Source organism: Clostridia bacterium (assembly GCA_034926675.1).
Lineage (GTDB): Bacteria > Bacillota > DTU025 > DTU025 > DTU025 > JAYFQW01.
Genome location: JAYFQW010000042.1, coordinates 57,672 through 115,342 on the forward strand (window position 1 = coordinate 57,672; position 57,671 = coordinate 115,342).

Annotated in this window: 52 protein-coding genes and 3 tRNA genes (2 of these 55 cut by a window edge); 18 read left to right on the forward strand and 37 right to left on the reverse strand. The window is 58.9% G+C overall.

The window, feature by feature from the left end; genetic code table 11:
- A protein-coding gene (locus VB144_10355; GenBank protein MEA4884034.1) for a VWA domain-containing protein crosses the window boundary here: on the reverse strand, window positions 1–275 show its start. The gene continues 2,182 nt to the left of window position 1, outside the view; the window shows 275 of its 2,457 coding nt (coding positions 1–275); it begins with the start codon at window positions 273–275; the stop codon falls past the left edge of the window.
- A gap of 340 nt (window positions 276–615) precedes the next feature.
- Here VB144_10355 and VB144_10360 point away from each other — a divergent pair, with 340 nt between their 5' ends.
- A complete protein-coding gene (locus tag VB144_10360) occupies window positions 616–1,305 on the forward strand; it encodes a GNAT family N-acetyltransferase (protein ID MEA4884035.1) in 690 nt (229 codons plus the stop codon).
- A 224-nt stretch (window positions 1,306–1,529) separates the two neighbouring features.
- Here the strand turns inward: VB144_10360 and VB144_10365 are convergent, their stop codons facing one another.
- Window positions 1,530–2,339: a MerR family transcriptional regulator gene (locus VB144_10365; protein ID MEA4884036.1), complete on the reverse strand. Its 810-nt coding sequence runs from the start codon at window positions 2,337–2,339 to the stop codon at window positions 1,530–1,532.
- A 173-nt stretch (window positions 2,340–2,512) separates the two neighbouring features.
- Here VB144_10365 and VB144_10370 point away from each other — a divergent pair, with 173 nt between their 5' ends.
- The 4 genes from VB144_10370 (at window position 2,513) to VB144_10385 (ending at window position 5,839) form a co-directional block, all read left to right on the forward strand.
- The gene (locus VB144_10370; protein MEA4884037.1) at window positions 2,513–2,683 is read left to right on the forward strand and encodes a hypothetical protein; all 171 of its coding nucleotides are present in this window, start codon (window positions 2,513–2,515) and stop codon (window positions 2,681–2,683) included.
- Between the two features lie 603 nt (window positions 2,684–3,286).
- A complete protein-coding gene (locus VB144_10375) occupies window positions 3,287–3,439 on the forward strand; it encodes a hypothetical protein (protein MEA4884038.1) in 153 nt (50 codons plus the stop codon).
- 45 nt (window positions 3,440–3,484) lie between these two features.
- On the forward strand, window positions 3,485–4,189 hold the full coding sequence (locus VB144_10380) for a flavodoxin family protein (protein ID MEA4884039.1): 705 nt from the start codon (window positions 3,485–3,487) through the stop codon (window positions 4,187–4,189).
- A gap of 108 nt (window positions 4,190–4,297) precedes the next feature.
- Window positions 4,298–5,839 carry a serine hydrolase domain-containing protein gene (locus VB144_10385; protein ID MEA4884040.1) on the forward strand — a complete coding sequence of 514 codons (1,542 nt, stop codon included), beginning with the start codon at window positions 4,298–4,300 and terminating at the stop codon, window positions 5,837–5,839.
- Between the two features lie 111 nt (window positions 5,840–5,950).
- Here the strand turns inward: VB144_10385 and VB144_10390 are convergent, their stop codons facing one another.
- Together VB144_10390 and VB144_10395 are read right to left on the reverse strand one after the other, a co-directional pair.
- Window positions 5,951–8,005, reverse strand: a complete 2,055-nt coding sequence (locus VB144_10390; protein ID MEA4884041.1) for a hypothetical protein — start codon at window positions 8,003–8,005, stop codon at window positions 5,951–5,953.
- Window positions 8,006–8,228: 223 nt separating this feature from the next.
- Window positions 8,229–8,948: a prolyl oligopeptidase family serine peptidase gene (locus VB144_10395; GenBank protein MEA4884042.1), complete on the reverse strand. Its 720-nt coding sequence runs from the start codon at window positions 8,946–8,948 to the stop codon at window positions 8,229–8,231.
- A 44-nt stretch (window positions 8,949–8,992) separates the two neighbouring features.
- Between VB144_10395 and VB144_10400 the strand changes: the two genes are divergently transcribed.
- The 3 genes from VB144_10400 to VB144_10410 all read left to right on the forward strand — a co-directional run bounded on the left by VB144_10400 (window position 8,993) and on the right by VB144_10410 (window position 11,371).
- Window positions 8,993–9,301: a helix-turn-helix domain-containing protein gene (locus VB144_10400; protein MEA4884043.1), complete on the forward strand. Its 309-nt coding sequence runs from the start codon at window positions 8,993–8,995 to the stop codon at window positions 9,299–9,301.
- Window positions 9,295–9,651 (forward strand): IS66 family insertion sequence element accessory protein TnpB, encoded by a 357-nt coding sequence (gene tnpB / locus VB144_10405; protein MEA4884044.1) that lies wholly within the window; start codon window positions 9,295–9,297, stop codon window positions 9,649–9,651. The genes VB144_10400 and tnpB overlap by 7 nt, the downstream gene beginning before the upstream one ends.
- Window positions 9,652–9,730: 79 nt before the next feature.
- Window positions 9,731–11,371: an IS66 family transposase gene (locus VB144_10410; GenBank protein MEA4884045.1), complete on the forward strand. Its 1,641-nt coding sequence runs from the start codon at window positions 9,731–9,733 to the stop codon at window positions 11,369–11,371.
- 454 nt (window positions 11,372–11,825) lie between these two features.
- Here VB144_10410 and VB144_10415 read toward each other — a convergent pair whose 3' ends face one another.
- The 3 genes from VB144_10415 to VB144_10425 all read right to left on the reverse strand — a co-directional run bounded on the left by VB144_10415 (window position 11,826) and on the right by VB144_10425 (window position 20,959).
- Window positions 11,826–15,986, reverse strand: coding sequence for a hypothetical protein (locus VB144_10415; GenBank protein MEA4884046.1), 4,161 nt, complete (start codon window positions 15,984–15,986; stop codon window positions 11,826–11,828).
- A 159-nt stretch (window positions 15,987–16,145) separates the two neighbouring features.
- On the reverse strand, window positions 16,146–17,042 hold the full coding sequence (locus VB144_10420) for a PorV/PorQ family protein (protein MEA4884047.1): 897 nt from the start codon (window positions 17,040–17,042) through the stop codon (window positions 16,146–16,148).
- Between the two features lie 14 nt (window positions 17,043–17,056).
- On the reverse strand, window positions 17,057–20,959 hold the full coding sequence (locus VB144_10425) for a S8 family serine peptidase (GenBank protein MEA4884048.1): 3,903 nt from the start codon (window positions 20,957–20,959) through the stop codon (window positions 17,057–17,059).
- Window positions 20,960–21,220: 261 nt separating this feature from the next.
- Here VB144_10425 and VB144_10430 point away from each other — a divergent pair, with 261 nt between their 5' ends.
- On the forward strand, window positions 21,221–21,685 hold the full coding sequence (locus tag VB144_10430; protein MEA4884049.1) for a GntR family transcriptional regulator: 465 nt from the start codon (window positions 21,221–21,223) through the stop codon (window positions 21,683–21,685).
- Window positions 21,686–22,036, forward strand: coding sequence for an ATP-binding cassette domain-containing protein (locus tag VB144_10435; protein ID MEA4884050.1), 351 nt, complete (start codon window positions 21,686–21,688; stop codon window positions 22,034–22,036).
- On the opposite strand, the gene VB144_10440 is transcribed toward VB144_10435, so the two are convergent.
- The 8 genes from VB144_10440 to VB144_10475 form a co-directional block, all read right to left on the reverse strand.
- On the reverse strand, window positions 22,008–22,427 hold the full coding sequence (locus VB144_10440) for a hypothetical protein (GenBank protein MEA4884051.1): 420 nt from the start codon (window positions 22,425–22,427) through the stop codon (window positions 22,008–22,010). The genes VB144_10435 and VB144_10440 overlap by 29 nt on opposite strands.
- Before the next feature lie 10 nt (window positions 22,428–22,437).
- Window positions 22,438–23,949, reverse strand: coding sequence for an MATE family efflux transporter (locus tag VB144_10445; protein MEA4884052.1), 1,512 nt, complete (start codon window positions 23,947–23,949; stop codon window positions 22,438–22,440).
- Window positions 23,950–24,072: 123 nt separating this feature from the next.
- A complete protein-coding gene (locus VB144_10450) occupies window positions 24,073–25,125 on the reverse strand; it encodes a hypothetical protein (GenBank protein MEA4884053.1) in 1,053 nt (350 codons plus the stop codon).
- A 1-nt stretch (window position 25,126) separates the two neighbouring features.
- The gene (locus VB144_10455; GenBank protein ID MEA4884054.1) at window positions 25,127–28,387 is read right to left on the reverse strand and encodes an efflux RND transporter permease subunit; all 3,261 of its coding nucleotides are present in this window, start codon (window positions 28,385–28,387) and stop codon (window positions 25,127–25,129) included.
- Between the two features lie 28 nt (window positions 28,388–28,415).
- The gene (locus VB144_10460; GenBank protein ID MEA4884055.1) at window positions 28,416–29,081 is read right to left on the reverse strand and encodes an outer membrane lipoprotein-sorting protein; all 666 of its coding nucleotides are present in this window, start codon (window positions 29,079–29,081) and stop codon (window positions 28,416–28,418) included.
- A gap of 144 nt (window positions 29,082–29,225) precedes the next feature.
- On the reverse strand, window positions 29,226–29,990 hold the full coding sequence (locus VB144_10465; GenBank protein ID MEA4884056.1) for a tRNA 2-thiocytidine biosynthesis TtcA family protein: 765 nt from the start codon (window positions 29,988–29,990) through the stop codon (window positions 29,226–29,228).
- Between the two features lie 83 nt (window positions 29,991–30,073).
- A tRNA-Ser gene (locus VB144_10470) sits at window positions 30,074–30,165 on the reverse strand.
- Window positions 30,166–30,197: 32 nt separating this feature from the next.
- Window positions 30,198–30,286: transfer RNA gene (locus VB144_10475), tRNA-Ser, on the reverse strand.
- A gap of 277 nt (window positions 30,287–30,563) precedes the next feature.
- On the opposite strand from VB144_10475, the gene VB144_10480 reads away from it, so the two are divergent.
- A complete protein-coding gene (locus VB144_10480; GenBank protein MEA4884057.1) occupies window positions 30,564–31,598 on the forward strand; it encodes an HD-GYP domain-containing protein in 1,035 nt (344 codons plus the stop codon).
- Between the two features lie 90 nt (window positions 31,599–31,688).
- Here VB144_10480 and serS read toward each other — a convergent pair whose 3' ends face one another.
- The 18 genes from serS to VB144_10570 all read right to left on the reverse strand — a co-directional run bounded on the left by serS (window position 31,689) and on the right by VB144_10570 (window position 48,315).
- Window positions 31,689–32,972, reverse strand: coding sequence for a serine--tRNA ligase (gene serS / locus VB144_10485; GenBank protein MEA4884058.1), 1,284 nt, complete (start codon window positions 32,970–32,972; stop codon window positions 31,689–31,691).
- Window positions 32,973–33,592: 620 nt separating this feature from the next.
- Window positions 33,593–34,519, reverse strand: a complete 927-nt coding sequence (locus VB144_10490) for a thiamine pyrophosphate-dependent enzyme (protein MEA4884059.1) — start codon at window positions 34,517–34,519, stop codon at window positions 33,593–33,595.
- Window positions 34,520–34,530: 11 nt separating this feature from the next.
- Window positions 34,531–35,709, reverse strand: coding sequence for a pyruvate ferredoxin oxidoreductase (gene porA, locus VB144_10495; protein ID MEA4884060.1), 1,179 nt, complete (start codon window positions 35,707–35,709; stop codon window positions 34,531–34,533).
- 25 nt (window positions 35,710–35,734) lie between these two features.
- Window positions 35,735–36,040: a 4Fe-4S binding protein gene (locus VB144_10500; GenBank protein MEA4884061.1), complete on the reverse strand. Its 306-nt coding sequence runs from the start codon at window positions 36,038–36,040 to the stop codon at window positions 35,735–35,737.
- A complete protein-coding gene (locus VB144_10505; protein ID MEA4884062.1) occupies window positions 36,040–36,615 on the reverse strand; it encodes a 2-oxoacid:acceptor oxidoreductase family protein in 576 nt (191 codons plus the stop codon). Before VB144_10505 ends, VB144_10500 begins: the two co-directional genes overlap by 1 nt.
- Before the next feature lie 160 nt (window positions 36,616–36,775).
- Window positions 36,776–38,038: a serine hydroxymethyltransferase gene (gene glyA, locus VB144_10510; GenBank protein ID MEA4884063.1), complete on the reverse strand. Its 1,263-nt coding sequence runs from the start codon at window positions 38,036–38,038 to the stop codon at window positions 36,776–36,778.
- Window positions 38,039–38,042: 4 nt separating this feature from the next.
- Window positions 38,043–38,639 carry a pyridoxal 5'-phosphate synthase glutaminase subunit PdxT gene (gene pdxT / locus VB144_10515; GenBank protein MEA4884064.1) on the reverse strand — a complete coding sequence of 199 codons (597 nt, stop codon included), beginning with the start codon at window positions 38,637–38,639 and terminating at the stop codon, window positions 38,043–38,045.
- A 50-nt stretch (window positions 38,640–38,689) separates the two neighbouring features.
- Window positions 38,690–39,625, reverse strand: coding sequence for a pyridoxal 5'-phosphate synthase lyase subunit PdxS (gene pdxS / locus VB144_10520; GenBank protein MEA4884065.1), 936 nt, complete (start codon window positions 39,623–39,625; stop codon window positions 38,690–38,692).
- A 226-nt stretch (window positions 39,626–39,851) separates the two neighbouring features.
- The gene (locus VB144_10525) at window positions 39,852–40,019 is read right to left on the reverse strand and encodes a 4Fe-4S binding protein (protein ID MEA4884066.1); all 168 of its coding nucleotides are present in this window, start codon (window positions 40,017–40,019) and stop codon (window positions 39,852–39,854) included.
- Between the two features lie 227 nt (window positions 40,020–40,246).
- Window positions 40,247–40,322: transfer RNA gene (locus VB144_10530), tRNA-Ala, on the reverse strand.
- 125 nt (window positions 40,323–40,447) lie between these two features.
- A complete protein-coding gene (gene nagB / locus VB144_10535) occupies window positions 40,448–41,179 on the reverse strand; it encodes a glucosamine-6-phosphate deaminase (protein ID MEA4884067.1) in 732 nt (243 codons plus the stop codon).
- A 22-nt stretch (window positions 41,180–41,201) separates the two neighbouring features.
- Window positions 41,202–42,689: a lysine--tRNA ligase gene (gene lysS / locus VB144_10540; protein ID MEA4884068.1), complete on the reverse strand. Its 1,488-nt coding sequence runs from the start codon at window positions 42,687–42,689 to the stop codon at window positions 41,202–41,204.
- A gap of 16 nt (window positions 42,690–42,705) precedes the next feature.
- Complete coding sequence (gene greA, locus VB144_10545) at window positions 42,706–43,194, reverse strand: transcription elongation factor GreA (GenBank protein MEA4884069.1); 489 nt, start codon at window positions 43,192–43,194, stop codon at window positions 42,706–42,708.
- Window positions 43,195–43,592: 398 nt separating this feature from the next.
- Window positions 43,593–44,510 carry a quinate 5-dehydrogenase gene (locus VB144_10550; protein ID MEA4884070.1) on the reverse strand — a complete coding sequence of 306 codons (918 nt, stop codon included), beginning with the start codon at window positions 44,508–44,510 and terminating at the stop codon, window positions 43,593–43,595.
- Window positions 44,507–45,082 (reverse strand): transcriptional regulator, encoded by a 576-nt coding sequence (locus tag VB144_10555; protein MEA4884071.1) that lies wholly within the window; start codon window positions 45,080–45,082, stop codon window positions 44,507–44,509. Before VB144_10555 ends, VB144_10550 begins: the two co-directional genes overlap by 4 nt.
- A gap of 144 nt (window positions 45,083–45,226) precedes the next feature.
- Complete coding sequence (gene dusB / locus VB144_10560) at window positions 45,227–46,225, reverse strand: tRNA dihydrouridine synthase DusB (GenBank protein ID MEA4884072.1); 999 nt, start codon at window positions 46,223–46,225, stop codon at window positions 45,227–45,229.
- Complete coding sequence (hflX, locus tag VB144_10565; protein MEA4884073.1) at window positions 46,203–47,528, reverse strand: GTPase HflX; 1,326 nt, start codon at window positions 47,526–47,528, stop codon at window positions 46,203–46,205. Before hflX ends, dusB begins: the two co-directional genes overlap by 23 nt.
- A 4-nt stretch (window positions 47,529–47,532) precedes the next feature.
- Window positions 47,533–48,315: a type III pantothenate kinase gene (locus VB144_10570; protein MEA4884074.1), complete on the reverse strand. Its 783-nt coding sequence runs from the start codon at window positions 48,313–48,315 to the stop codon at window positions 47,533–47,535.
- 172 nt (window positions 48,316–48,487) lie between these two features.
- Here VB144_10570 and VB144_10575 point away from each other — a divergent pair, with 172 nt between their 5' ends.
- The 6 genes from VB144_10575 to VB144_10600 all read left to right on the forward strand — a co-directional run bounded on the left by VB144_10575 (window position 48,488) and on the right by VB144_10600 (window position 53,730).
- Entirely contained in the window at window positions 48,488–48,961 is a 474-nt protein-coding gene (locus VB144_10575; GenBank protein MEA4884075.1) for a hypothetical protein, read from the forward strand.
- A gap of 1,117 nt (window positions 48,962–50,078) precedes the next feature.
- Complete coding sequence (locus VB144_10580) at window positions 50,079–50,468, forward strand: metal-dependent transcriptional regulator (GenBank protein ID MEA4884076.1); 390 nt, start codon at window positions 50,079–50,081, stop codon at window positions 50,466–50,468.
- A 19-nt stretch (window positions 50,469–50,487) separates the two neighbouring features.
- A complete protein-coding gene (locus tag VB144_10585; protein ID MEA4884077.1) occupies window positions 50,488–51,228 on the forward strand; it encodes a ZIP family metal transporter in 741 nt (246 codons plus the stop codon).
- Window positions 51,229–51,316: 88 nt separating this feature from the next.
- Complete coding sequence (locus tag VB144_10590; protein MEA4884078.1) at window positions 51,317–51,856, forward strand: ECF transporter S component; 540 nt, start codon at window positions 51,317–51,319, stop codon at window positions 51,854–51,856.
- Window positions 51,857–51,949: 93 nt separating this feature from the next.
- Complete coding sequence (locus VB144_10595) at window positions 51,950–53,026, forward strand: glycosyl hydrolase family 18 protein (protein ID MEA4884079.1); 1,077 nt, start codon at window positions 51,950–51,952, stop codon at window positions 53,024–53,026.
- A 47-nt stretch (window positions 53,027–53,073) separates the two neighbouring features.
- Window positions 53,074–53,730, forward strand: coding sequence for a GNAT family N-acetyltransferase (locus VB144_10600; protein ID MEA4884080.1), 657 nt, complete (start codon window positions 53,074–53,076; stop codon window positions 53,728–53,730).
- Here VB144_10600 and VB144_10605 read toward each other — a convergent pair.
- The 3 genes from VB144_10605 to VB144_10615 form a co-directional block, all read right to left on the reverse strand.
- Window positions 53,727–54,269, reverse strand: coding sequence for a Chromate resistance protein ChrB (locus VB144_10605; protein ID MEA4884081.1), 543 nt, complete (start codon window positions 54,267–54,269; stop codon window positions 53,727–53,729). The two genes, VB144_10600 and VB144_10605, sit on opposite strands and share 4 nt — an antisense overlap.
- Complete coding sequence (locus VB144_10610) at window positions 54,262–55,506, reverse strand: MFS transporter (GenBank protein ID MEA4884082.1); 1,245 nt, start codon at window positions 55,504–55,506, stop codon at window positions 54,262–54,264. The genes VB144_10605 and VB144_10610 overlap by 8 nt, the downstream gene beginning before the upstream one ends.
- 103 nt (window positions 55,507–55,609) lie before the next feature.
- Window positions 55,610–56,056, reverse strand: a complete 447-nt coding sequence (locus tag VB144_10615; GenBank protein MEA4884083.1) for a pyridoxamine 5'-phosphate oxidase family protein — start codon at window positions 56,054–56,056, stop codon at window positions 55,610–55,612.
- 346 nt (window positions 56,057–56,402) lie between these two features.
- On the opposite strand from VB144_10615, the gene VB144_10620 reads away from it, so the two are divergent.
- Window positions 56,403–57,395 carry an NADH:flavin oxidoreductase gene (locus tag VB144_10620; protein MEA4884084.1) on the forward strand — a complete coding sequence of 331 codons (993 nt, stop codon included), beginning with the start codon at window positions 56,403–56,405 and terminating at the stop codon, window positions 57,393–57,395.
- Here VB144_10620 and VB144_10625 read toward each other — a convergent pair.
- A protein-coding gene (locus tag VB144_10625; protein ID MEA4884085.1) for a YjjG family noncanonical pyrimidine nucleotidase crosses the window boundary here: on the reverse strand, window positions 57,342–57,671 show its final stretch. 447 nt of this gene lie beyond the right edge of the window; only the last 330 of its 777 coding nucleotides appear in the window; the start codon falls outside the window, past its right edge; it ends in the stop codon at window positions 57,342–57,344. The genes VB144_10620 and VB144_10625 overlap by 54 nt on opposite strands.

Sequence of the window (57,671 nt, forward strand, 5' to 3'; positions counted from 1 at the left end):
GGCCGCAGCTCAGCCCCGTAGATCCGAAGCGCCACCATGAGATTCGGATCTTCCGGGAGGTCGCGGATGAGCTGCTCCATGACGGCCTTGGCCACGTCCATTCTGGACTTCCAGCCTTCCACCCGGTTGCTCATGCTGATTGAGGAGTCCAGAATCAGCTCAATGTAAGTCTTCTCGCTGGCGACCGGCGCCTGCGCGCCCGCATGGGATGAGACGATGGCCGCCAGTAAGCATGCGGTCAGTGCCAGCATTACGGCATGACGCGTGCGTCTCAAGGCTGTGTCCCTCCTTAGGAGTTGAGCTATTTCGCGCTTGACATCGATGGTGTGCGTGGCAGAAATGTACTGCGACTATTTGACAAGTGTGCCAGGATTCCTTCATGTTATCAGACCGAATCGCACGTGGTGGCCACTGCCACAGCTGGGACTGAAGCAGCCGCAAACCTTGCCATTTTCTGATTCGCCATGACCGAATCCGTCCCCTTTTATCCATCGTCCCCGTCCGCACCTCGCGCACAGGAGTAGTGCCAACAGACAATGCCGACAGGCCGGACAACCTGAGGCGGTGCTTGCAGCCCTGAAGGAAAGCGCCGATGCGCACCGGCAGGCAGCCGCCATGGGCGCAAAGGTGTTTGGCGCCTTCTTGGAGGAAGGGGAGCCCGTTGGCCGCATAGAGATCATGCCTATTGAGGCGGCGCCGGTTCCCTTGGAAGGTGACGGTCTGTGGGTAATCAGGTGCATATGGGTGCTTGATAAGGCATGCGGTCTGGGGATTGCAGGCTCCCTCATGCGACTCGCCCTTGATGCCGCGCAGGGATCCAAGGGGGTTGCGGTTCTTACATATCCTGGTTGGATGCCTCCCGCCTTCTTTAAGCGGTTTGGTTTCGAACAGGTTGAGCAGAAAGCCAGCCGGGCAACGGCGCTCCTCCGCAAGGCTGATCCACGCGCCGATGTCAGAGTGTCCCTAGCCTCTTCCTCTCCCGCAGTGCATTTCGGACAATCTCACAGCGATGCTTTCCCGCAAGACGCCGTAAGGGTGGAGGCCGTATTCGGTCTCAGATGCCCGTGGGTGATGCAGCAGTATCGTAAGTATCTGTCCATTGCCGGCTCGATCTCAGACATAGTAATCACTCGCGAATACGTGATCCGCACCCACGCCGACGCACTCCGACTGGGCGAAGGGAACCTCTACATAGACGGGGTCGCACCCTTCTCCGGGCCCATCCGCCGCGAGGAACTCGAACGTGTTATCAAAGAGCGCCTAGCGCGCAAAGCCATCTCGCCGCCCGGCAACTTCCTGGCCTAGTACTGTTATGTTGCCTCCGGACAAATACCCAGTTAGAAGGTGAATGTTACCCCGGCGGCCTCAGGGATCGCTCGCCAACACGGATTGGGATGAGCAAGCTCCGAACTCCCGGAGCCAGCTGGCTCCGGGAGTGTAGCCATCCCCATCGCCGTGCGTGAATCGTCTTCAGCCGGCCCCGGGGAGTCGACCCCAGGGCCGGCGTTCTACTTGCCTATGCCTTCTACCTATGCCTTCTCCACCGGCGCTTGGATTTCCGTCACATACTGAGTCGGGTCGTTGGTGTCGCCGGGGCTGCGCAGGTAGTTTTCGCGGACCGGCCCGGCCACCCGGTAGCCGTTTGGCTCCAACCATGCCATGACGGCGTTGTACGCCTCGCCGATCCCTTCATACGGACCCTGGTGCACAACGCAGGCCATCTCGCCGCCCGGCAACTCCCTGGCCTGAACGGGCCCGCCGGCCGGCAGCGTCCCTTCAATGGGAATCGCCGCCTCCACGTCCACGTCTTCCTCTTTGAATTCCGAGTCATGATAGATAGTCATGGTGGGGCCTGCGAACTTCACCTTGCCCCATATAGCGCCGAAGAGCTGGCCAAAGAGCGTATTGAGCTGACCATAGTTGGGTAGGGTCTTTCTTATTGCCGCCACGTTCTGGGCAGGCAGCTTCTTCAAAGCCACTTCATACATAGGAAACTCGCCCTCCTTCTCGATTTGCCTCAGCCTGGCTTCGACACGCGCAAGCTGCGCACGGGCTTCGCCGATGCGGTCTTGGACCTCGGCCTGCTTGAGCCGGAGCATGCCGCGGAGTTCCTCAGTGGACACCTCCTTGTCGATAAGCACTCCGATCTGTTCCAGCGACAGACCCAAGTCCTTCAGCGCAAGGATCCGGTTAAGACGGGGCAATTGCTTGACGGCGTAGTAGCGGTAACCATTGAAACCGTCCACGCGCGCAGGCCTGAGCAGCCCGAGTTCATCGTAGTACCGCAGGGTCTTCACAGAAACCAGGCTGAGTCTGGAGAAATCTCCGATTTTCAGCATGTTGACTTCCTCCCAGGCGCCTCGTAGGAGCAATGTGACCGCGATCGCATTTCCAACATATACCCTCCAGTTGCGGGAGAGTCAAGCGCGACCTTTCCGCCGCAGAGCATGTCGCGCAGCAGCATTGACCACAAAACGCCGAAGCGCCATAATCGCATTGGGGAGGGTCTGCTATGGCTTGCACGATCAGAATGAACAACCTCTATCGGCAGCCGTCGCCGTTTTGCGACATCCCCGATAGAGGCATGATGCTCGCGCCCCGCTGGGATTCGGAAACCCCAATCATCGCTGAGAATAGATGCGCAGTCCGACTCCACGGGCTCCCTCTATACCTGGAGATCTAGTGTCATCAAGATTGCTGGACAGGGCACTCCGCCAATGGCAATCCCGCTGTGCCCCACTGCCACGGTGTGCCCACCGTACTGTTTCGGCAGCTTGCAACCTGTAGTGATAGAGTACACACTCATGGCGCATGCAATCGGGAAGGAGTATCGGGGAGGAGCGACGGCGAAGACCCTGTTCCGGAAGCTCGTTGACGTCTCGGGAAGTGTACATCGCTTCAATGTCGATGGAATCGACGTTGAAACGCCGGCAATGTCGATGAAACCAGCATTGAGGCCCTCCAAACGAGCGCCTCGGCAGAATCCGCGACGGGGAGCTTTACCGGCGAGAGGCATGGCATAATGTGCCACAGACCAGTCCGTGCTAGACGCGTTTTCGGAAATGGACCGGGCGCGCGATGTAGTCCGCGCGAACCTCGCCTGCGCGAAGCGGACCCCCAGTGTCGACGAATCCAGCAGTGACATCGTTTCAATGCCGGTTTGATCGACATTGAGCGTGCGACACTGCTGGTTTGATCGACATTGAGCGCCTGCGGGACCGGAATCTCAAGAACCAAGGATTCGTATCAGCGGCTGTGAGCGGCGGGCGGGATGTTGCCCTCCGCGATGCCAAGGCAATGCTCCAGGCACAGAGTTGACGGCTTCAACGATCCGATGCTTGGGCGCGCTCTGGAGAAGATCTGGAACAAGCGAGCAATTGAGGAGCTGGTCGGGCAGTTCACAAGCAACCTCGGAAATCAAGCGATTGAACACCCATAGGTGCTGAAGACGGGTTGTGGTAAGAAGTCCGGTGGGGGTGGCAGCATGGCAATCCGAGGCAGCCTGCGGGGGCGAAACGGCAACACTCATAGGATTGTCGATCCGCTGCTAGAAGGGGCAAGAGAGGCAGGGGCTGAAACAGAAGAGGTATTCCTTGTGGAGCGCGACATCAAGCACTGCCGGGGCTGCTTTGGCTGTTGGGGCAAGACACCGGGGAAGTGTGTGATCAACGATGAGATGCCCGGACTTATAGACCCTTTTCTCGAGTCGGATTACGTGGGACTGGGCGCCCCGGTCTACTCGATGTACATGACGGGGTTGCTAAAGGACTTTATGGATAGACTTCTGCCGCTAGCCACACCCCACATCCGCAAGAGTGCTGATGGCGCCTTCTATCATAATGGCAGAATCAAGCGATGCCCGCGCGTGTTCTGCGTGGCGAATTGCGGCTTCCTCGGGGAGCATAACTTCGACATGCTGAAGGCCATGGTTGTTCAGATGTCCCCTGTGCTGGAGGTCTATTGCAACTGCGGAGAGGCCCTTTGCGATGCCGAAGCAGCCGCCATTCCGGCGATCAGCGAGTTCTATGACGCACTGCGGCAGGCCGGCAAGGAGATTGTCACCGGCGGTCGGGTCTCTGAGGAGACTGTCAGGAGGATTCATGCTGAGCTGATGAGCGATGAGGAGTATATGGCTCGCGCTAACCAGCACTGGGATGAGGAGATAGGTAGGGCAGAATCACAAAGCTAGCAGGTGATTGTACCCTCTCGTAGCATTGCTGCACAAGCTCACTTGTGAGATGATGGTCCTGCTTCCAGCGAAGGGGAACCCGAAAGCGACTTGAGGGAGGATCGTCAAGTGGGACCTTGGGCAAGACAGAGGTGGCTAGTGGCTGTTGTCCTAGTTAGTGTTCTAGGCGTCGTGGCTGCGACGGTGTTTGCTGCAGACGATGCGGTGGCAGGCTTTCCTGACGTGTCGGCTGTTGATCGCTTCGTGGACCAGCAGATGAACAAGCATCGTATCCCGGGCATCTCACTTGTGGTGTTTGAGGACGGTGAGATGATCTATGCCAAGGGCTACGGCACGGCAGGGCATGGGCGGCCCATGACGCCTGATACACCGATGATCATAGGTTCGACGACGAAGTCATTCACAGCGGTCTCCATCCTGCAACTGGTCGAGCAGGGCTTAGTCGACCTTGATTCGCCTGTCAGTGCCTATCTGCCCTGGTTCCGCACGGCGGACCCGGTCGCTTCGACGAGCATTACGACCCGCCATCTATTGAACCACACAAGTGGACTCTCTGAGCTCGGTTACAACCGGGTGCTACGTCGCGACGCGACGCTTGAGCAAGGGGTACGTGACCTCCAGCATGCCCGGCTGACTGCGCCTGTGGGGACCACGTTTCAGTATTTCAACCCGAACTACGCGATCCTAGCGCTGATCATCGAAACAGTCAGCGGGCAGTCATATGCGGACTATGTTACCGAACACATCTTCCGGCCACTGGGGATGATGCACAGCTACGCCGGCAAAGAGGACGCACCGGAGGCGGAGTTGGCTCAGGGGCACAGCAAGCTGTTTGGTTTCCCTGTAGCCCGCCAGCCAATCTTCCGCGCCTACATGCTGGGCGCAGGCTACATCGTCTCAACTGCACACGACTTGAGCCGTTTTCTGATCGCTATGGATAATGGAGGGGCCCATGACGGCGGCAGGATCTTGTCCTCGAATAGCGTGGCGCTCATGGCGTCGCCTCCTGCCCAAGCTCCGGGCAGTAGCTATGGGATGGGCTGGAGCACTTGGTCACACCGTGGAGAGCCGGTTGGCGGCCATGGAGGCTCCGACGAGGTGTATGCATGTCAGACGGCGTTGCTAAAGGACCGGCATCGCGGCTATGCTTTGCTCATGAACCAGCAGCACCTCATCGATGGCATGGTAGCCTCCGGCCAGCTTCAGACTGGCATGCTGGACTTGCTCATCGGGCGACAGCCTGCTGAGGGTGGAATCTCAATGAAGCTGATCGGCATTGCCACGCTTGCGGTCTTCCTGATTTCACTGGTGACTACGGTCCGTTCCTTTGTACGAATGCGCGGATGGGGCCGCGAAGCCAGGTCTCTCACAGCCCGACAGATGGCGTGGCGAATCGCACAGCGCCTACTGATTCCGGCTCTCACCATAATCGTGTTGTACCGGTTCCTCGGCAGCATGATCCTCAGAGAGCCCAGGGCCTGGAATTTCCGAGTTGTGGGAGCTTACTCCATGCCGGATATCGCATTGCTGTTGCTCTTGGCTATCGTGCCAGACCTAGTGCAGGGCATCTATATGACAGCAGTTGTCATGGTCGATCGCTTCGCCGACTGCGCGGCTCGGCCTGGGGGCGGCGATGCTCGGAGGCGGTAGCAGCTGCGTGTGTGGAGGCGGCGGAGCCGCGATAGGGCCCCGCTGACACGCACATGTGTTGGGCGGGACGCGGCATGTGCTGGGACTGGGCAGGGGATAGCTAGACCTGGGCTACTGCTCGAGCCCCAGGCTTGATGTCGTCTCAACCCTTGGCCCCGCTACCGAACCAAAGTTGCCCGATGTCTCGAGGGATTGACCCGCCGACAGCGGTCCAAGGCCTGTCTTCGCCCCGAGCTCGCCTTTGTCGGTCCAGCCGATGAAATCGCCGTCGCTGTCAAAACGGAGCGTTACGCCGCCTTTGGCAGACAGTTCTCCCTTAATCGGACCAACTCCGGCTCCCGCCTTGGCTCCTACTAGTACGGAGATCTCCGACTCGCCCGTCTTGAAATTTTGCTTGTAGGCGCCGCCAACCCCTGCGAGGAACTCGAGCTCCCAACTATCGCAATCCACGGCGAATGACGCGGGGCCAATGCCGAATGTCAGTTTGTCCTTGAGTCCGCACTTCTTCGCTTCCTTCTTGGGCACGGTCAGTTCGCCGATGGGCTGTGGCTTGAACTGGCTTAGGTCTTCGTTTTTGTCGGCTATAGGAGCGATGTAATCGGCAAGCGCGTAAGCCTGGGGGAGTGTGGAGAAATCCAGGGCCAGAGGCAAGAAAGACGAGTATACAGTCAGCTCCCGGATCTCGTTGACGTAGTCAATCACGTCTTGATCGTATATGCCGGCAGTCACCTCATCCGACATCTTCCAGTACTCCAGGAGCAGGGATTTCAGACGGCCATAGGAGTCAAGAGTGAGATCTCTCCATGCGTAGAAATGTGAGTCGGCGATCTGCCCGCCCATCTTGTTGATGGTCTGTGCCAGCACCTTGGCTTCGTATACCTGGTTTGCCATGATCTTGAGCTCTAGCTGCTTGTACTGCCCGCCTTCCTTGAGCTCGGTCATCTCGCGCTCGTACCGCTCGTCAATCTCTCTGCGGCGTGCACCACTTCTTGTGAGCTCTTGCGCGATCATGTCTGCATAGTAGTCGTTTACCAACTCCAGCATGAAGAGCTTCTGCCCATACTGGGGCTTTAGCTGTATGCCTTGCGGAAGGCTGCTGGGCGAGTCGCCTGCCCATTCGCCGTCGTCTTCCCATCCGTCATCTTCCCATCCGTCATCAGCCCAATCGTCGCCACCAGACGGCGAATCGCCGGACATCTCACCGAACATGTCGCCCATACCTTCGGCCAGCTCTTCCGGGTGATACTGGGCCGCGAACATTAGGGCTCCGAAGAGACCTTTGTCGATGATCTGCTGAGCCAAGGGCTGGAGGCTAGGCGCTGTGGACAAGAACGCCATGCGACTGTCCCACTTGGGGAGAGTGGGCAGTATCAGCTTGTCGGCCTGGGGTCTGGAGCCATCTCCGCCCTGATCCTGTGAACCGTCCCCATTTTGAGAGTCGGTCGTCTCCTCGTTCAGGATTGCGTCCGAGAAAGGCCTGCCAACTGACCCTCCGCATCCTTTCGCTCCTATGTACACCTGGCGCATCGACGGCACAAAGCCCGTGCGAGCGGCTTTGGCTAGCTCAGCCATGGCCAGGTTGCCGTTGCCCCGTTTGACCCAAATGATGCTCATGCCATAGTGAGCGGCATCGGAATCAGGATCATAGACAATGGCTTTGCTGTAGGCAACCTCCGCTTCATGGAGCATGCCTTTGTCGAGATACGAGTTGCCCAGGTTGGTCAGGATCACCGGCGAGTAGGGCGCAAGATCATTGGCGTGCAGTAGCGCGGCGATGGAGTCGTCGAGTCGCCCGATGGATCGAAGTATGGTTGCGAAGTTGTTGACGATCAGAGGATCGTCAGGCGCAGATTGAGCTGCGGCGGAGGCGAGGACGATGGGCATATGCTGGGATGAAGCCGTGGCTGAGATGATCACAGCCGCCGAGGAGGCCTCTCTAGCGCTTTCCAGTGTCCCCGCCTCGGCTGCACCTAACATTGCGATCCGGTCATCTACATGCGGCCTCTCGTCCGGCTCAAGCTTGTCATAGTGCTCGTTCAGCAATCTCTGAGCCAGTGCGGTGACGTCTCCCTCTGAAGAGCCCTGCCAGGTGTTTGCCTGTGTACCTGCTGTGACAAGACAACATATGGCACACGCAATGGCGATGGTTCTAGCAATCCATCTCATGTTGTCCTCTGCACCTCCATCTGTGAACGCACGCGAGCATGCGTTCGGCACAAGCGAATAGTCGTTTCATTCGTGCAGAGACGGGCTACTTCCTTCTCGCCTGCCAACCCCGTTGGGCTTGCCGGCATATCCCATCACCTGTGGGCTTTCCGTAAGGCTCTTGACGGAGCCTGCAGAAGTCTTGCAATGTCAACTACCTTGGCGAGACCAGCTCAATGCGCCCTCAATTCCTCGTGAGGAACTTCTCGACTAGGAAGCTACGCATTGCCTCGAAAGTCTCGGTTATGCTCTCCACCGTGCCCGGCATGTGGCCATCGGCAGGCAAGTAGACTACATGGGGTGGATTACCCGCTTCTGTCAGCTCTTTGATGGCCCGTATGTTCTGGCTGGGGTATACTGCATCGTCATTGCCTGAATAGACGATAAGGATGGGGGACTTGAGCGAGTCAACATAGCTTGATGGCGACAGTACCCGGGCTAGCTCGGTATGGGGCTCGGGCGCGGAGCACTTGTGGTAGTCCGGGACGGGAGCGCCGTCTGTGAGTTCGACGCCCAGGTCGGTCCAGTCCCATACCCCCATCAGGGAAATGACTGCCTTGTAGGTGTCCGGATGGACTGCCGCCTGGTAGAACGAGATGTGCCCTCCGTAGGAGTGCCCCATAATGCCAATGCATTCGGGATCCGCGATTCCGTTCTCTATAGCCCACTGAACGCTTTCGAAAACATCCTGCTGTGGCAGGAGCATGTTCTGGCTCGCGGTGTCGGTGTACTCGTTGCCATATCCGCTGGAGAACCGAAAGTCTACCGAGAACACCGCTGTCCCCAGGTTTGAGGCCAGCAGCGCGTGCTCATTTGGGGTCCACACGAATCTGGCCTGGGGCCCTCCATGGACATTGATCGTAAGCGTCAAATAGCGCCCACCTGGAGCTATGCCGGCGAGCATGCGATAATCCCCCTTGAGAATACCGATTCTAGGGGGATTTGCTTATGCCCGAGACGCTATCGAGTGCGAAATGGAGACCCATAGTCGATGAGTTCCTGGCCAGCGGGCATACCGTCAGCGCATGGTCCAGGGAACACGGCGTCAACAGCAGGCGGCTATACTACTGGATCGCGAAATTCAGGGAGGACTCGCGGCTCGCGGAGCAGACTCGGTGGCTGCAACTGCAGACGGGCGAACCGCCTGTTTCGGATTGCGCCTTTGAGGTTAGGGTAGGCAATGCGACCATCGTTGTAAAGCCGGGTTTTGATCCGGAGGCGCTCACAGACATAGTGAGGGCGCTCGAGCAATGTTAGCCGAGTCCGATGCTCGGCGCGTGTATCTGGCTTGCGGCAACACCGATTTGCGCAAGTCGATTGATGGGTTAGCCGCGCTCGTCAAGGAAGGCTTCGATCTTGATCCTTTCTCGCCTTGCCTGTTCGTTTTCTGCAACCGCAGGCGGGATAAGATCAAGATATTGGAGTGGGACCACAACGGTTTTTGGCTGTACTACCGCCGCCTTGAGAAGGGGAGGTTCAGATGGCCCTCTGATCCTGGCGCCGGCGCGATGGCGGTTACCCGGCGCGAGCTGCGTTGGCTGTTGGACGGGCTGTCGCTTACGCAGAAAAGGGCCCACCCGGCCGTGACGGCCAGGACAGTGCTGTAAAGTCCGCGGCGCAAGAGTTTTCTTCGGGGAGGGAGCCAAGGCAGCAGGTACTGGGCGACGGATATCGAATACATAGAGTATGAATGATGCAACCGCTGCAACAACCAATGAAATAGCCCATCTCAAGAGCCTGGTTGACCAGCTGGTACGGCAGAATGCGGAGCTGGCCGCCCAGATTGCGCGGTATGCTGAGCTTAACGCCCTTGTTGAGCGGCTGAGGCAGGAAAACGCCGAGCTGGCTGCCAAGGTTAGGTGGTATGAGGAACAGTTCCGCCTGAGCCAACAGCGCCGGTTCGGAGTTTCCAGCGAGAGGACCGACCCCGATCAGCCGCGGCTTTTCAATGAAGCCGAGGCGGTAGCCGATCCCCTTCTGCCCGAGCCCACTGTAGAGAAGATCACTTACGAGCGCCGCAAGCAGAAGGGTCGTCGCGAGGCCATGCTCGCGAACCTCCCCGTAGAGACGGTGGAATACCGGCTTCTCGAAGAAGAGCAGGTATGTCCTCAGTGCGGAGGCCCCATGCATGAGATGCGCGTCGAAACGAGGGAGGAACTCAAAGTCATCCCCGCTCAGGTCAAGCTCGTAAGGCATGAGCGCCAAGTGTACGCTTGCCGCAATTGCCAGCGGAATGAAGAGAGAACGCCCATCGTGACGGCGCCCATGCCCAACCCTGTTATCAAGAACAGCCTGGCATCTCCCTCCGCCGTGGCCTACATCATGGATCAGAAGTACGGGAACGGTCTTCCGCTGTACCGCCTGGAGCAGCAGTTGGAGCGAATAGGGGTCAAGCTTTCTCGACAGACGACGGCCAACTGGATGATCTACAGCTCCGAACACTGGCTGGAACCGATGTATGAAAGGATGCATGACCTGCTCAAAGGGCACGACGTCCTACACGCCGATGAGACCACGGTGCAGGTGCTTCATGAACCTGGCCGAGATCCCGAGTCGAAGTCGTACATGTGGGTTTACCTTACTGGCAGATACGATTCGCCCATCGTGCTCTACGACTACCAGGAAACGAGGGCCGGCTGCCATCCGAAGGACTTCCTTTCTGGATTTAGAGGCTATCTTCATGTAGATGGTTACTCCGGCTACCACGGAATACCCGGCGTAACGTTGGTGGGCTGTTGGGCCCATGAACGACGCAAGTGGGATGAAGCGCTAAAGGCGCTGCCGGCCCAGAACCGCGGTGCGCCGGTAGCTGCAAAGGAAGGGCTGGAGTTCTGCAACCGCCTGTTTGCTATTGAGCGCGATTTGCAGGATGCTTCCCCGGACGAGCGCTATCAAGCCCGCCTGAAGCGTAGTCGACCAGCGCTGGACGCTTTCTTGGCATGGCTTCATGACCAGGAACTGAAAGCATTGCCCAAGAGCGCCTTGGGGCAGGCAGTCGCATACAGCCTTGGCCAATGGGATAACCTTGAGGCGTTCATGCTGGACGGTCGCCTCGAGATCAGCAACAACCGAGCCGAGCGGGCGATTAAGCCGTTTGTGATCGGAAGGAAAAACTGGCTGTTTGCCAATACGCCGCAAGGGGCAAGGGCCAGCGGAGTGATTTACAGCATCGTGGAAACAGCGAAGCAGAACAAACTGAACCCGTTTGCCTACCTCTGCTACCTGTTCGAGAGGATGCCGAACATCGACATCAAGGACCCGGTTGCCATCGACGAGCTGCTTCCGTTCTCTCCATCCTTGCCGAACGCCTGCAGAACAGGCCGCTAACAGCACAGGCGTGATCAAGCCCCCACCGGATAGCCGCGTGGGGGCTGTTTTGCGCTTCTGCTCGACTTCCGTCCAGATCTAGGCCAATGCGGAGCGCCGCGGCCCGCGCAGACACATACGGGGGTATCTCATCGGGGGCCATCACAGACGGCAGTCCGCTGATCGGGCCTATGCCCTTCAAGACGCAGATTGCCATGTGGGCGCTATTTGACGCTTACGTTTGGCCGACATTGACAGCCTGCGGGCCCGGAATCTTGAGAACCACGGAGTCGCATCAGCGGCTGTAAACGGCGTGCGAGACGTTGCCTTCCGCGATCCAAGCCAATGCCACGGCAATGCCCCAGGTACAGAGTACCTAACGAGCGCGCGGCAGTATCCATTCCATCCACATTGACCGCTGGCGTCAGCTCGGGATCCATTGTGGAACTGACTCGCCAGCTCCCTGTGTAGTTAGCTAGAACGTCGCCCTCACGCTCGCCTCTGCTGTGAACCCGCCTGTGAACCGATCGCCGCTGGTTCCCGGCGCCATGCGAGCGCGGTACCCAAGGGCTAGGCCCACCGACCACATATCAGTGAGTTTGTAGCGCAGGCCGCTCTTGAGCTCTGCATTGATATCCGACTCCGATCCACCCGCCAGAGCCTGAATGGACGGTGCGGAGGAACGTGCAAGCGCGTCGACGGTGGCCGTGATTCGGTCAGAGAACGAATGTGACAACGCATCTTGCAGGCTCAGAGAGTGCTTGGCCTTTCCTCCTGCCGCTGTTAGCGTGTACACGACGGATGTGGTGTTCATCGTCCCCTTGCGAGGAGTCCACACCCCTCTGATAGACCCGGTGAGGGCGTCCGTAATGGACTTGCCGAGATCGGCTCGCTCCGCCTGGGATCTCTTCCATCTGAGATCAAACTGTGGCACGAACACCCCGTTGCCCGCTCCGCTCAGCGTGATGAAGGTCTCGGTGTCGTAGGATACCTTGTCGATTCCAGGATAGTCCGACCTCGTGATGCTTGCCCCTGCCGATGCGCGGCCCTGACCTACGGAACCATTCAGTGAGGTCTGTGCCCCGATTGCACGCCTGGCCTGTCCTGAGAATGGAATCGTCTGTTCCCACTTCAGCACAGCGCTTGGCGTAAGGCTCAGGCTCCCCAGCTTGAGCACGGGGAGTGTGGCGCGGAGGTCAGCCCGCTTGTCATCGAGCTTCTTCTCTGTGGCGACATCTGTTCGATCGACCTGCCTGTAGTAGGCTCTGAGCGTGAGTGGGCCCAGCTTGGCGCCCCACTGTGCCGAGAGGTTCAGTTCCTCCGTTCCAGCGACTCGCTCCGCCGGAAGTCCAGGAGCGATAGTCTTCACGGGCTTGCGGTAGCTGGCGCTCACAGTCAGCGCATCGAGCTTGAGCGAGGCATCCCCTTTCAGGCTCACCTGCGCATACGAGCTTGCGGGGCTGAGCAGATTGTCGCTGTCTGTGGTCTCGTACCCCGCCCCAAGCGTTATTCGATCCTGCCAGATGCTCTGCCTCGCCATGAGAGACAGAGTCCTCTCCTCCCGGTCGAACCCGTCGCCTGTACTGGATTCATCGATCTGCGACACGACGTACGAGGCCTCTAGGCGGGGGCCGATATCCAGAGTCCCGCCCACCCTGCTCGACACTACATGCGTTATCTTCGGCTCGCCCACTCCGAGCGCGCCTGGGTATGTCTCATAAGCTGTCTGCGAGTGCTCGCCGTTCAGGCTTAGCTTCGAGCCCACAGGCAACTGCACCCCAAGACGCCAAGCATCCAAGCCCTGCCGTTTTGCCTCACCCAGCCTGGCGAACTCAGGTTGCACCTTCTCATAGCTTCCGTACAGGTGGCCCGCGCCAACGTTGTACTTCGCGTTCACCCTGCCGGCGTAGCCAGTGACCACATGATCAGCTGCGGCGATGTCCACGTACCGTCTGGGGTCTTTCCCTGGTATCTCCATGTCGGATCCGTCGTGATCAACGGCGACTGCCAGTCCTGCTATCTCAAACAGCACCACTTTGTAATCGGCCGTCGCTACCGTGCCAGCCCACAGAGCCTCGCCCCCGCCAGCCCCTGGCCCCACGCCCAATGAACTCACAGCAAACCCGCGCGTGGAGGCAACTGCCTGAACGGCAGCGCCATCCCACATGCGCACCCCATCGGCTGTCCCAATCCACAGGCAACCGTTCCATACCGCGAGCGCCTGCGCACCAGGGGCATCAGCCTGGCCAGCAACCTCAGCCCACACGCCGGAATCGGCCCTGGCGTACACCCTGCCATCCGCGATTGCGAACGTCCTGGCGCCGCCAACGGCCTCTGTTCCCGATATCACAGCGACAGCCGATACACCAGCTAGTTCCGTCGTGAAATGCCCTGCCGTGAACGACGAGACGTCCGCGTCTGTCGCCACGAACAGCAGATCCTGCAACGGATCATACGCGAGGTCCGACACGCTCTCCGACGGAAGCCCAGCCGCCCCGCCCTTTCGATAGACTGTCCAGGTCTCAAGGTCTGTCAGATCTGCCGTTGCCGCGCCCTTGTCTGTTCCAACCCAGATATCCCATGGCGTAGTAGCGACACTTGTCACATTGGTGCTTGGGATTCCAGAGGACACGTACAGCCTCTTCCAGTTGGAAGCGTAGTCAAACGGCGCCTGTCCGCCTGGCCCGGGCGTCGCATGGAACACCGTGAGCCCTCCCTCGGTGGCGAAGAACCACACGTCTCCATCTGCCGCCATGTCGTGCACGGCGGGGGCGGACAGTCCCGATCCAACCCCGTAATTGCGGAATACTCCAGGCCCGACCGAGATGCCGTCCTGGTGCGCAAAGATCAGATGCCTAACGGAATCCGAGTCGGATGCCGCCATGACGCTCCATACCCGGTTAGCCGCATTAAGCTTCCTGTTGTCATCGAAGGGGAACTGGTCACGGCTAATTCCTAGATCGACTGAGAGGGACAGTGCCCTGTCTGAGTACTTCCCTGAAAGCCCAGCCACACCATGGAGGTTTGGCATGGTTTGAGTAGCCTCAGGCATCGCAGCAGACCTGGGGTCGTCTGCGAACACCGCCACGTCCAGACCAAGCTTCAGCCTATCACTAGGACTCCAGCCCAGCGATGCGCCGTAAAAGTTGGACTTGTAGTCCGCCGCTGCGCCGAACGGCCCTCTGAAATACTCGTAATCCACCTTCACAACATCCTCGGCGCCCAGTGGCCTCAGGATAGTGAGAATGCCAAGCTCATAATCTATTACATAGTCCCGATCTCTCGTGAGCGCGACGCCGTTCAGGAACACCTTCTCACTCCCGTGCGCAATGGAGATGCCAAGGTGGAATATGCCCTGCGCCACGCTGTAACGGTATCTCACCCTGATGCCATCGTATTCCGAGAAGAACGTCGGCGGAAACTGGAACTCGATCACGCCCGCGTCGTAGAACACAAGAGGCGATAGCGAGACCTCGGCATCTGCGGGAAGGAACTGCCCCGCTCGCCGAAGCTCAACTGCAACCGAGCCAGGCGCGACATCCGTCTGGCCAAGGTCATATAGCCTCCTCCGATTGTACGACCCTGCGGGAACGTCCAGAGCCAGAGTCGATGCATCTGGGGCTGTGCCCGCTATGATTCCCCCGTGCCTTGCAAGCAGATCTTCCAGGAATGCGGATTCAGTCTCACTTCCATAAATGAAGGGGTACTGCTTCTGAGCAGACCCCACAAGCCCATTCTTGCTGTTGTACTCGCGTATCCAGGACTGAACCTGCCCTCGCAGGATATCCCGGATCTCAGCACGCAAGGCCAGCATCTGCTGGGTGGATGACACAGCCACGTACTGCCCGCGCCCCACTGACACTGCATCGCCTGAGGCGATGATCCCCTGCCCTGCGGGCCCGTCCTTGTACAGGTACCCCACATCCCAAAGCTCCAGGGTCTGCTTCAGGGTTCGCGGCTCGCTTGGCGCTACTGCGTCAGTGTAGCGAAGCCACACGCCCATGAAATCGGCATCGAACTCAGTGCCAAGGCCATAGTACTCCATGCCTTCAAGAGACGCCCCAAGTCCACCGGCTGCCGGCGAAGGCGAAGGCGCGTAGGTTCCGGAAGGCTCGTACACTATTGTCTCGGCAGCGGTGCTGCCCTGGAAGGTCTTGGATGCGGCGATTCCCTGGACTCGCCCCACGGTGATCCCGGCCGCGGCAGTTGGGAAAACCCCACGGAGCTCAAACCCGCGAAGGCGGGCAGTGTAGTTCGCGTAGGGGCTGTCTGTTCTGAACGATAGCCCGCCGAATTTCCCCTTCACAGGGTCGGCGTCGAGGGTGACCTCAAGGACCTGCAGGTTGCCGTCTTTGCGGTTATCGAGCGACCCTGAGATCGAGAGCCCCGGGGCTATCCGCCCCGTAACGTTGAAAGACAGAAGCTGGGCAAAGTCGATACTCCCCACGGGATAGCCAGATCCCGCAAGAGCAGCCGAATCTCCCCACCCACCTCTAAGTCGAAACTCCACATCTCCATCTATTTGGAGCTGCGGAGTCGCGGGCCCAGCCCCCGTTGCGGCTGCGGACACTGGCCTCGAGGCCAGGCATAGCACAAGGGCGATCCCGATGATGGCAAGGTGCGCGGCAGCGCTCACACGACCCGGCCCCCAGGGTGTTCGTACGCGACGAGCATTCAGCATTTCCCCATGTCACCTCGATCCGGGTCGCCGTGCATCTCGCCGGCGAACCGCCTTTGGGAAGGTTACGAGAGGGGAGGGCGACCCCTGCGACAGGGTCGACCCTCCCCGGATCCACTAGAACGAGAAGCCAACCGCTACCCTGTGGGCATCCGGCAGAGTCGCGTGCATCTGATACGCGTAGTCAACGTGGAAGCCGTTGATGGCGAACCCCACGCCCGCCGTCATTCCCGACTCCCCCGACTTCCCGACTACGCCGCCTGCGCGCAGCGCGACCATGGGATGGATCTGATACTCCGCTCCGAAATGCCCAGCCATCGCGGTTATGTCGAAATCAGCAGCCACTATCAGCTTGCTGATGGGGTTCACCGACGCGCCGACCACGATCTTCCGGTCGAAGTTATCGGTGAATCCGCTCTTGTACTTCACTGTGCCCAGGAGGTTCCTGCCAACTGCACCGAGCTTCAGCCCGGCGGCGTTGGGCAGGTTCACCATGACGCCGACATCCCCGGTGACCCCGAAGCCTGGGTTGTCGGGAAGCGACTGCCCGTACAGCTTCAGCGCACCACCCACGCTCATGCTCCCGAAGGAGTAGGCGTATCCGCCTAGCACAGCTCCGTCCAGGTATGAGAAGTCAGTCGTTGGATTGCCGAATTCGTCGGTCCTGCCCACTGTGGCCATGAGCCCGAGCAGGCCTACGCCGATGTTCTTCTGGGCGTACCCGGCGCTTAGGTAATTCCCTGCGCCGTAAGCCGTGGAGTACATCGAGGTCACGTTGTGCCCTTTCACGAACGCAAGCCCTGCAGGATTGTAGTACACCGCAGTTCCATCATCGGCTACCGCGACGAACGCGCCGCCCATCGCGAGCGCCCTTGCGCCCATTCCGAAGTCGAGGATCGCTCCAGTGTCCACAGGATCCGCTGGCGGCGTGGAAGCCAGAGCCGCAGGCGCGTGCGCAACTGCCAGCATCGCCGCCAGGGCGACCGCCAAGAACAGATTGCTTAGTCTCTTCACTGTGTCACCCCCAATTAGCGGCTAATGACGAGCCGCATTGTATCGGACTTCACGCCGTCCTTCGTTACCAGAATACCAAGGTACAGGCCGTTGGCCAATGGCTTCCCTGCATTGTCAATCAGTTGCCACTGGAAGAAGTACTCGCCTGCCGCAACATCATGCGAGAACGCGATCCTTCCTGCAACATCGTACACATACAGTGTGGCTGGGCCAACAGTGTTGAAGTAGAAGTTCACTGACCCAGATGCAGGGTTTGGACCAGCGAGGAACGAGTTGAGAGGCGCCACGACGACCGTGATCTCGCCGCTCATGCCCTGGCCGGTCGCACCATGCGGGTCGGTCGCGATGACCTTCACTGTACACTTCCCGCCCCTAGCAAGTTTCGTGGTGTCCCACAGATACTCACCATCGTTGGCCTCGCCGGAAGCTATGTTCTGCCAGGCGCCGCCGCCATCAAATGATACCTGGATCGTGATCGAGAGGGGTTCCGCCTCTGGATCGGTCGCAGTCCACTTGATCAGCTTAGGCCCATACCACACTTCCCCGCCCACAGGCGCAGTCACCTGCACAGAAGGCGCGTAGCTGAGCCAGTCGAGAACATCTCCGAGGATGGTCGCTGGCTGCGACAACGTCGGCTCAACCTGCTTCGCGCCGACGGTGCCTGCTGGCGGTGCGCTGGGTATCGCCTCGAACAGGAAGGCGAAGAACACGAGGCGACTGCCATTGCTGGCCCGCAGAGCGCAAGGCATGCCAGCATCGTTCAGGAAGACAGGCGATGCGCCGGGGCCAAGCGTCAGCGAGTCAGTGCCATCGTAGAGCGCCCCGAAATCCAGGTCGATCAGAAGACCGTCGGAGATCGGGTCTCCGGCTACGCCCCTGACCTTCTTGGTTCCCACGTCGTCGATCTTCCCGACCACATGCAGGTAGTTCCGGGAGAACGCGCTCGTAGCGGGATCCAGGACCCACATGACTTCAGGGCCATTCAGGAACAGACGTCCTCCCTTGTCGAGAAGGTCCGCCACCGCGCCCTCTTCATCGCCCGAGAGCCATCCGTCAGCGCCGCAGCTCCAGATCACCCTGAACTGCTCAAGGCCGGACGCCGCCGCACGACCGCGGGCTGCCTCAGAAGGCGTGGCCACCGCGAAGTCCACATCCAGTTCGTCGAGGACATCGATGAAATAGTACTCGTTCGGCTTGCCATCGTCGTCATCAACTAGAACGACGCCGCCATCGTGGAGCACGAAGATGTGGAGCTCTGCTCCTACGAACTCTCCCCCGGCGTCAGTGACCTTGAGAGTTGCCCAGTAGTCGCCAGCCTCTGCATACTTGTGGGTAGCCTCGGCGGTGTTGGCAACAGGCGAACCATCACCGAAGTTCCACTCATATGTAAGGCCGTTCCCGTTCTCCACTCTTGCCCCAGTCGGCGCAATTGCATCTGGGTCGTGGGCAATGCCTGTGAATGCAATGGTCCGATCGGGTTTCACGAAATACAGGTTCGCCTCCGCCTTGTCGATCGCAGGCGGAATGTTGATGTCGCCCATCAAGTAGTCGTACACCTTGTTGAGCAAGCAGGTGGTATTGTTCGGATCAGGATTCTCGGGCTCTTCGCCCTCGTGGGGCGCCCAGTTGGTGGGCAGCGACATCCACGGCGATGCCAGATACACCACGCGATATGTGTCGTTCGCGTGGCGAAGCGCCGATATGCCTTCTTGGTCATTCGTGAGAATGGGCTGAGAGACCATATCAGGCCAGATCAGGTCGTCCCTCCCGGTCTTTACCTGCCAATCCAACTCCATGCCATCTGTAATCGGGTCTCCCTGTATTCCAAACCACTTCTCCAGTTCCACGTTCTCGATGGCATCCGCCACATGTAGGTAATTCGTGCCGAACCAGTCGATGCCGAGGTCATAGATGACATCTGGCGACGCCATGAACAGCCGTCCGCCGTTCTCGAGGACCGTCGCCAACTCCATCTCCTCGAAAGGCGACAGGGTTTCGAACCTAGTTATGCTGGTGTCCCAGAATATCGGGTTCGCGCTTGTAGCTTTCGCAATACTGAACGGATACTTCGCGTTCAGCTCCACGAACGGCTTGTCCGCGTCCCCAAGCGCATATCTGAAGAAGGACGCATCGAGGAGCGGGCCAACTGCCGCGAATCCGCCTGTGTCGTTCACGTAGACTATGGTTCCAGGGTTCGCTACCGTGATCTGCATCGGATACCTGGAGATCACGCCGGCATCGTTCGTCGCGGAGAAAGTCGCCATGTAGACGCCCTCAAGCGCGTATACATGCTCAGGAACGGTAAGGGCGTGCACATCCGCCGAGCCATCGCCAAAGGACCACCATGCGTCCCGAGTCACGCTGGTGTCATCGACTTTGGCCTCGAATCGCACCTTCAGTGGTGCTGCGCCCATGGCGACATCAGCCGTTGCTTCTTCGATCCCTACAGGGAAGATCCTCTTGATCGCGTTGCCCACGTTCAGGCGTCGGCCCGTTGTGGTTCGACCGACGAGATCGGGAAGCGGATCGCCCGAGTTGAGGATCAGGTCTTTGATGGTCTCCATGCCTTGCGCCCAGCCCGGCGCCCCCTCGTACTGTGGCTTATATGGGTACTCGGCGATCAGCAGTGCCGCTGCGCCAGACACGTGAGGGGTGGACATCGAAGTGCCGCCCATGAAGTAGTAGCCGTCGGCGCCGCCGACAGTACAGGTCGATAATATCATGTGCCCCGGCGCGCCGATGTCGACCGACTGAGCCCCGTAGCAAGAGAAGTTGGCCATACGGTCGTCCCATGTGGTGGCTGCGACAGCAATTATGTTGGGCAGATCATACGACGACGGGTAGTGTGGAGCGAGATCGTCATCGCTAGCGCTGTTTCCCGCCGCCGCGATGAAGAGCATGTTCGAGTTCTTGATGGCCTCGTACAAGGCCTCGCTGTACCCGCCGCCGCCCCAGGAGTTGGATGTGATCGCGGCGCCGTTGGCCTTCGCGTAGTTTAGCGCCTTGACCGCATTCATGGTGTCCCCACCACCAGGGGCCAGGAACTTGCAGGACATGATTCTTACTTTCCAGGCAACACCTACGACCCCGATTTCGTTGTTTCCGACGGCGCCGATAGTGCCGGAAACGTGCGAGCCGTGTAGGTCGCCGTCCGACGGATCGAAGACCGTGTTGTCATCGTGGGCGAAATCCCAGCCGTTGATGTCATCAACATAGCCGTTGTGGTCATCGTCAATTCCGTTCCCTGGTATCTCGCCAGCATTCACCCAGATGTTCGCGGCAAGATCAGGGTGGTTGATCGATATGCCCTGGTCGATAACGCACACGGTCACCGACGAAGCGTCGGTGCGGACCTCCCATGCCTCCGGAGCATCGATATCCGCTCCAGCAAGCGGCACATGCTTCCAACGCACCGTGGCGCTTTCCTGCCCGGTGTTGTTCATCCCATACAGGAGCAAAGCGAACAGCGGATCATTCGGCAGCAGCTGGCCATCTGGGAACCACAGGTAGTTTGGCTCCGCGTACTGCACGAACGGTTTGGACCTGTAGAGCGCGACCGCCGCTTCGACGGTCATGTTCGCCGGGAGCTTGACCCGGTATACATCGGCAGTGTCGCTAACTGCCGCTGCTTCAACGACTTCGACGCCGAGGGAAGCGTTCAGGCTCTCGAAACCCGCCGTGGCGGCTTTGGAGCCTGCGTCTGCAGCCGATACGTAGGACTTGAGCCTGACTAGGACTTCACCATCAACGTACTCCGGAGCCTTTGGGCCTCTCTGAATAGGGAATACCTCGAATTCCGTGTCACTTGGCGCAAGCGTAGCCGGAAGAACCGGTGCAGCCCACGCTCCGAATGCGGCCAAGATGACGACGAGGACGCTCAATAGAGCAGCACGCCTCCACATAGTGGGTCTCGACACACGTATACCCCCTTTGTCCATTGTTGATTTCCTGGTTCGAGTTTACTGGTTACTAATTACGATTGGTCGACGGTCACCTCCAATCGCGGCCACTGAGGCCTGTCCCGCAGCAATATACGGAGTCTTCGGCGCCGCGCGGGAATTTCCTTCCTCCCCCAAAGCAAGCATTGACATATGGGCGCACGAGGCGTAACATGTGGTTAGTGTGTTAGGCCACGAGTGCACTAAGACTTAGATACATGGGCGGGGAGGAGGTGTGAAATGGAGTTCGATTTCGACGAGTCAATTCCCATCTACATTCAGATCATGCGGAGCGTCCTCTGGGATACTGCCATAGGCGCGCTCCTGCCTGGGGACAAGGTCCCATCAGTCCGGGACCTGGCCAAGCAGGCGAAGGCGAACCCAAACACCGTGCAAAGGGCCTACATGGAACTTGAGAGGATGGGCGTGGTGGAGACGCTTAGGGGGCAGGGAACATTCGTGGTGGCCGACCCGGGCATCGCCAGAAACGCGCGATCCGAAGTAACCAACAGCACAGTTCGATCCTTCGTTGCTGAGATGAGGAGATTGCGTCACCCTGATGACGACATACTCAGGCTCGTGTCTGAGCGGTTGACGAATTCCGAGGACGAGGAACGCACCCATCCCGCAACAGGCGGGCCCACGGAAACCATTGGCGACAGGCCAGAGCCGGTCCGACCAGAACTAGAACGGAGGCGCACATAGATGCAGGCCATCGAAATCGCCGATATCCACAAGAGGTATTACCTATCCCACGCGCTCCGCGGGGTTAATCTCGGCATTGAGCAGGGCAAGATTGTTGGGCTGCTCGGGCCGAACGGAGCGGGCAAGTCCACCCTGCTCAGGATCATCGCGGGGATCGGACACCCCACATCAGGCGGCGTCAGGGTAATGGGCCGCAGGGTGTCCATCAGGGCAATAGTGCTCGTTGTGATAATCGCTCTCGCAGTATCGGCCAGTATTGCTCGACCGTGGGTATCGGGAAACAGACTCCTTGAGCAGAGGTTTCCAGGCCAATCCCATGTGGTCACCAGATCATCCAATCAGGCTTCCTGAGGGCCTGCAGGGGCATGGCGAACACCAAGAGGTTGAACCCGACCTCTCCAAGGACAACTGGCTGGGATCCATACGCGGCCTGCGCAAATGCCGCCGCGTATGGACTTACGGCCCACCAACGCGCGATGCCGAGAGCGGCTATCGCAGCAATCCCCGTCCGGGCAACGAGCATCCCAATGGCACGCGCAAATGCCATGCCGCCGCCTGCTTTCCTATCCCAGAGGAAACAGGCGGTAACGTATGCCAGAAACTCAAGCGCCGCCAGCTGCCATCTATCGAAGTACTGCACCCCGATGGAACTGTGATCACGGATGATCGCCCCGCTTAGGATAGCGATCACCATCAGCAATAGGACCATGTACAGCTTAGCCGCCCTGGGGTTGATTCTCAAATTCCTCGCCTCACACACTCATGTCCCGCCAGCGTCCTGAGGAGAATCGCACCATTGAAATGGAGCCTCGCGCGACCCAGTCAAGGGCCATCGCATACCACGCGCCCCTAAGCCCGAGGCCAAGCACGTTAACGAACAGCCAAGCCAGAAAGAAGCGCACTCCCCACACGCTTGCAATGGTCAGATAAAGAACCGCTCTCGTATCCCCGGCGCCACGCAGAGCGCCCACAATCGTGTAGCCAGCAGACATCGGGACCTGTGCAATCGCCATTATTCGAAGAACGCCCGCGCCCAGTTTGATGATCTCCTCATCATCAACGTACAGCCGCATGAGTTGCTCAGGAAAGACGAAAAGCACAATGCCCATGAGGCCCATTATGACGGCGCTGATCTTCCATGATTCCCAACCCGACCGTTCTGCTACGTCCTTCCTCCCCGCCCCCAGTGCTTGCCCCACGAGAGTGGTCGCTGACACCGCAAACGCAAACCCCGGCATGTAGGAGATGGATTCCGCATTGATGGCAATGGCATGAGCAGCATAGGCGGCAGTGCCCAGCGACGCCACGATCCTCACATAGAAGGCCAGGCCCAAGCACAGGCTGATGCGTTCAAGGGCAGCAGGGAGTCCAACATTGAGGATTCGAGCAATCACCTTCAGGTCGAACCTGAACTTGCAGTCGCTCCTGGCTGTTACGACTCCTTGCCCAGAGAGTATGTGCTGCGTAAGAACCCCGGCCCCGAGCATCCGCGAAAGCGTGGTGGCAAGGGCTGCGCCCCTGACTCCCAGAGCTGGGAATCCCCAGTGCCCGTAGATGAGCAGGTAGTTTCCGAAGAGATTCGAGAGGTTAATGAGGATGTTCACCTTCATCGGGAACGTGGTGTCGCCGGCGCCGCGTAGAGCTGCAGAGATCACCATGTTCATGGCCAGCATGAAGAGACCTGGCATCAGCGCGCCCATGTAGCCCACAGCGAAAGGCACGACGTCAGAGCCGGCTTTCATGAACCGAACGAGCCACGGAGTGTACAGATAGCCGACTGCCGCCAACACAACGCCGAGAGCCACGGTGATGGCGAGGGCCTGCGATGTGACTTCGTTTGCCCGCCTCTTGTCGCCAGCTCCGATGAAACGGGCCACGAGAGCGGTGACGCCCACTCCTAGCCCCATGAAAAGCCCCTGCACTATGAAAAGGGGCTGATTGGAAAGGCCGACTGCAGCGACTGCGGCCGCTCCCAATCTGCCCACCATGATCATGTCCGCCATCTGCGTCATGGTTCCGAGCACTTGCTCCGCAACGACTGGCCACGCAAGCGCCATAATCGTCCGGCGCATGGCTCTCGGGTCAGCCATCATGTGGTCGAGGTCCGTACCGGAGAAGACTCCCTTGACATCCCCTGGCGCCGCATCCGCTGTCCTTGGCTCTGGACACTCCATACTGCCCATGTCGACCGCAGCGCCTGCCATCTCACTCGACACGTCAACGCCAACGGAGTCACTCTGGTTTCCAACCGGGATCATCCACATCAGGCACTGTCCCCCATATCAGAGTTACAGCCCCGGGGCTGCAGAGCATCAATTGCCCGCAGACTCGGGGCGAAATCCCGCGTACGAGGCCTCGCGCACGAATGCGCACGCGCCGAAGCCCCCCTAGAATCTGGATGCAAGCTCCAGCCCGACTGTTTTCGTCTGGAAATCGTACCTTCCGTTCACACTGGATATGAGCCCCTGCGAGAACTCAAACCCGAAGGACATCGCTGCCGAGTTGATGGGCCGGAATAGGGCTGGGCCATCGTAATCGGACCCTCCCACCACGGGCGCGGAGACAGTCAGCTTGACATCCGCCCTATCGCCAAGGGATAGCCATCCAGATCCAGATAGCCACACGTGTTGCGATGCGCCTCCGCTCTGCGCGATCACCGCAACCTCGGCGCCAGCTCTATCCGTCACGTCTGCCCGCAGGGCCAGCTCGGAAATGAGCGTGACGGCTGGCGCGCCGAAGGCCACCCCGGAGTACAGCTTGACCGCGACACCCAGCCCCTCTGGGCTGTATTTTCCGCCGTAGCCAACATCCGCCCTCCAGTTCTCGGCGCCAAGCTCTTTCGTATATCCTATGCGCACAGAATCCGCCCGCGTACGCGATGTCTGGAGAGCCGCTGTTAGGTTCGCCCATCCCCTGCCCGCCAGATCCACCCCTGGTCGGTCCGGCCATCGTTCCTGACCTATGAGCCGCGCCGGCATGGCGTCAAAGCCCTCTGGCGCCATGCCGAAGTCGGTCGTTAGGCCTATCCTCGCTGTGGATCCAGTGGCCCTCCCAACGCCCGCCAAACGGGCGCCATCTCCATTGTCCTGGACATACAACATGCCAGATGCTTCCACGGCGGCTACGAGGCTGAACATCTTGGCAACGTCAGCGCCCAAGCCGAACGTGTAGGCTGTAGTTCCCAGCGATGATCCGGCTACACCCGGATTGACCGCACCTCCAAGCCTGAATGTGGCGCCATTCCACTCCAGGTCAGAGGCAAGGCCGACCCAGTTGACCTTGAGGCTCAGCCGGTCATCATCATGGATGATCGACAGCCCGCTGAACACCACCGGGCTACCCTCGACCACAGTCACAGGCGCCGCAATGACTGTGACAGACCCAAATGAGATGAGCAGGGCCACGAAGATCGCAACCATCCGCAATCCGCCGTGCTTCAATCTAACGTACCCCCTTACGCCGGAGCTTCTGGGCAAATCCTTCCATCAGCTCGTAGATGATGGGAATCACGAAAAGGGTAAGGAACGTGGACGTAGTGAGCCCGCCGATTACCGTTAGGGCAAGCGGTCGCTCCATCTCTGTCCCAGATCCCCAACCCGCCGCGAGCGGGACCAATGCCAATATGGTGGTGAGAGCAGTCATGAGTATGGGTCGAAGCCGCGCGCGGCTCGCCTCCACAACTGCCTGTCGTATGCCCAAACCTTCCGTCTTGAGCTGGTTGATGAAGTCCACCATGACGATTCCGTTGTTCACTACGATGCCAGCAAGCACAATAAGGCCGATAATCGCTGTGAGGCTTATCGTCTCTCCTGCCAACGCAAGAAGCCCGATCGCGCCTATTGCAGCCAGAGGCATTGTGAACATGATTATAAGCGGATAGAATAGCGATTCATACTGCACCGCCATCACCATGTACACGAGCACAACCGCAATCACCGCCGCGAGCTTGAGATCCGCGAAGGAATCCGCCATGATACGGTTCACACCTGCAAGCTCGAGATCGTACCCTTTGGGCATGTCGACCTCGCTGGCAACTGAGAGAGCCTTCTTCCCTGCAGCAGATAGGCTCATGCCATCGAAAGCCACAGTCAGAAGCACGTAGCGCCTGCCGTTGCGCCGACTTATCTTCATCGGCCCATCTACCACCTTGGGAGTCGCAACCCTGCCCACGAGCACCTCAGTGGGCGGCGCCAGCAGGGAGGGCCCAACGCTTGCGGCCGTGCGGGCCGCAGCGGAGGCATTGCTCCCCATCTCACTCGCGGAACTCATGATCCCCGATGTGGATAGGCTGGCCGACACAGGCATCGCCATTAGTCCTTCCAGAGTCGGAGTGCCCTCAGAAGCAGGCTTCACAATCACAGGGATCAGCTCGCCGTTGCGCTCCAGGTATGTAACAGTAGTCCCGAGCATGCCCGTGCGGACCCCAACTCCGATCTGGCCCACCGTCAGACTCCCCAGTAGTGCTCTGTTTGGATTCACATCGAGGAGCATCACCGGCTGCAGTTCGCTTGCGGTGGACGACACCTCTATGAACTCCGGGACGGCGCGCAGCTTGTCGACAATCGCTTCCGCGTACTCATTGAGGCGTGCAGCATCCAGCCCGAAGATCTCAAGGCTCACGCTGCTGCCGAATAGGTCAAGCATCCCGCCGGTGAGAAGGCCGTAACCCGTAGTGTCCACATTGTAATCCATGCCCGGGTAGTGTTCAGCCGTAGACTCAAGCGCCTCACGTATTCGACCGCCAGCCTCGTCTGCGGAAAGCTGATCACGCCCATCCCTCCGAAGTTTCACGCCAAGGGAGATCATGTTGGATGAGGCGCCGCTGGCCACTGCAAGGAAGTCGCCAGATCCCGCGGAACCCACTTCAGCTGTGACTGACTCAATTCCAGGAGCCTTCACAAGCTCTCCCTCAATGGCCAGTGCAGCCTGGTTCGTGACCTCTACCGGAGTTCCAGCTTGCATGTGCACGCTCACATCCACGCGGCCCATGTCCATCTTCTTCAGAAACTCCATTCCCAGCCTGGGATAGATCCATACCGACACCACTGCAGCTGCGCCGACAATTCCCAAAACAATCCATCTATGCGCGAGCGACCAGCTCAGAGCCTTGTCGTAAACGCCAAGAAGCGTACGCCGTTTCTCCACATCCCCCTGCATCGACGTAATGCGATCCTTGGATATGCCCACGAACAGGCCGGCAGCCAGCGGCACAACGGTAACCGCAACAACCAGCGATGCTAGGAGCGAGAATGTCACTGTGATTGCGAGATCCTTGAACACCTCTCCAGCGAGGCTCCCGAGAAAGGCGATGGGCAGGAAGACCGCAACGGTGGTCATTGTTGATGCGGCAATGGCCATTCCCACCTCTTTGGCGCCGTTAACCGCGGCAGTCATAGGTGGATCTCCTAGCTCCTGCCGTCTGAAGATACTCTCCAGTACGACTATGGAGTTGTCCACCAGCATGCCCACGCCAAGAGCCAACCCGCCCAGGGTCATCAGGTTGATCGTGAGTTTCGACACATACATCAGCACAATGGTGAAGATGATCGACAGCGGAATCGACACGCCTATGATGAAGGTGCTAGTCGCATGCCTAAGAAACACGTAAAGGATGATCACGGCGAGTATGGCGCCTTGCACAGCGCTGTTGGTCAGATCGCGAATTGAACCGGTGATGAACTGAGACTCGTCGAATATGTAGCTCAGCTCGATATCGGGATACTTCTTTATCAGCTCTGCCATGGCTGCCTTCACTCGGTTGGCCACAGTGACGCTGTTCTCACCTGACTGCTTGTACACTGATAGCACGATCGCTGACTTGCCATTTATGCGAGTGTAGCCCTCAGCTCGCTGGAAGGTCTCCCTCACGGTCGCCACGTCGGCTACTGTGAGGAATGGCTGTGCGAGCATGGAGAGCCCCAGAAGCCCGCCGTGAGCGGATCCTTCTGATTCGTCTCTGGGCCTGAGCCCAATTGCCAGCCCCGCAACATCATCTGCGGAGGTGAATTTCGCCCCTACCCTTGTTTGGTACCTTACACCCTCATCGATGACTACTCCGGCTGGAATCGACAGGTTCTGGAAGGTGATGAGCTGCTGAAGCAGGATCGGACTCAGCCCGCTCCTCTGCAGCTTGGAATGGTCGTATTCGACAGTGATCACCCGGTCCGCGCCGCCGGTTATTGAGGCTCCAGCGACTCCTTCCACTCTCTCGATTGCGGGTTTCACGATTTCGCGTGCCTGCGACGTGATGTCGCTCACATCTCCAGGCGCGCCGATGCTCATCGTGAGCATTGGAATCTCCGATGGGTCGATCCGGCTGACTATCGGCTCCTGGACTCCCTCGGGAAGCTGGTAGCCCACCCTATCGAGGCCTGAGCGCATCTCCTCCTGCGCAGCGCCCAGATCAGCCCCCCAGTTGAACTCAGCAAGGCATAGAGACGCATTCTCCATGCTGGTTGAGGTGACGGTTCTGATGTTTCGAACCGACCGCAGCGCCCTCTCAATTGGTATGGTCACAGTTCCCTCAACGGTATCCGGATCAGCATTGGGATACACCGTGACTACTGCGATCATCGGCAGGTTAATCTCAGGCAGAAGGTCCAGGCCTATCCTACCGAGAGCGAGAAAACCAAAGAGCAGGCAGGCGGTCACCGCTATGAAAACTGTGACCGGACGGCGTATTGACTGCTCAGCGATACTCATCGAGCTTCCCTCCAGAAACGCCGGATCATCACTTGATGTCAGTGATCCGGGTTCCCTTGGGGAGTTCCCGGAGCTTGTTCGCATCCAGTTTGGCGTTGAGTTTGAGATTGTTTATCGCAACAGCGGCAATTCTCTTTCCTTGGGAGTCGTAGACTTCCACTTTTCGAACCATGTAGGTCTCGCAGTCCACCCATACCAGCTGATACCCTGTTTGCTCATCCTTGGATCTGGTCTCGATGACATGGTATGGAAGGCGATCTATTTTGTCCTGGCGCACGTACTTGAACACCATCACACCAGCGGGATCCAACGATAGGAGATGATCCAGGTCCAATGTACCCATGTCCAGCCCAAGCTGCGCAGCAATGCTCTGAGTCTTGCCGCGGTACGCCTGCCCGGTGACGGGCATATACACAGTTGCCTGGTCTTTCTTCATGTCAAGTATGATAATCTGCCCCTCGAGGACCTGATGCTCCGTGATCTCCATCCGAGTAAGCTTACTCACACGATCCGCCGAGACTCGCACTGTCATCTTGATTGGCGCTTTCCCGGATGGGTCCGAGTAATCCGCGGCTACGTCGGCCTGAATTGTCTGAATCTCCCTGAGCTTCTCTGAGGCCCGAACTGCAATCTCGTCTGCTGAGGGCGCAGCCTGTGACGGTCCAACAGACATAAGAATGATGACGACAGCCACGGCCAGAAGGCGCTCCAGGTGCGTCACGGGCCAGCGTGACCGTCTAGAATGATACTGATGATGAACCACGCCTCGCACAGATACTGCCCCCAATCCCAGCTAGTACACGCATAACGATATTATAGGCATCGTGGAAAACCAGTGTCAATCGAGCTGCCCTTCGTAATGACGTTTCTCGGCTGGCCACAGTTCCACGTCCTCCCCGTTCCGCATCGCGGCGGCAATGTTGGCACGGACCATGCGGTTTTCCTTGGAGAGATCTAGTATGAGCTTCTTGGCCCTAGCGCGCGAGGTATTCGCCGAATATGGGCAAGGGCTCGGCACGGGTTCGATTTGCGCCAGACGCACACCCTTGATGACATCCTTCTCAGTGAGATACATCATTGGACGTATCACCGTGACGCCTGTGCGGGCCAGGTGGGTCTTCCATGGAAGAGTGCTCACCTTACCTGCATAGATGATGTTCATAAGGAATGTCTCCATGGCGTCATCCTTGTGGTGGGCCAGGGCGACCACCTCGAAGCCATGCTCCGACGCAAACCGGTTTAGGGCTGCGCGGCGAAAATACGAACAGACCGCACACGGGTTCTGCCTAGAGGATCGCTCCTCGATTATGTCGGCGATTCGCGTAGTGATCAGATAGTGCTCAACGCCCAGACTGGCGGAATAGCGTCGGATAGCATCGACATCGAGCGGATGCTTGAAACCGAGGTCCACAGTCGCAGCTGCAATAGTAAACGGAATCTCCAGGTATGACTGGATCACATTGAGGGCGTACATGAGAAACATGCTGTCCTTCCCGCCGGACAGCCCGATCAACACCTTGTCGCCAGGACTTATGAGGTCGAATTCGAGAATTCCCCTGAGAAGCTTGGAATGATACGGCTTGGGCAGGCAATTCGCAGACATCAGGATCACCACCGTCCTGCGAAATCAAGACGGCATGGCCTCCCGATCGGGTGGCCATGCCTCATGACAGTGATATTCATAAGTGGCGGAGAGAGGGGGATTCGAACCCCCGCTAGGGTTTCCCCTACTAATGGTTTAGCAAACCATCCCCTTCAGCCAGCTTGGGTATCTCTCCACTTCAAAGCCTGACCAGCTATATCGCCTATTTGGCGGAGGGGGTGGGATTCGAACCCACGGCCCATTTCTGAGACACCGGTTTTCAAGACCGGCTCCATAAACCGCTCGGACACCCCTCCTGTTTCATCGGTTTTCGCCCACGCACCCGCCCTGCTGCAGTAGGCGCGCGGAGAAAGGAATGAACCGGGTTTGAGCCGACATCAGTATATCACCTGCGTCCAACTCGCGTCAACTACATCGCATTCCTTCCGCATTCCTTGGGCCGCACCCTTCTGAAGCGGCGCGGGCTCGGCCCGGATGTGCAGCAAACCTTGCAGGACCTATAAGTTCTTCGTTGAACATGTCGATATATCCTGTGATACCTACGGCAGTGGACGCCATCCTCGGAGGGCACAGATGCGTTACATATCCATTCACAACTCCGTACCCGGGATGATCCTGGCCAGGCATGTGTGGGGACCCCGCGGCCAGATCCTCCTTACAGCCAATACTGTTCTCAAGGATTCGTACATCCAGCGCCTTCTGGATCTCCAGTATTCCGCGATATACATCAAGAGCTACGAAAGCGAACCGGTTGAGAATCTCGTGGAGCCGGTGAAACAGCAAACCCTTGTTCAGGCTAAGGAAACACTTCGTTCAATTGTCGACATCGCCTTGAGCTCTTCCCGCATCGACATCCCAAAGATCGTCTCCATCGTGGAGTCCATAGTGGACCAGGTCCTCGGCAACAGAGACGTGATCTACAACATGGCCGACATCAAAGCCTTCGATGACTACACATTCGGCCATTCTGTTGATGTGTGCGTCTTGTCGGTGATGTGCGCCTCAGAGATGGGCATGAACAAGTATGAACTGCTGGACCTTGGCACAGGCGCCATAATGCACGACATGGGCAAGCTGTTCATCCCCAAAGAGATACTCTCGAAAGTCTCTCATCTGAGCGCTGATGATTGGGATGTGATAAGGCAGCACCCGTGGGACGGTTTCCAGTTCCTTCGAAGGCAGATACCACTGATCCCTGCGCACATAGCCCTGCAGCACCATGAGAGATTCGATGGCTCGGGCTACCCGCGAGGACTAGAAGATGAAGCCATGCTGAACCTCGCGAAGGTGACTGCCGTTGCGGATTCCTACAACGCGATGACATCCGACAGGCCATACAGGCGGGCCATGATGCCCCATCAGGCACTGCCAATCATTGTTCGGGAAGCAGGCAGGAGCTACAACCCCGACGTGGTGAAGGCATTCACGCGCGTGGTGGCTGAGTACCCCCTTGGCAGCTTGGTGAGGCTGTCGGACGGCTCGACTGCCTGCGTATCCGGGGCAACCAAGGGCATCTACCAGCTTACGATCGCATCCGGTCCACGTGAGGGAGAGTCGATCCAGGTGAGCCGTGATAGCGAACTGGCTATCATCGAGAGGATCGAGTGAATCCTCCTCGCTATTGAATAGGGCCACGCTGCCGATGGTGCGCGGCCCTATCTGTTGCCCACGACTTGCCTCATGCTTTGTTCCGGGATTCTACTTCTCTTTGGAGATGACCTCCGCTCCTCCCATGTAGGGGCGAAGCCTATCAGGGATAATCACTGTCCCATCTGGCTGCTGGAAGTTCTCGATCACGGCCGCCATGGTCCTTCCAACGGCAAGCCCAGATCCGTTCAGAGTATGAATGTACTCTGCCTTTGCTCCTGGCGCTGGCCTGAACTTGATGTCTGCGCGACGCGCCTGAAACGCTTCGAAATTGCTGCACGAGGAGATCTCAACATACCTGCCATAGCTGGGCATCCAGACCTCAAGGTCGTATTTCTTCGCAGCCGAGAAGCCAACATCACCGGTGCACATCTTCGTGACCCGGTACGGAAGCTCAAGCAGCTCTAGGACTGCGGCAGCGTCGCAGACGAGGCTTTCGAGCTCATCATAGGACGTATCGGGATGCACGAACTTCACCATCTCCACCTTGTCGAACTCATGCTGACGAATGAGCCCTCTGGTGTCACGACCGGATGCGCCAGCCTCAGCCCGGAAACACGCTGTGAAAGCGCAATGCTTGATGGGCAAAGAGGCGCAGTCGAGTATCTCGCCGCGGTACATGTTCGTCACAGGAACCTCAGCAGTCGGAATCATGTAGTAGTCAAGGCCCTCGCACTTGAACATGTCCTCAGCGAACTTCGGCAACTGGCCAGTGCCTACCATCGATGCCCTGTTCACCAGGAACGGGGGATATACCTCGCTGTATCCGTGTTCGGTCGTGTGAAGATCGAGCATGAAGCTGGTTATCGCCCGTGAGAGCCTCGAGCCAGCCCCCTTGTATATGACGAACCTGGCGCCTGTGATCTTGGCAGCTCGCTCGAAATCGAAGATCCCGAGGGCGACCCCGATATCCCAGTGAGCCTGAGGCGCGAACGTGAACGTCGTTGGTTCACGCCACCGTCGAACCTCAACGTTCTCGGTGTCATCCTTGCCCAAGGGAACGGATGGATGTGGAATGTTCGGAATTCCAAGCAGCATCTCTTGGATCTCCGCGTCTACAGCGGAAAGCTCATCATCGAGCTTTCGGATACTATCAGCCACACCCTTCATATCCGCGATTATCTCCGCCGCATCGAGCTTCTGCTTCTTCATTCGCGCGACCTTCTCCGAGGCTTCGTTCCTCCGTCGCTTCAGTTCCTCCACTTCCACAAGCATCGCCCTGCGGCGTTCGTCCTTCGAAAGCAGGGTATCGAGTATGCGGGTATCCTCTCCCCTGCGCACAAGGGAATCCCGAACAACGTCGGAGTTCGCCCGCACGAATTTCAGATCAAGCACATCAGCCACCCCTTCTCGATAGGTCTCTTGCGCCGTCTACCTTTGCCCCTGCCCAACGCGCAACACTGCAGAGGCTGTCGCCGGTTTGGGCAACAAAAAACCCGCCCCCTGCGACTCTCGCCGCCGGGGGCGGGAAAACTCTCCCGTGTTGCCACCCCGATTGGCCGCCTGAACAAGCTCCCATTCGCAGACCGCTGCTAGGTGCTTGTTTACAGGCGCACCCTCTCGTTTCCGCTATGACGGGCGGTCCCGGCCCAGCTTACTCTCTTTCGGCCAGCCACTCCAGGGCGGATTCACCCGCATCCACTCACCGTTTCCCACCAGCGCCTCCGTTAGTCCCCACCCACTCGGCTCTTCCTAGTAGGCAGGCGCAAGGCGCGTCCGGCTCTCTTTGCAGAGGATGACGGGATACTGCTCCCCTTCATCGTGTTTTCGATTCGCAGTCCGCAGAGGCGGTCTGCGATTACCCCTTATGATACCCTGCTGATCAGCGAATGTCAATAGGCGCAAGGACCAAAAGGACCAAGTCGAATCGGAAAGGCCCGATCGTCCTCGCACAGGAGGACGGTCGGGCCACATGGCCATTAGGGCCAACTGACTTACACCAAGCAGCAGGCTGCTTATGCCTGCTCCCCGCACTTCGCAAGGAGCACCGCCCACTTCCGGTCTACGTCATCCTGCAGTTCAGTGAGGATGTGCTCGTTCTCCGGCTTGAACAGGTGGCGGAACCTATCCTGAGTCTTGAGGAACTCCACAAGGGGTTTCTTCTCCTTTGGCCTGTATGTGAGCTTATACTCCCCGTTCTCCACCTCATACAACGGCCAGAAACACGTATCAACCGCCAGCCTCGCGATCTCGATTGTCTTGTCAGAGGTGAACTTCCATCCTAGCATACACGGCTGGATGATGTTCATGAACGCCGGGCCTTCCACCGCAAGCGCCTTCTTGACCTTGGTCACCGTGTCATTCCAGAACGCCGGCGAGGCCTGTGCTACGTATGGAATGCCGTGGGCAGCCATAACCTCTGTCAGGTCTTTGCGATACTGCTTCTTGCCGTACGACTCGGCTCCGACAGGGCTCGTGGTAGTGTTCGCACCGCGCGGAGTCGCACTCGACCGCTGGATGCCAGTGTTCATATACGCTTGGTTATCGTAGCAGATGTAGAGCATATCGTGCCCCCGCTCCATTGCCCCGGAAAGCGACTGGAACCCGATGTCATAGGTTCCGCCATCGCCGCCGAATGCGATGAAGTCGATCTTCTTGCTCACCTTGCCACGGCGGGAAAGCGCCCTGTATGCCGCCTCCACTCCGCTCACCGTAGCTGCGGAGTTCTCGAACGCGTTGTGAATGAACGGCGTCTTCCACGCGGTATACGGGTATATTGTGGTGCCTACCTCCATGCACCCGGTGGCACACCCGACTACCACAGGGTTGTCGGCCGCAAGAAGCGCCTGCTTTATGATGATCGGAAAACCGCATCCGGCACAGGCGCGGTGACCTGACGAGATCATGACTTCCTTCTTCGACAGTTCCTTCAGAGTCGCCATGTGCACACCTCCTATTCTCTGACACCCAGGTAGGTGAGAGTTCTCTCAACCATGCCTGTGTCAGCCGTCTTCTTAAGGTCCTCATATACCGACCTGATGTTCTCGAGCGTGACGTCGCGTCCGCCGATCCCGTAGATGTAATTGACGATCTTCGCTCCGCACACGCCATACATGGCCGAACGGAGTTCCGCAAACACAGGTCCGCTCACAGCGTTGAACGAGTCGGACCGATCCATCACCCCTATGGCCTTCACGTGCTTCAATGCCTCAGCGAGCTCAACCGCAGGGAACGGCCTGAAGGTTCGGAGTTTCAGCATTCCAGCCTTCACGCCCTCCGCGCGCAGCGTCTTGATGACCTCGCGCGCAGTGCCAGCTGTAGAGCCCAGGACTACTATGGCGATCTCGGCGTCGTCGAGCATGCACTCCTCGAAGAAGCCGTACCCACGCCCGGTGAGCTTGCCATACTCGCGCCCAACGTCGAGGATTACTTTCCCCGCGTTCCTCATGCCCTCAGCCTGCTGCCGCTTGTGCTCGAAGTTCCAGTCGTACAGGTCCAGCGGACCAACGGTGACCGGGTGATCCACGTCGAGAAGCGGATTCTCCGGCACGTACTCCCCTATGAACTTCTTCACCACGTCGTCTTCCAGGGTGTGCATGACTTCCATGGCGTGGCTTATGATGAAACCATCCATCGTCACCATGGTGGGAAGCAGCACATCCTTGTGCTCGGCGATCCTCACCGCCTGAATGGCGTTGTCGTAAGCCTCTTGTGCATTCTCGGAGAACAGCTGGATCCATCCAGAGTCTCTCGCTCCCATCGTGTCGCTGTGGTCACAGTGGATGTTGAGCGGGCCCGACAGCGCCCTGTTCACAACGGGCATCACGATTGGAAGTCGCATGGAAGCGGCGATGTACACTATCTCCCACATCAACGCAAGCCCATTGGCGGAAGTCGCCGTCATGGCCCGCGCGCCACCCGAGGCCGCGCCCACCGTAGCGCTCATCGCCGAATGCTCGCTTTCAACCGTCACGAACTCGGTGTCCACCCTGCCGTCAGCGACGAAGCTGGAGAAGATCTGCACGATCTCTGTCTGAGGCGTGATGGGATAGGCAGCCACAACGTCCGGGTCTATCTGGCGCATCGCCTCTGCGACTGCCTCGTTGCCTGTCTTGGCAACTCTAGTACTCATTCTTTTCTCCTCCTCCCTACTTCGTCTAGGCCTCTTCGTCCTTGATCATTGTAAGGGCCTTGTTCCCGCGCTTACCAGGGCACTCACGAGCGCAGATTCCGCAGCCCTTGCAGTGGGCATAGTCGATGCCTTTGAACTTACCGTCCTCAACGAGGATCGCCTGGTCAGGACAGAATATCCAGCAAAACAGGCAGTTGATGCAGTTCTCCGGCACATGAACCGGACGGTACGTCCGCCATCCGCCTGTCTCGTACTTTGCAGCACATCCGGGTTCCGTGATGCGTCCTGCCTTCAGTACGTCCTTCCACCCTGCGCTTTTGGAAATTGACATTATGAAGCCACCTCCCGGTAGGCCCTTCTAATAGCATCCAGATTCTTGGCGACCACATCTGGACGCAGCTTCTTCGCTAGCTTGTGCTCGGTATCCTGGATCAGCGCTTCGAGGCTCAGCAACCCAGTGGCCGCGATCAGGGCGCCCATCATCGGAGTGTTCGGGATGTTCTTGCCTATGGCAGCCATGGAGATCTGAGTCGCGTCGAGGGTGTACACCTTTGCAGGGCTGCCCCCGAGATTCAGCTTCGCGCACATCTCAGCTGGGGAAAGCGGAGTGTTGACCAGGTATATCCCGTTCTCGGGCACACCGGCCTTCACATCCACCGTTGCGATTAGCGTTGAGTCAAGCACAACTACGATGCTCGGGTTTTGGACATGACAATGCAAGGTGACTGGTTCATCGCTGATTCTGTTGAACGCCTGCATAGGCGCGCCCATTCTCTCGGGCCCATACTCAGGGAACGCCTGAGCATACTTCCCCGCGGAGATGACCGCCTCGGCGAGAACGAGCGCGGCGGTCTTGGCTCCCTGGCCAGCGCGACCATGCCAACGAATTTCCAGGAGCTTACCCATGGTTTTCCTCCCCCTACAGTGATGCTATTTCGTACAGAACATCGCCCAGTCTGGTGTGGGCACAGCTTGTACATTTATGAAGTACGCCTCGAAAGCCCGGGGCATACGCCACAAGCCAATTGCCGAGCTGGCCCGTTGGCCAGCTCGCATGATTACACTATCAGAATGATGCTTCAGCGACAAGTTCAGGGTACAATGGGAATCTGCGGGTCAGCCCTTCCACGCTGCTTCTCACCACTGCTAGTGCATCCTCCGACCCGATGTTGGAGAGGGTATCGCTGATGAGCGCTGCTATCTCGCCCATCTCCGATTCCTTCAGCCCACGAGTTGTTACGGCTGGAGTGCCGATTCGGACACCGCTCGTCACCATGGGCTTTTCTGGATCGAACGGGACCGCGTTCTTGTTCACAGTGATCCCAATCTCATCAAGTGCGCGTTCAGCCGCCTTGCCCGTGATCCCAGTGCCCCTCATGTCCATGAGCATCAAGTGGTTATCTGTTCCTCCAGAAACGAGGCGCCACCCATGCGCCGACAGGCCTGATGCAAGGGCCTGAGCATTGGACAGGATCTGCTTCTGATAGGCCGAGAACTCCGGGCGCAAGGCTTCTCCGAACGCCACGGCCTTCGCCGCTATCACATGCATCAAGGGACCGCCCTGCGTGCCCGGGAAGATCGCGGAGTCAATCTTCTTCGCCCACTCCGCTTTGCACAGGATCATGCCACCGCGGGGACCTCGGAGGGTCTTGTGTGTAGTAGTGGTGACGAACTCTGCGTACGGGACGGGATCCGGATGAAGCTTCGCGGCCACAAGGCCAGCAATATGCGCCATGTCCACCATCACAAGGGCTCCCACGCTATCAGCAATTGCCCTTATGCGCTGGAAATCAATGATTCGCGGATATGCGCTGGCGCCGGCGACTATCATCTTGGGGTGGTGCTCAGCAGCCAACGACTGAAGGGCGTCGTAATCAATCCGTTGATCCTCCACGCGGACGCCGTATGGAATAAAGTTGAAGTACTTGCCCGAAATGTTGAGGCGCATCCCGTGAGTAAGGTGCCCCCCGTGGGCAAGGTTCAAACCCAGCACGGTATCGCCTGGCTCCAGTGCGGCGAAGTAAACGGCCATGTTGGCCTGGGCGCCGGAATGCGGTTGCACGTTGGCATGGTCCGCTCCGAAGAGCGCCTTTGCCCGCTCGATAGCTAGAGACTCCGCGATGTCCACGTACTCACAGCCGCCGTAGTATCTCTTGCCGGGGTACCCTTCTGCGTACTTGTTGGTAAGGGGCGACCCGAGCGCCTCAAGAACCGCCCTGCTCACAAAGTTCTCTGAAGCGATCAACTCGATCTTGTCGTTCTGCCGATGGATTTCGGAGAATATCGCTCTGGCGATCTCCGGGTCCTCGCGTCTGACATAGTCGTACATACGTTCACCCTCGCTTTTCCGCATTGTGCGCCCGATAGTCGGACGCCATCTCAACGAAGAGCGCATGGATTCGCGCATCGGAAGTCAGTTCAGGATGAAAAGCGCAGCCCAGAAGATGCGCCTGCCGCACAAAGACCGGCTCGCCGCCGAAACGTGCAAGCACTGACACTTCCGAAGCGACCTGCCTTATGATCGGTGCACGGATGAACACTCCCGGGAAGGGCTCACCCATCCCCTCCACATTCAAGTCGACTTCAAAACTATCGACCTGCCGCCCGAACGCGTTCCGCTCAACGGATATGTCCATAAGGCCCAGCCTTGGCTGGGCGCTCCCAACTATCTCCCTGGCAAGGAGTATGAGCCCTGTGCACGTGCCGAAAACCGGCATTCCACACTCCGCTGCAGCCCGTATCGATCGATCGAGGCCAAACTGCGTGAGCAGCTTGCCGTGGGTAGTGCTCTCTCCGCCCGGAAGGATCAGGCCGTCCACATCTGCCAGTGTAGCTGCATCCCTGACCGGGACCGCTTCCACTCCGAGAGATCTGACCATGTCGATATGCTCCGACACAGCCCCCTGATAAGACAGAACACCGATCCTCATCGGATTCCAGCACCCCCAGATGGTAGGACATCGTGCAGCTGCGCCCGCTGCTACCAGCCGCGTCCCTGAATTTTGCTGGCCTCATCCATGGATGAGGCGTCGATTCCCCTCATCGCTTCTCCAAGCCCCCTAGATACCTCAGCGAGGACTTTCGGATCAGCGTAGTTCGCCACCGCCAAAACCACCGCTTTGGCCATCGCCGCAGGGTTCTCCGACTTAAAGATCCCAGAGCCCACAAAGACCCCATCTGCGCCGAGTTGCATCATCAGAGCGGCATCGGCGGGAATCGCCACGCCGCCAGCGGCGAAGTTGACCACCGGCAGCCGGCCAGTGGAGGCTACCTCGCACACGAGGTCGTATGGAGCGCCCATTTCCTTTGCGACGGTCATGAGCTCTTCATGGGGCAGATTCTGAAGCCTGCGAATATCTCCAATTACCGCACGAATATGGCGAACGGCCTCCACAATATCACCAGTGCCAGCCTCGCCCTTTGTTCGCATCATGGCAGCGCCCTCGCCTATCCTTCTGAGGGCCTCTCCCAGGTTCCTGCAACCGCATACAAACGGGACTTTGAAGGCGTTCTTATCGATATGGTATTTATCGTCAGCAGGAGTGAGCACTTCGCTTTCGTCGATGAAATCGACTCCCAAGGCCTCTAATATCTGTGCCTCTACGAAATGCCCTATCCGCGCCTTCGCCATTACTGGAATGGTCACGACGCTCTTTATGCGCTCAACCACGGTAGGGTCGGCCATTCTTGCCACACCGCCGGCAGCACGGATGTCAGCCGGAACGCGTTCCAACGCCATCACGGCGACCGCTCCGGCATCTTCAGCGATCTTTGCCTGCTCAGCTGTTGTGACATCCATTATCACGCCACCCTTGAGCATCTGAGCTAGCCCGGCCTTGACTCTAAGGGTTCCCCTCTCGGAAGTCTCTCCGCCCGCCATGCAGAATCCCTCCATGTGTCGAAATCCATTGTTCATTGTACTACACTGCTAGAGCATGCACAATACATTGCCCCTGCGCCCTCGCCGACTGCGCCGTCCCGCTGGCCGCAGGTCATCGCTGCCCACGCGTGGGCGTACAACACGTGGACTCCTCTGCTTACGCGGAGGAGCCCAGCCCAAGACGCGTGTAGGTTCATTCCCACTATCGTGAGCACGAGCCGTCGAGACAGCCTGCGGCAGACGCCTCCGCGAGTGCGAGGAGCTATGCCGGGTTCGGCGCGCCAACCGGGCACACATCGTGGCAGTTGCCGCAGTCAATGCACTTATCCGGATCGATAACGTAGATGTCGCCCTCACTGATGGCCTCAGTGGGGCACTCGGGCTTGCACGCTCCGCAAGCAATGCAGTCATTGTTGATCTTGTGCGCCAACAGAAAACACTCCTTCTGAGGTGTAATACCCGGTTCATTCTACACGATGACCGGGAGTCATACAATCACCCCTCGCCCATCTTTTCGATGTGAGCCCCGGTTTCCCACGGCAATTCCAAGGAAACAGCGGCGAGGCAGCGAAAGGCTTGGATGCATAACGATACGGAGAAAGCGCCGGTGGAGGCACAATCCTCTACCGACGCGTTCAAACGAAACTGAAGGCAATATGGTGGACCCGACGCGGATCGAACGCGCGACCTCTAGAGTGCGATTCAAGCGCTCTCCCAGCTGAGCTACGGGCCCATCTGAACTCTTCGCAACGTTGATACTACCACACGATAGCTCTCAAGTCAACGGGCGAAGCGAAGGCGCGAAGGCAAGCCGCGGAGGCAACGGGCAAAGGCTGGTTGCCGAATTCCCCCATTAACTCAGCGTTTGCTGAGGCGCGAAGCAGCAGCTGCGTCCAGAAAGCACACTACGCTGGGGTGGGTCTGAAGGATGGATGCCGGCGTCTTCGGGGTAACCGGACCCTCCAGAGCATTTTTGATAATGTCGGCCTTGCCATCTCCGGATGCCAGGAGGACTATCTCTCGCGCCTTCATGATCGTTCCGATGCCCATGGACATGGCAGAGCCTGGTAGAGTGTCGTACCCTCCCTTGGCCTGGTTCACCTCAACAGTCTGCCTGGCAAGCTGCACAACATGGGTAGTGGAATTCCTGTCCGTTCCCGGTTCGTTGAAACCTATGTGGCCATTCATCCCTATTCCCAGGACCTGCAGATCAATGCCGCCGGCTGCCTCAATGAGAGCTTCGTAGCGCGCGCACTCGCCGTCGGCATCCAAAGCGGCCCCATCTGGAATGTGGACTAGCAATGGGTTTAGGTTCACGTGAGAGAGCAGGTTATCAGCCATGAACGTATGGTAGCTTCTGGGATCATCGTGGGCAAGCCCACAGTACTCGTCGAGGTTGAAAGTCGTAAGGCCGGAAAAGTCGAGCCCTTCCTCCCGATGGAGCCTGGAAAGCTCAGCGTACATGCCCACCGGAGTCTCACCAGTGGCAAGCCCGAGCACCATGTGGGGTTTCCTCATGACCCGCTCGGAGATGAAGTGGGCCGCCCTGGAGCTCATCTCGGCATAATCTCTGCATATGACAACCTGCACAGGCACAGCCTCCAATACTCGTCTAGTCCCTCGGACGCATCTGAGGGAAGAGGATGACATCCCTGATCGACGCGGAATCCGTCAGGGTCATTATTAGCCTGTCCACTCCAAGACCCATTCCACCGGTGGGGGGCATGCCATATTCCAGCGCAGTCAGGAAATCCTCGTCCAGAGGATGAGCCTCGTCGTCGCCGTGCTCTCTCTGAGCCACCTGATACATGAACCGCTCCCTCTGGTCGATTGGGTCGTTCAGCTCTGAAAAGGCGTTGGCTAGTTCACGCCCAGCGCACACCGCCTCGAACCTGTATGTGAAACGGGGATCGCCTGAGAGCTTCTTCGCCAAAGGCGACACTTCGATTGGGTAGTCCAACACGAAGGTGGGCTGGATCAGATTCGCTTCGACCTTCTCCTCATACGCTTCGCTCAGGCACTTGCCGCAAGAGGCATCATCGTCAACCTCCAGGCCCATGCCACGGGCCGCGCGCACGGCTTCAGCCTGTGGAAGCGACGGAAAGTCGACGCCTGTGCGCCTGATCACGAGATCACGCATCGTGGCTCTCGGCCACGGAGGCGCGAAGTCGATCTCGGCGCCCTGATAGGTGACGTGAGTGGCGCCAAGCGCCGTCTGCGCGACGTACGACACGAGGCCTTCGGTTATGTCCATCATGTCGTGGTAGTCGGCATAAGCCTGGTACAGCTCAATGGATGTGAATTCCGGGTTATGCTTTGTGGAGATGCCCTCGTTCCGGAAGATGCGGCCCATCTCGTACACGCGCTCCAGGCCGCCAACTATCAGCCTCTTAAGGTGCAGCTCTGTCGCAATCCGAAGGTAAAGATCCATATCAAGCGCGTTGTGATGCGTAATGAAAGGCCGGGCTGCCGCGCCTCCCGCCAGTGTGTGCATCGCAGGGGTCTCCACCTCAAGGAACCCGCGAGAATCAAGGTAACTTCTGATCGCACCGACGATCTTCGTTCGAAGAATGAACGTCCTCCGAACCTCCGGGTTGACTATGAGGTCAACGTAGCGCATGCGGTAGCGCATGTCCACGTCTTTGAGGCCGTGCCACTTCTCCGGGAGGGGCCGAAGCGCCTTCGAGAGCATCGTGAAGGAGGAGACATCGACGCTGATTTCACCGCGTCGCGTCCGGAAAACCCGTCCATTGATGCCGATGATATCGCCGATATCCACCTGGCCGAGCATGGAGTATGCCTCTTCGCCAATGGTGTCCTGGCGGGCGTAGATCTGAATCCGCCCTGAGAGGTCCAGAAGATCGAGGAACGAGGCCTTTCCATGTCCCCTGACAGCCATCACCCGGCCTGCCAGGGATACTTGTACTCCATCGAGCTGTGCAAAGCTCTCGATCACCTGGGAGGCGCTGTGGGTCCTGACGAACCTTCCACCGAACGGGTCTACACCGTGAGCCCTCCAGTAGTCCAGCTTCGCCTGGCGCTGAGCAATCTCGTCGCCTAGCAATGAGCTTTCGCTGACATTACCGCCAAGCTCGTCCATTTGGTCACACTCACCCTTATCTTGCGATCTTTTCCACCCTGTACATCACTACCCCGGCAGGAACCGATACCGGCACTGTGCTCCCGACGGTCTTGCCGAGAACAGCCCTGCCCACGGGCGATTCGTTGGAAATCCGCTTCTTGCTTGGATTTGCCTCAGCCGAGCCCACTATAGTGTACTCCTCGGCTTCCCCATCTTTGCCGTCTTTCAGGATCTCCGTCAGGATCACAGTGGAGCCGACAGACACTGAGTCCTGGTCGCCGCCCGAGCCGTCGATGAGTTTCGCATTCCTTAGCATCCACTCCAGCTGCGCGATGCGTGCTTCGACGAAGCCCTGCTCGTTCTTGGCGTCATCATACTCGGAGTTGTCGGTTATGTCGCCGAACTCCTTGGCCTGCTTGATCCTCTCCGCAACCTCGCGTCGCTTCTCCACGCGAAGGTGCTCCAGTTCCTTCTCGAGGTTCTGAAGCCCCTCGGCAGTGAGGATTACTTCCTTCTCGGGCATCGCTCGTAGTTCCCCCTCGAACATCAATTCCGGGCTCACAGCCCGGCATGGTATCCATTCTATGCACGCATGCGCGATCGGATTCAGAGCCGCAAAGGTGAAAAAAAAGGATGGCGCAACCGCCACAAGTCACGCCAATATTATGGCAAGACCATCCCAGCTTGTCAAGGAGTGCGCGCGCCACCGCCCCGCAAGTCGCCTGGAGAGCGCACCGCGCCGCAGCGCCCGCGGCGTCATGTGTTACGCCCGCTATGAGGCGACGACGCGAGGCAATAATGGCAGAAGGCGTGGCAAGCTCCTTCTGCCAGGTGCACATCTGAGAGAACCGTCGTTCTGGCGACATTCTACCGGCGTTCTAGCGACGTACTACCGGCGTCTAGCGACGTACTACCGGCGTTCTAGCGGCTTTCGCCGTATCGTACCACTCTGGGCCGTATATCGAGCTTATCAAGCATATCGAAATAGTCCTTCTCGGCAATCTCCGATACAGGCTTGTTGATCATCGTGACGAGCAGGGCTTCGATTACGTTTGTTCCGAAAGATCGCCCTTGCATCTCAGGGGTAGTGGTCACGAGGACACTCGCACCGCGCCTGCCAAGCTCGTCCACATCTTTCGACGTGACCGTGTTGGTAATGACTGTCTTCCCGTCGATGCGATCGGGAAGGTATTTTCGAATGTAGTGGAAATCTCCGGCTATCACGTCGGCCCTGTCGTAGTACTTCTGGTACTTCCTCGGACCAGCGGAACCGCTCTGCTCCTTCCCGGTAGGATACAGCCATTTGAACGGGATCTGCGTGATTATCGGCATCACTATGGGCGCGAGCCGGTAAAGGGATCTCACCGAGTGCAGAGGGATGGGGATTCCCACTGCGAACATCAGATCGCCGTACGTGACCTTGCAGCCGAGCTCCTCGAAGGCGATTCCCATTCCTATTCTATCGATCGCGCACACCACGAACACGTTCTTCCCCGCGATGGGCAACTTCTCCACCTCAGCCACGCGCTTCACGACTCGATATTCCAGGCTGCTCTTGAGGCCTGTACCGTCCACAAGGGGAGTCTTCTGGGCGGCCGCTGCTATGTGCCTGGCATCCTTGAAAACGAACTTCTTGCCTGCGCCGGCCATATATAGGTCGATTCCTCCCATGCCAAATGCATCGACCTTGCCGTCAAGCTCCCGTATGAGTTCCACCGCGCGCTCTATATTGCCATCGGTACCGATCCGCTCAAGGAGAACGTCCTCACCTAGCACGTTTATGGTGGCCTTGTGGTTCCGGTCGGACGAGCCTATGCTCACACTGACGATGTGTTTCACTTTTTCGCGCCCTCCCGCACGGCCCCGATTATGGCCGTTATCTGCTCTGGTTCCACGTGTACGTCTTCTCTGATCGGGGAATGCCCGATAACCACGGAGGTGACCTTGTTGCCTAGGATCGCCTCCATGAGCCTCACCCTCATGTCGGATCCAAGAAACACAATCCGGTCGTACTGCTGAAACCCGGATATCGCCACTACTACGTCGTTCAGGAGCTCGATGCCAGATCGCTCCCTTACGTACGCCCATCTTTCTGTGTCGTTCATGAGCCAGACGAAGTCCACACCAGCTGTTCTCGCGATGACCTCGATCTCGTCCTTGTTCCCCACTGGGAAGCCCACTAGGGCCACGCGGCGCCCCTTCCGCACCTCGCCGAGGCTCTCGATCCGAGATACGAAAGGCCTATCTATGCCCACGGCTGCAGCAGCCTCAGCCTGGGATGCCCCATTCTGTCGCAGCTCAAACAGGCGTTCCAGGGTACGATCGATCTTGTCGCGATCGATCACTCTATCTCCAATCCTTATGAGCGTCGTGGTGATCACCCCCGGGATTCCGCGTGTGTCTGTGTTCACACATATGTGCACAACTAGATTCTAGCAGACGTCAACCTCCAAAACAAGAGCGGGCTGGCGGTCGGCGGTCACTCACGACCGCTCGGCCCCACCCGCTACTCTCGCTGCAGGATGCAAACTGCCATCATTCAGCTGGATGCCTGTTCACCGAGGCGCCATGCTCTCCCGATACTCCGCCAGGATTCCGCGCAGGGCCTCCAGATCAGGGGCGGTGTTGATCTGGTCGCGCACCCGCGTTGCCCCACGCAGGCCCCTGATATACCAGGCCAGATGCTTCCGCATCTCGGATGTGGCTGTCCTCTCGCCGCTGTGCCGGGCCGAGTCGGCCAGATGCCTCGCGGCCATAGCAATTCGCTCGCTGGGAGTCGGCCCCGGAAGCAGTTCACCTGTGCGGAGGTAATGAAGACATTCCTCAAAGATCCACGGGTTCCCCAGCGCCGCCCTGCCTATCATGACGCCGGCGCACCCGGTCTCCGCCATCATGCGCGCCACATCCTCGGGACCCCTGATGTCCCCATTTCCGATCACTGGGACATCCACGGCCTCCACTACCCGAGCAATGATCGACCAGTCGGCCTTGCCGCTGTATCCCTGCGCTTTCGTCCTACCGTGGACTGCCACTGCAGATGCGCCCGCTCCGGCGCACCCCTTTGCGAACTCAGCTGCGTTGACGCTGGATTCATCCCAACCCTTGCGGATCTTGACTGTGACGGGAACCTTTGCAGCCCCGCACACTGCCCGGACAATCGCCCATGCCCGTTCCGGATCCCGCATCAAGGCTGAACCTTCGGAGTTGCGCACCACTTTTGGGACTGGGCATCCCATGTTGATGTCGATTATGTCGGCCCCTGCCTTCTCTGCAGCACGCGCGGCATCAGCCAGCACAGCGGGGTCCGGCCCGAAAACCTGAATCGACACCGGGCGCTCCTCATCAGAGATCCTCATCATCTGATGAGTCCTGCGGTTGTCGTGGGTCAAGGCCATCGCACTGATCATCTCGGTGTACACAAGCGCGCACCCTTGCTCCTTGCATAGCAGGCGGAATGGGCCATCGCATACTCCTGCCATAGGGGCAAGGACCAGTGGGTTTGCGATTATCACATCACGTACGCTGAAAGGTCTATTCAGGCACAGGCTTGACATTCTTTGCCCCATTCGATTTCATCTTCCGGAGTTGCCCCGCCACAGCGCGGTCCACCTCTGCCACCAGGGCCACTCCATCCTCGCGGAACTCCTCGGAGATGACCCGCCCCTTGCGCTTGATCAGGGCCATCATAGGATCATTGTACGAAAGGACGGTGTCGATTCTGATCCACCTGCCCGACAACTCATCGGATATCATCTGGGCAAGCTGAGAAGCGCCCTCCCCAGTGTGTGCTGATACGGCCACCGATACTGGATACGAGTGACGGAGCCGATCAATCGTGGGCGCTGATTCCGGCAGATCGCACTTATTAAGTACAGTTATCACCGGATGGTCCGCAGCCCCGATCTCGTCTAGAACGCCAAACACAGCGGAGCAGTGCTCGACGGCCTTTGGGTGCCCTGCATCCACAACGTGGAGAAGCAGATCTGCCTCTACCACTTCCTCAAGGGTAGCCCTGAACGCTACGATGAGGTGGTGCGGCAGTTTCTGTATGAATCCCACGGTATCGGTGAGCAGCACCGCCTGGCCGGAAGGCATTGTGTATCGGCGAGTCGTGGGGTCGAGCGTCGCGAACAGCTTGTCCTCCACCAGAACGTCTGAGCCTGTCAAGGCATTCAACAGGCTCGATTTGCCTGCGTTGGTGTAGCCTATCAGAGCCACAACCGGCAGCTCTGCATCACGCCGCCTCTGCCGCTGCACTCCCCTGCGCTGCCTCACATCGTCGATCTCTCGCTTAACGGCGGCGATCCGAGATCTCGTTGTCCTCCGGTCCACCTCGAGCTTAGTTTCACCTGGCCCGCGAGTGCCAATCCCGCCTCCGAGCCGAGAGAGCTCGACGCCGTGCCCTGTGAGCCTGGGCAGCGCGTACTGAAGCTGGGCCAGTTCAACCTGGAGCTTACCTTCGGACGTCGCCGCACGCTGGGCGAAAATGTCGAGAATGAGCTGGGTTCTGTCGATTACCCGCACCTTGGCGGTCTCCTCAAGGTTTCTCTGCTGAGCTGGCGTAAGCTCATCATCGACGACGACAAGATCCGCACCTGTGGCAGAGCACAGAGCCTCGATCTCCTTCGCCTTTCCGACGCCGATGTAGTAGCCTGGGTCCGGTTTCTGCTTCCGCTGAGTGACTCGGGCGACCACACGCCCGCCGGCCGTCTCCAGCAGGCGCTCAAGCTCATCCATGGACTCATCCACGTCCCATCCAGATAGAGCCGCGGCGTCAAGCCCAACAAGAATGGCCCTCTCTCTGCCGTCCTCACCACCATGATCGCCAGGTTCTCCAAGGCTGTATTCTGTGTTCAATCAATCACCCCACGTGAAAGTTGGGCTGGTTTCGCTGATAGATGATGCGCAGCCCGATAAGCGTAAGAAATGGGTTCACCTCATCGATCTCCCGAGATTCCGCGGCGATCAGCTCGGCGAGTCCGCCTGTGGCCACAACCTTCGGGTGCCCTCCGAGCTCTGGCTTCATGCGGCGGACTATCTCATCAACCTGCCCCACAAACCCGAATATGATCCCCGATTGCATACTCGCCACGGTGTTCTTGCCGATTACCGACTGTGGTTTCGTAAGCTCAATACGCGGGAGACGCGCGGCCCTCGAGAAGAGGGCTTCGCTTGAGATCATCACGCCGGGGGCAATGGCGCCTCCAAGGTAGTCGCCTGTCGCTGTGATTGCGCAGAAGGTGGTGGCAGTGCCGAAATCCACGATGATAACCGGGCCGCCGTAGGTTTCGTACGCCGCCACTGCGTTCACGATCCTGTCGGCTCCGACCTCTTTGGGGTTCTCATACCTGATGCAGATGCCAGTCCGTACTCCCGGACCAACCATAATGGGTTCACAGGCAAAGTAGTGCCTCGACATCTTCTCAAAGGTCGGTACGATGGGAGGCACGACAGACGAGACGATCACCCCGCTCACGGCAGTTCGGTCCAGCTTACTGTAATCCAGCAGCTGCAGGATGAGTATCCCATATTCATCGGCGGTCTTATTCCTATCGGTAGAGATCCTGAAATCTGCCAGCAACTCCTGGCCTTCATACACACCCAGAACGGTGTTGGTATTGCCCACATCAATGGCGAGAATCATGAGACCACCCTCCCAGCGCGATTATACCATACGGCGGCGGGTGCACCACACGCCAGTGCCCTGGGGCGATGGGGATGCGTAGATGACGCGTACGTGACGCATCGATCGTGTGTGGATTACGCATTGATGACACGTGGACGGGGCACGGTTGGGGCGCGGATCTGGCCCCTTGATGACACGTGGACGGGGCACGGTTGGGGCGCGGATCTGGCCCCGCCGACGGCCCGACGGATGCCAGGTGATAGGCAGGCTGGCGAACCGGCAGGTGAGCAGGCCGGCGACAGGCAGGGGTCAGGCTGCCTGGCTGGCGACTGACTGGCGCGAGGCAGGGGTCGGGCTGCCTGGCTGGCGACTGACTGGCGCGAGGCCGATTGGCGTACTGGCCGTCTCCGGGAAACCCGGGTGGGCGCTGGGGTGGGGGCTAGACAGTTTTGATCCAACCCCTGGCCACTTTGTCTTCAGCCTTACCGCTTCGCTGGACAAGAACCGACCACCCCTGGGCGTGGGGGCGTGTCTTGGGGCGTTCCGAGCTGTCTTGAGTCTCGATTTTCCCTGCTTCAGCCCCAGTTTCTGTGCGATGCGGGAGGTCGGGACGGGCGGGGAGCACTGGGTGGACAATCGCGATTCAGCTTCCGCTCTTCGATGAACAGGTACTGACCACCCCTTGGATCAACCCGGACCACCCAGCGGGTCAAAATCACCGCACGGGTTGTGCGGCTCGTGTCTCCGGGCACACAGCGCCTCGATGGCGCGCGCCCTGGGAATGCTCGGAGTTTCTCATTTCTGAGCGTGAACCGTCGGAAAACCCTCACGGATGAGAATCTGCACCCGTCGCTTCACTCAAGAATGAGAATCCCGGCGCTGTTGCCCGCGACTGCTCGCCCGAACGAGCACAAGCGCATAAGCGGTAGGCGGCGCGGCGGCGCCGCCTTTCCTTCATGTCCAGCTACGTGCGTCGTGCCCGCCACGGGCGTTCTTGCACTGGCGATCCGCTGGCGGCCCTCAGTCGCGCCTCGATGGCGCGCGCCCTGGGAATGGTCGGAGTTTCTCATTTCTGAGTGTGAACCGTCGGAAAACCCTCACGGATGAGAATCTGCACCCGTCGCTTCACTCAAAAATGAGAATCCCGGCGCCCCTGCCCACAACTGCTCGCCCGAACGAGCACAAGCGCATAAAGCGGTAGGCGGCGCCACGAACACCACAATTACGTAGGGTGCGTGTCGTCTTCATTTTAACGGGAATTCGAGGGTCTAGCATCGCAGCCAGATCCGATGCACTTGCCGGGGCCAGGCGACGCCCTGCTTGGGCCGCGGCGCGATGGGCGGAACTGCATCGCCGAGTCGTTCTGCCCCAGCGCCAGCGGTACGGCGCCCATAGCCATCAGGCCAGCTCCGGTTGGTATGTGCCCGATATCGGCCTCCGCGAGGAACTGGATGGCCATCAGCGTTCGTATCTAGATGCCCACATCTATCGACGAGCGAAGTAGCTTACCGCGGATGATACCAGGGCCGTGAGCACCAATACATGAGAAAGCGACGAGACAATCGCCGCTGCTGCTCCAGAGGGCCATGAAGCGGCAAGAGGCCGCGGCAGGTCGTCGCAGGCGGACGTCGCGTAACGCAGGTCGTCGCAGGAGCAGTCGGGCCGTCGGTCGCTGGGTCGGTCGCTGGGTCGGTCGCTGGGTCCTTGACACCCTCGGACGCCTGGCGTAGAATTGCAGAAGAGTGAAGTTAGGTTCACCTTACACAATTGGGGTAATCTAGTTGGCGCCTGATTCCAAGATAACACCCTCCCTCGAGGATTATCTCGAGGATGTGTTCGACCTTCTGCAGCTCGAAGGACGGGCGAGAGTCACGGATGCGGCAACCCGTCCGGGAGTATCGAGGGCCAGCGTGAACCAGGCGATGGGTGTTCTCGAAAACCACGGGCTGATTGCGCAGGAGAAGTACGGCCCGCTTTACCTCATAGAGGAAGGTTTAGGGCAGGCATCGACCGTCCGCGGGCGTCACAGCGTCATCAAATGGTTCCTCGTCTCTATCCTCGGCGTCGACGAATCCATTGCTGAGGAGGACGCATGCAGAATAGAGCACGCGGTAAGCCAGCAGACCATGGACAGACTGCTCGAGTTCATGGGAAAACACAGGTTGCCGTGACAGGACGGGAGGAGCAAAAATGCACGCCATCGCGTATGTCACATTGATGGGCCTCGCAGCAGGGGTAGTAGGCACAGGGGCGGGCTCAACAGCGACGGCAATGGTAGGGGCGCCGAGCAGACGCGTCCTGTCAGTGCTGATGGGCCTGGCTGGAGGGGTCATGCTCTCCGTCGTGTTCCTCGATCTGGTGCCGGAGTCGATCGAAATCGGCGGACTGCTGTTTGCGATCGCCGGGTTCGTCCTTGGCATCGGGGCCACCGCAATGGTGGACCTGCTAACACCGCACTTTCACGCCATCTCTGGGGACTGTGAAAACTCGCGCTACCTCAGGGCATCTCTGCTCACGGGAATAGGGATCGCGATGCACAATCTGCCTGAGGGCCTCGCTATAGGGGCGAGCTACGCCCACGGATCGTCGCTCGGCTTCTCTGTAGCTTTGACCATCGCTCTTCACAACATTCCGGAGGGGATGGCCATGGCCGCGCCGATGTGCGCAGCAAGGCTCCGACCGGCACGGATCGCCATGTGGGGCGGAGTGGCTGGGCTGCCCATGGCTGTCGGCGCGCTCATCGGCGTAGCGATAGGCGGAGTGTCCCCCGCCGTCCTCGCCTCGTGCCTCGGGTTCGCCGGCGGCGCCATGGTGTTCATCACAGCCGACGAGCTGATACCGGATGCGCAGGAATTCGCAGTCGGGCACTCAGGAACCTTCGGGATCGTCCTTGGGGTGCTAGCGGGAATGCTACTAGTGTACGCGTCCTGACGCCTGACATGCCCTCTGATCCAATCCGACATCGCATAGATCACGCGACCGTAGTCGGCCGCTCACTTACGGCAGAGGAGTGGTAAACTTGGAGAACTCGAATGTACGCAAGATCACGAGAACCGCGGTGCTAATTGCCCTTACCATCGCCTTCCAATCCCTCGGCATGCAGCAGATGATCACCGGACCCGTAGTCAACATGTTCCTATTCCTAGGCGTGATGCTCATTGGCATGTGGGGCGGCGTGATCACAGGGCTCATAACACCCTTGATGGCGCTGTGGGTAGGCATCATCAAGCCCGTGATGGCGCCGATGGCGCCTGCAATAGCCCTATCCAACGCGGCGTTGTGTGTAGTGTTCGGATTCGCCGATATGCTTGGATCCCACAGATCCATCGTCGCTCGAGCAGTGGGCGCGGTCATCGCATCTGTGGTGAAGTTCCTGATCCTCGCGGGCACAGTGCGCTTCCTCGTCCAGCTTCCTCCCAAGGCTGCCCAGGCCATGCAAGGCCTTCAGCTGGTGACTGCACTCAGTGGCGGAGTCGCCGCAATCATCTTGTATGAGGCCCTTGCAAGAACAGGCGCCATTTCCGGATTAGGAGGGAACCCGACCAACCGGCGACGATAACCGAGTCCGTAGGCCATCCCCTGGAACATTCCGGGTGCCGGAAGCATAGGCTGTAACGCCTATAGTCATGTTCGATCTGGGGAGGCGGCCTTCATGCACTACACTGTTCAGAACGGAGACACACTCTGGCTTGTCGGCCAGAAGTTCAAGCAGAACTACCGGGCGATTGCCATGGCGAACGCGATAGAGCCCCCATACCTGGTCTACCCTGGGCAGGTGCTGCACATCCCAAGGAGTCACAGGCTCATCGGGTTCATACCAGATTATGCGTCTAGTGAGGGGATCGCCGATGCCCTGAAAGCGCCAGAGCCGTTCAATGAGGTAGTATACACCTTCATGCGCGTGCAGCCAGATGGTTCAGTTCAGGTTGGGCCAGTCGACAGCCGCATTCAGGTTCTCCGCACACGTATGACCAGGGTGCTAGTAGGGCTGTCAAACCAATCGGAGGCGGCATACTCGCGCAAGGCAGCCGATTCCGCACTTCTTGAGGGCGACTCCCGTTCGCGCCTTGCGGCATCTGCGGTCAGTGTTGCCGTATCCAATGCGTTCGACGGGGTCCATCTTGACTTCCAGGAGATTGAGGCGGCCCACTGGGATGGCGCAGCAGAGCTTCTGTGCGAGATACGGGCCAGGTTCAGCCAGCTGAGCCCGTATTACACCACATCGGTAAGCATACCTTCCAACTGGTGCGAGAAGCCGTTCGATCTGAAACGGACGGCCGAGTGCACAGATCTGATGATAATGGAAGGCTACGAGAAAGGGGCATCGCACTCGGAGGGACCGCTGGCCCCCCTTCCGTGGCTCAAACAGACTGTGAGCTCAGCCATAGCGGAAGTGGGCCCAGCCAGGCTCGTTGTAACCCTGGGCATCTACGGACTGGACTGGTCTCCAAAGGGCGATACCGCTTACATCACTTCTGAGGCGGCTCAGCAGACTGCAACCGAGACATCTGCGCAAATCGACAGGGATCAAACTTCCGGAACACCGCGGTTCCATTATGAGGATGCTTCAGGCGTGACCCACCAGGTATGGTATGAAGATCTCGACTCTCTCTCCATGAAGATGCAACTCCTTGAATCGCTGGGGGTGAGGAAGATAGCCATATGGAGGCTTGGATCCGTCCCAATGGAGATCATACATGCAGTATGCGAGGCACGCACGTGGGCGTAGCGCGCCCAAGCGACAGGATCAGCGCGTGACGAAACGAGGCGGTACTCATGGGAGTACGAGCAGTGCGCCCGAAGGATGTCTCGCGAGTAGCAGATATCTTCATCGCGGCTTTTCCTGAGTCTATAAGTCACTACTACGGCGACAGGCCGGTTCCGAGCAGAGGATTCCTCGACATCTACTCATTCCTCGCGTGGGCGGAACGAGGCAGTTTTCTTGTGTACGAAGATGAAACCAGCGGAACGGTGCTCGGATATATCGTCGTTCCCAGGACCATGACATCGGTCTGGGTGAAGGCGTTTCTATCCGGGCGCCCGCTCGTATGGGCCTTCAACTGGCTCACTGGCCAGTACGGCATCTCTGCCAACCGCGTGCTGGCCATCCTATGGAACAAGGTCCTGTTCGCACGCTCATCCAGGGAGCAGCTGGCACATGGACATGCCCAGATCCTGTCTGTGGCCGTGCACCCATCGGTACAGGGCCGTGGAATCGGGCGCGAGCTAGTTCGGCATGGTCTTGACCTCCTGAGGTCACAGGGGGTGAGCACCGTGAAACTCGAGGTGCGGCCGAACAACCAGCCCGCAAAGAGAATCTACCTGAGTCTTGGCTTCAAGGAAGTGGGTACGTCCCGGGATAGCCAGGGGGAATGGACGGTGATGGCAGCACATCTCCAACCACAACCGACGAGCCCGGGCCCGTGCATCTAGGCTTGTCCTAGGCCTTCACGGCGGAACACCTCATCACTGAACAGCGAGAGCCGTTCCTCAGCCGCTGCGTAAGCACGCTCCGCGTCCGCTCGTCCGGGAGCGTCAAAGTAGTCCCGCGACGAGATCTTCTTCATCCACCGTTGAATCTTGGCGAGTTCCTCCTCGCTTTCTTCCACCTCTGCGAATGTGAACTTCCCTGACGCAGTCTCCCGCTCAAGTTCGTCGACGAGTCCCTCGCACTTCTCTGTCAGCTCGCTATATTCCTCATCGCGCAGCGCGCGGGAATCGGCGCGAAGCCTCTCCTCGTCCTCTGGATGGATGAAGGTCAGAAACGCGATCGCCGCCTCGCCGCCCATGCCGCCGACCTCGTCGCGGAGAGTCTCAAGCTGAGCCAGAAGCGCATCGGTAAATGGGACAACTCCCACTGCCTGCTGAAGATAGACCGCCCCCATCTCCTTCACCTTGCGCCATACATAGACACGCTTACGCGAGGGCTCAGAAGGGACACGGTAACTGATGCCTAACCACCTGCTATCCAACCTGCTCACCCTTCCCTGGCTTAATCATCACTAGAAGCATGAGTGTGGCGGCAAGGGCCAGAACGGCCCCGAAGATGAACGGGGCTGGGGCCCCGAACCTCTGCCACAACGCACCTGCAATTACGCTCGCTGGCAGAGCGCTGATGCCGATGGCCGCATTGTAGAGCCCATAGGCCGTACCTCTCTTCGCACTCGGAACCACATCGGCGACAAGCGCCTTCGCCGCGCCTTCAGTCAGACCGTAGTATGCGCCATACAGACTGTACAGGACCCACACGTGCCACGCGGATTGCGCGAAAGCAAAACCTAGGTAGATGAGGCCGTAAACCGTCCATCCCGCGATGATCACGCCACGGCGCCCCAGTCTGTCGGATACGACGCCCGCGGGGTAAGCAGTGAGTGATGCGACAACGCTGAACAGCGCGAGCAGCGCCAGAACCTGCACCACGTCTAGTCCTAGGTCCCGAGCGCGCAGCACGAGGAAGGCGTCAGTGGAATTGCCCAGCGTGAAAACCACGGTGATAAGGAGCAGCGACCTGAACTGCGAATCGAACCCAGTGAGAGAGAGACTCGGTGCGCTCCCCGCCTGCTTCGATGTAGGCACATCGCGGACGAACAGCGCGAGCAGCGCTACCATGAGAATGGAAGGCACTACTGCTGCAAGAACGATGCTCTGGAAGGCGCCCCTTGTCATCGCCATAGCCCCTCGATTAGCATACGTAACAGCGATTGCAGCGATCAGGAGACCCACCACCGCTCCTAGGGGGTCCATCGCCCTCGCCCAGCCGAACGCGCGCCCCTGATGCTCAGGGTCGGATGAATCCGCAAGCAGCGCATCTCTGGCCGAGTTTCGTATTCCCTTCCCAGCCCGGTCGGTGAAACGCAGCGCCAACACAAATGGCCAGGAAGCTGCAAAGAAGTACAGGGGCCTCGATAGCCCCGACATGCAGTAGCCCCACAGAACGATCGGCTTCCTCTTGCCGAGTCGGTCGGATATCCAACCGGAGAAGATCTTGAGGACCGTGGCCGTGGTGTCCGCAATGCCCTCTATCAGGCCGATGATTGAGGTCTTCACCCCGAGAGTGCTGGAGAGGAATAGAGGCAAAGACCTGCTAATGGCCTCTCCGCCCATATCGGCGAAGAAGCTGATCAGGCCGAGCACAAACACGTTCTGGCTCATCCCAAGGATGCGCCTCTGGGGACACGCATCGTCAACCGGCGCAGTCTTCATTGACATACGATGAGGCCTCCGTTATCCTGAATGTAACATACACTACAATATAACATATGTTACATCGGGTCAAGTCACTGCCACGAAGACGGAATGTAAGACGGTGGCCTCACAGATTCGCCTTCCCAGTGAGTCTGTCGATGCTGATCCGGATCACCCCTGTGTGGCGCACATCCTCCTCGCTGCAGGTGAACTCGGCGCCAGGGGCAAGAGCCTCGGTGAGGCCGACGAGGAGCTCCCGTTTGACAACACAGTCATCGATCAGTTCCGCACGACCGAATGCCACCACGCTTCTATACTTGGTTGTCAGGGGCGCCGAAGGGTCAGCGGACGCATGATAGGCAGTGTAGCACACGCGACTGTCCTTCTGCAGGTTCTCGATCTTCTCGCCAGCGGTTGCACAATGTATCACGATGCAGCCATCATGGAAAACGTGGTTCACGGGAATTGCGTACGGTTCACCATCACGGCCGATCATGGCCAGCACCCCATCTCTCGCCTCGGTCAGGAAGCGCACTGCCTCCTCTGCTGATATCTCTCTATCTTTTCGTCTCACGGCGTGACCCCCTCAGCTGCAGACATGATCACCACCATTCCAGCATGCCTTTGAATGCGGAAACAATCAAGTGTTCTCAGCGAAATAGCGAAATGTCCTCACCGAAATCCCTTGGTGAAGCGTTGCCAACGAAGTGTTCTGAGCGAAGTGCTCTGAGTGAAGTGCTCTGAGTGAAGGGGCTTCGGTCCGTCGCGCGCGAGCGCGACTCGGTGCTGGAGGAGTATGGGCAGGCATGTCGAAAGACGTGCCATCGACGGGAAGTCCTTTGATGTCGAGCCAGTTGGGGATGTCGCGTACATATGTTTGTACAAGTGGGCGATCCTCAGCGCAATTTGGAGGGTGCTGAATGGCAAACCTGTTTTCCACTCTTGCGGTTAAGGGCATGTCGCTCCGGAACCGCATCGTCATGCCTCCTATGGCAAGTGAAACGAGCACTACTGATGGGTTCCCGACCGAGAGCACTATCGATTACTACCAGCGTTGTGCTAGAGGCGGAGTTGGTCTGATCATCGTGGAGCATTCCTATGTGACAAAATCCGGACGCAGGACCGCAAAGCAGGTAGGCATCTGGTCGGATGAGCATATCGCTCCAATGGCCTCCATCGTGAAGGCCGCTCACGCGCTCGGGGTTCCTGTGTGTATCCAGATCACCCACGCAGGTTCCGCCGCTAGCGCCGAGGTCATCGGCCAGCCTCCGGTTGGGCCCTCGCCAATTCCCCTGGCGCCAGGGAAGGACACACCAGTGGAGCTAGACGTGGCCGCTATCCACGAGATCATCGCAGCATTCGCGAGCGCGGCTGCCAGGGCTAAGGCGGCCGGATTCGACGCGGTGGAACTCCATGGCGCCCACGGTTATCTACTGAATCAGTTTCTCTCCCCGATCACCAATGTGAGAACCGATGAGTATGGTGGAAGCCCCGAAAGGCGGCTGCGCCTGCCCCTTGAGGTTGTAGAGGCCGCGCGACGCGCCGTGGGGCCGGATATGGTCCTCTTCTACAGGCTCGGCGCCAGCGACGGAGTGCCTGGCGGGCTTACGGCCGAAGATGCGAAGTTCGCGGCGCCCCGACTCATCAAGGCAGGGATAGACGTCATCGATATCTCAGGAGGGCTAGCTGGTTCCGGCAGAGATAAGTCCCTTGGAGAAGGCTACTTCGCGCCCCTCTCACAGGAAGTGAAAGGCGTAGTGAACGTGCCTGTGATGGCAACAGGCGGCATCACTACGCCGAGCTTCGCAGACTCGCTGATCCGAGAGGGAAAGGCCGACCTCGTGGGCATCGGCAGAGCACTACTCGCCGATCCCGACTGGCCGATTAGGGCGAAAAGGGCCCTGACTGTTTGAGAGTATGGCCTCTAGTTCGGACAGCCTGCGGATCTCGTAGTCCGGGCTGATCTCCGAATCGCACGGAATGCCCTTCGGATTGAACCAGCAAGCAGTGATGCCGAAGTCGATGCCCCCGCGGATATCGGAGTTCAGCGAGTCGCCAACCATCATGACGGTCGCCTTGTCGCTGTGCCCCATGGCTTTGAGGGCGTATTCGAATATGCCCCGGTGCGGCTTGTTGAACCCTGTGTCCTCGGAAATGATGACCCGCTCAATGTAGGGTTTCAGTGAGGA

Excerpts from the sequence above, each read along its gene's own strand:
- VB144_10445 (MEA4884052.1), bottom strand. The coding sequence starts at position 23,949 with ATGTGGATGATCCCGGTTGGAAACCAGAGTGACTCCGTTGGCGTTGAC.
- tnpB (MEA4884044.1), top strand. The coding sequence starts at position 9,295 with ATGTTAGCCGAGTCCGATGCTCGGCGCGTGTATCTGGCTTGCGGCAAC.
- VB144_10360 (MEA4884035.1), top strand. The coding sequence starts at position 616 with ATGGGCGCAAAGGTGTTTGGCGCCTTCTTGGAGGAAGGGGAGCCCGTT.
- VB144_10390 (MEA4884041.1), bottom strand. The coding sequence starts at position 8,005 with ATGAGATGGATTGCTAGAACCATCGCCATTGCGTGTGCCATATGTTGT.
- pdxT (MEA4884064.1), bottom strand. The coding sequence starts at position 38,639 with ATGAGGATCGGTGTTCTGTCTTATCAGGGGGCTGTGTCGGAGCATATC.
- VB144_10505 (MEA4884062.1), bottom strand. The coding sequence starts at position 36,615 with ATGGGTAAGCTCCTGGAAATTCGTTGGCATGGTCGCGCTGGCCAGGGA.
- VB144_10365 (MEA4884036.1), bottom strand. The coding sequence starts at position 2,339 with ATGCTGAAAATCGGAGATTTCTCCAGACTCAGCCTGGTTTCTGTGAAG.
- VB144_10575 (MEA4884075.1), top strand. The coding sequence starts at position 48,488 with ATGACACGTGGACGGGGCACGGTTGGGGCGCGGATCTGGCCCCGCCGA.
- VB144_10480 (MEA4884057.1), top strand. The coding sequence starts at position 30,564 with ATGCGTTACATATCCATTCACAACTCCGTACCCGGGATGATCCTGGCC.
- glyA (MEA4884063.1), bottom strand. The coding sequence starts at position 38,038 with ATGTACGACTATGTCAGACGCGAGGACCCGGAGATCGCCAGAGCGATA.
- VB144_10370 (MEA4884037.1), top strand. The coding sequence starts at position 2,513 with ATGGCTTGCACGATCAGAATGAACAACCTCTATCGGCAGCCGTCGCCG.
- VB144_10600 (MEA4884080.1), top strand. The coding sequence starts at position 53,074 with ATGGGAGTACGAGCAGTGCGCCCGAAGGATGTCTCGCGAGTAGCAGAT.
- VB144_10400 (MEA4884043.1), top strand. The coding sequence starts at position 8,993 with ATGCCCGAGACGCTATCGAGTGCGAAATGGAGACCCATAGTCGATGAG.
- lysS (MEA4884068.1), bottom strand. The coding sequence starts at position 42,689 with ATGGACGAGCTTGGCGGTAATGTCAGCGAAAGCTCATTGCTAGGCGAC.
- VB144_10455 (MEA4884054.1), bottom strand. The coding sequence starts at position 28,387 with ATGAGTATCGCTGAGCAGTCAATACGCCGTCCGGTCACAGTTTTCATA.
- VB144_10435 (MEA4884050.1), top strand. The coding sequence starts at position 21,686 with ATGCAGGCCATCGAAATCGCCGATATCCACAAGAGGTATTACCTATCC.
- VB144_10620 (MEA4884084.1), top strand. The coding sequence starts at position 56,403 with ATGGCAAACCTGTTTTCCACTCTTGCGGTTAAGGGCATGTCGCTCCGG.
- VB144_10375 (MEA4884038.1), top strand. The coding sequence starts at position 3,287 with ATGCCAAGGCAATGCTCCAGGCACAGAGTTGACGGCTTCAACGATCCG.
- porA (MEA4884060.1), bottom strand. The coding sequence starts at position 35,709 with ATGAGTACTAGAGTTGCCAAGACAGGCAACGAGGCAGTCGCAGAGGCG.
- VB144_10410 (MEA4884045.1), top strand. The coding sequence starts at position 9,731 with ATGAATGATGCAACCGCTGCAACAACCAATGAAATAGCCCATCTCAAG.
- VB144_10395 (MEA4884042.1), bottom strand. The coding sequence starts at position 8,948 with ATGCTCGCCGGCATAGCTCCAGGTGGGCGCTATTTGACGCTTACGATC.
- VB144_10610 (MEA4884082.1), bottom strand. The coding sequence starts at position 55,506 with ATGTCAATGAAGACTGCGCCGGTTGACGATGCGTGTCCCCAGAGGCGC.
- VB144_10570 (MEA4884074.1), bottom strand. The coding sequence starts at position 48,315 with ATGATTCTCGCCATTGATGTGGGCAATACCAACACCGTTCTGGGTGTG.
- VB144_10430 (MEA4884049.1), top strand. The coding sequence starts at position 21,221 with ATGGAGTTCGATTTCGACGAGTCAATTCCCATCTACATTCAGATCATG.
- VB144_10380 (MEA4884039.1), top strand. The coding sequence starts at position 3,485 with ATGGCAATCCGAGGCAGCCTGCGGGGGCGAAACGGCAACACTCATAGG.
- dusB (MEA4884072.1), bottom strand. The coding sequence starts at position 46,225 with ATGTCAAGCCTGTGCCTGAATAGACCTTTCAGCGTACGTGATGTGATA.
- greA (MEA4884069.1), bottom strand. The coding sequence starts at position 43,194 with ATGCCCGAGAAGGAAGTAATCCTCACTGCCGAGGGGCTTCAGAACCTC.
- VB144_10500 (MEA4884061.1), bottom strand. The coding sequence starts at position 36,040 with ATGTCAATTTCCAAAAGCGCAGGGTGGAAGGACGTACTGAAGGCAGGA.
- VB144_10490 (MEA4884059.1), bottom strand. The coding sequence starts at position 34,519 with ATGGCGACTCTGAAGGAACTGTCGAAGAAGGAAGTCATGATCTCGTCA.
- VB144_10465 (MEA4884056.1), bottom strand. The coding sequence starts at position 29,990 with ATGTCTGCGAATTGCCTGCCCAAGCCGTATCATTCCAAGCTTCTCAGG.
- VB144_10595 (MEA4884079.1), top strand. The coding sequence starts at position 51,950 with ATGCACTACACTGTTCAGAACGGAGACACACTCTGGCTTGTCGGCCAG.
- pdxS (MEA4884065.1), bottom strand. The coding sequence starts at position 39,625 with ATGAACAATGGATTTCGACACATGGAGGGATTCTGCATGGCGGGCGGA.
- VB144_10585 (MEA4884077.1), top strand. The coding sequence starts at position 50,488 with ATGCACGCCATCGCGTATGTCACATTGATGGGCCTCGCAGCAGGGGTA.